Raw genomic sequence first — 57377 nt, forward strand, 5'->3', positions numbered from 1 at the left:
GTACCAGCGCAGCCGCTCGCCCGGACCGCGAGGAACCCGCCGGACGGCAGGCAGGATCAGGGAACCGCCCGGCTGTCGCCGTCGCCGCCATCAACGGAGACCACCCGCACGCGCCGCGCCCGACAGCGCTGCGCCGCGGGCCGCTGACCTTCGTCGTCGCCGCTCTCTGTCGGCTCGGCGCCGGTCAGCCCGCGTTGTGGTCGATCTCGTCGATCACCTTGCCGCCGAGTTCGGACTCGATGAGGGACAGGGCCGACGGTGGCGGGCCGCCGTCGTCGTCCAGGTCGTTCTCGGGGTCGGGCTCGTCCGGTTCCTGTGGCTCGGGGGCCGCGGGGGCACGGCTCGTGGCGCCCGCCATGTCCGGGGGCGGTGCCGCGGCCGCGTCCTCATAGGGGTCCGGCGGCGGCTCCTCCAAGCCGGTGGCGATCCTGCGGGCCTGTTGCGCCGCCGGACTCGGCCCCGGTGCCGCTCCCCCGCCGTGATCGTTGCCCGGGCCGGCGCCCTGGCCGTTCGCCTGCCCATTGGCCTGGCCGTTGGCCTGACTGTTGTTCGGGCCGTTTCCCGGACCCGGGTTCTGGCCCCCTGAGCCGCCCCAGTCTCCCCCTCCCCCGGGGCCTCCGGGCGCGCCGGACCCGTTGGGCCCGCCGACGGGGCTCTGGGGAGTGGGCCCCGGGGGCGCCGGCGCGGCCGCCCCTTGAGGGGCGTTGCCGGTCACCGCGACCACCCGCACCTCCGCGCCCAGCACCTGCTTGATCGCCTTGGACACGACGGCGTCGCTGCCGCTGTTGGAGAAGCCCTTGGCCTCGTTCGGCCGGGTGAACCCGAGCTGGACCATGTTCCCCTCGACGCCGACCGGGCGGACGTCGCTGCCGCTCAGCACCATCCAGGTGAAGCGGCGCAGCCCCTTGACGGCCTCCATGATCCGCCCCCAGGACGCCTGGAGCGTGCCCACGTCGACGGGGCCGCTCCCGCCCGGGGCCGCCTGCGCCGACGGTGCGGCGGCCGGGGCGGGCTGCGGGGCCGGGGCGGCGGGCGCCGCCTGCGTCGCGGGCTCCTCGCGGGCGCCCTCTCCCGGGCGGACGGCCTCGGGCCAGTCGTCGTCCGCAGCGGCCGCCCGCGGCGTCTGCGCCGGTGCCGACGAGGGCTCGGGGGACGAGGGCTCGGGGGGCGAGGGCTCGGGGGCGGGAGCCGGAGCGGGAGCCGGTTCGGGTGCGGGCGCCGCCGTCGGTGTCGGCGCCGCCGGGGGCACCGCGGGCGGAGCCTGTGGCGCCTGCGCCTGCGGCTGCGGCGCGGGCGCAGGGTTCACCGGCGTCGACGACACCCTGCGCTCCAGCTGCTCCAGCCGTGCCGCCAGGGCGCCCGCATCCCCCGGCGACGCCGCACCGGGCAGGAGCACGCGTGCGCACGTCAGCTCCAGCTGCAGCCGGGGCGAGGTCGCCCCGCGCATCTCGGTCAACCCCTGGTTCAGCACCTCGGCCGCGCGCGTCAGCTCGGCCGGCCCCAGCCGCGAGGCCTGCTCGCGCATCTTCTCCACCGCGTCCGGGGAGACGTTGATCAGCCCCTTGTCCAGGGCGTCGGGCACGGCCGCGAGCACCACCAGGTCCCGCACCCGCTCCAGCAGGTCGGCGGTGAACCGGCGGGGGTCGTGGCCGCCCTCGGCGACCCGGTCGATCAGGGAGAACGCCGCCGCGCCGTCCCGGTCGCCCAGCGCGTCGACCATCTCGGCCAGCAGCGAGGAGTCGGTGTAGCCGAGCAGCGCCACCGCCCCGTCGCGGGTGATGCCGTCCTCCCCGGACCCGGCGAGGAGCTGGTCGAGGATGGACAGCGAGTCGCGGGCCGACCCCGCTCCGGCGCGCACCACCAGCGGCAGCGCCGCCGGGTCGAAGGGCACCCCCTCCTCGGTCAGGATCTCCTCCATCAGCTCGCGCAGCGTGCTCGGCGGGATCAGCCGGAAGGGGTAGTGGTGGGTGCGCGAGCGGATGGTGCCGATGACCTTGTCCGGCTCGGTGGTCGCGAAGACGAACTTCAGGTGCGGCGGCGGCTCCTCGACGAGTTTGAGCAGCGCGTTGAACCCTTCACGGGTCACCATGTGCGCCTCGTCGATGATGTAGACCTTGTAGCGCGAGTTGACGGGCGCGAAGAACGCCCGCTCGCGCAGGTCGCGCGCGTCGTCCACGCCGCCGTGCGAGGCCGCGTCGATCTCGATGACGTCGATGCTTCCGGGCCCGTCGGGCGCCAGGGCGACGCAGGCCTCGCACTCCCCGCACGGATCGGGGGTGGGCCCCTGGTCGCAGTTGAGCGAGCGCGCCAGGATGCGCGCACTGGAGGTCTTGCCGCAGCCGCGGGGACCGCTGAACAGGTAGGCGTGATTGATCCGGCCGTTGCGCAGCGCTTGGCGCAGCGGGTCGGTCACGTGCTCCTGCCCGCGCACTTCCCCGAACGTCGCGGGCCGGTACTTGCGGTACAGCGCGATGCTCACGGCGTGTTCACGGCTCCCTCGGTCGCATCCACGCCCCCCATTCAACCGCCTCCCGCCGACGGGACGCGCCGCGTTCGCCGAACCGGGCCGGGGACGCCGGGGACGGCCGGCCGGTGAAGCGGGCCGGTGAGGGGGAGGGGAATACAAAGGACCCCTCGCGCACCCGCCAGAGCTTACTTATCCTTGCTGCCTTCCGGCCCTGGGGAGGTTCATAAGATGACGCCGCACGAGGGGTCTGCCCTCCACTGTATAGGACGCCGGGACCGGACCGCACGGGCACGCGGCGGCGGCCCCGTTCGCCCTCGGCGATGCCCACCCCTCCCCCGCCCGCAGGGAGACCGGTCGGCATGCCGATGAGCGGCTTGGACGCCTTGTCCCCGTGTCGTCCCGTCGACATGTCGCCGAACCGCCCCGGAGCGGCTCTCCGCCGCGCCTCAGGGGCACCGGAGCGCCACGGGAATGCGTTCGAAGCACTCCCCTACGGCATGTAGAGTTGTTCTCGGAGGATTCGCCTAGAGGCCTAGGGCGCACGCTTGGAAAGCGTGTTGGGGGCAACCCCTCACGAGTTCGAATCTCGTATCCTCCGCCAGCCTCTACGAGGCAGAACGAAGGCCCCGACCGGGTGCGCGGTCGGGGCCTTCGTCGTGTCCCGTCTCAGTTCCCGTCTCAGTTCTCGTCCCGGGTTTCGTCCCTGATCGCCTGTTCGGCGTCATCCCCGGGTTCCTTCGGACGACCGCGGCCCCGTCGGCGCGCCCAAAGGGCGCCGACGGGGCCGAGCGACCTCCTCAGGCGTCGAGGATCTGGCCCTGGCGGCGCACCACCGGGGGCTCGACCGACCACGGGAAGTTGATCCAGGCGTCCGTGCGCTTCCACACGTACTCGCACTTGACCAGCGACTGCGGCTTCTCGTAGATCACCGCGCTGCGCACCTCGGCCACGTGCTCGGCGCAGAAGTCGTGCACCAGCTTGAGCGTCTTGCCGGTGTCGGCGACGTCGTCGGCCACCAGCACCTTCTTGCGGCCCAGGTCGACGGCGTTGGGCACCGGCGGGAGCATGACCGGCATGTCCAGGGTCTCGCCCACCCCGGTGTAGAACTCCACGTTCATCACGTGCAGGTTCTTCACGTCCAGGGCGTAGCCGAGCCCTCCGGCCACGAACAGGCCTCCGCGGGCGATCGACAGGATGATGTCGGGCTCGAAGCCGTCGTCGGCGACGGTGCGGGCCAGTTCGCGCACGGCGGTGCCGAACAGCTCATAGGTCAGGTTCTCACGGGCGTCGCCGCTCACGGTGCCCCCTCGGCGTGGTGCAGGTCAGGACCACACCCCAGTATCGCGCGCCGCCGGGGCCGACCCGTACCGGGAGCCCGGCCGGGCCCGCCCGCGCTCCTCCTCCGGCAGCGCCAGCAGCAGGAGCGCGCTGAGCGCCAGGAACAGGCCGGGGCCCAGAATCATCGGGGTGAGGAAGTCCAGGGCGGACATCCCCTCGGGGACGTCCGACATGGAACCGGTCGCGCCCTCGACGCTGACCCCCATCATCCCGGTGTAGTGCATGGCCGCCACCGCCACCCCCATCACGAAGGCCGCCGCCACGATGGAGCCGCTGCTGGTCAGGTTCCGGGCGAACCACAAGGCGACCGTGGCGGCCACCACCGCGATGACGCACGCGGCGGCCACGAAGCCGGTGGAGTGGTGCATCTCGCCCTCCATCCGCATCGACGCCATGCCCATGTAGTGCATGGCCACGACGCCCGCACCGGCGGCCGCGCCGCCGGCGAGCAGGGCGGGGAGGCCGCGCCACAGCGTGACCACGGCCAGGGCCGCGGCCATGATGGCGATCGCGACGGCGGCGCTGACCACGGTCAGCCAGGGGTCGTAGCGGATGACCATCCCGTTGACGCGGAACCCCATCATCGCGATGAAGTGCATGGACCACACGGCGGCACCGCCGAGGGAGACGGCGCCCAGGACGAGCCAGCCCCATCGGGAGGCACCGTCGGCGGAGCGGGCCCGGGTGGCGAACATCAGCCCGATGAACGAGCCGAGGACGGAGACGCCGTAGGCCAGAGCGGGGGTCCACCAGCCGAGCGCTGCGTGTTCGATCATCTGATCGTCTTCTCTCTCAACGTCCCGTCGTTGCGGGGACGGGTGCGGGGCGTTGGTTCGGAAAGCGCGTCGGATCATGCCAAGGCCGCCGTTTCGTTACAACCGCAACCGGTGAGACGAACGTTCCGAAAAGCCGTCACCCAGAGGAGCGAAATCACGACCCCGCGCATGCGCGAACACCCGTCACACGTCCGGAATCCCCCGGCCACTCAGGGTCCACGGCCGTTCCCAGACTTCTCAGGAACGCATGACGCACCGTCACCCCCGCGCTGCGTCAGGCGAGAAGGGGGGCCGTAGAGTATGACCTACATCACTCGAATATCGGCGCCGTCGCGCCCCGCCCGGGCGAGCCTCGGGCACGCGCCGGCGACCGCCAGCACGGGCATGCACGGCGCCGTCACCCGCCCGGACACGAAAAGGCCCGGGCTCACCTGCGTGAACCCGGGCCGGTTGCGGTGGAGGTGGGATTTGAACCCACGGAAGGTTGCCCTTCACTCGCTTTCGAGGCGAGCGCCCTCGGCCACTAGGCGACTCCACCGAGGGTGACTCTACCTGAAACGTCGCCCCGAGAAGAAATCGGAAAGGAGGCGGGCACAGGCCTCGGCCGCCTCGGGGCCCACCAGGTCCGGCGGGACGACCTCCGGGCGGTGGTTGAGCCGCCGGTCGCGCAGGGCGTCCCACATCGAGCCGGCCGCCCCGGCCTTGGGATCGCGCGCACCGTAGACCACCCGGTCCACCCGGGACAGCACGGCCGCGCCCGCGCACATCGTGCACGGCTCCAGCGTCACCACCAGCGTGCAGCCGCTCAGCCGCCACTCGCCGCGCTCGCGCGCCGCCGCACGCAGCGCCACCACCTCGGCGTGCGCCGTGGGGTCCCCGACCGCCTCGCGCTCGTTGCGGCCCACCGACAGGACCCGGCCCCCCTCGTCCAGGACGACCGCGCCCACCGGCACGTCCCCCAGGCCGGCCGCGCGCCGCCCCTCGTCGAGCGCGCGCATCAGTGCCGCGTCCAGAACGGCGCGGTCCATGAGCGGGCCGACCCCGTACCCGGGCACGCCCGCGGCCCCGTCTCCGGTCACCGCCCCATCCCTCAGTGCGACCTCAATGCGTCCTCAGTGTCCCCAGCGTCCCAGTGCTTCGGCCCCGGTGCCTCCTCCGCGCAGCCCGTCCGCGTTCTCCCGGTGCCGCCGCGGCGCTCCCCCGGCAGGCCTCCCCAGGGGCGTCTCCTCAGGGCGTCCTCAGTGCGTCCAGCCGGTCGGCGAACCCGGCGCGCTCGGCGACCTCCGCCAGGACGTCCGCCGGGAGCGCCCCCTCGGCCAGGGCGAGCGCCGCCAGATCCCCGGCGGGTGTGCCCAGGTCGTCCAGCAGGGAGGCGTCGCCGCCCGGGTCCGGAAGCGGCTTCTGCCCGGTCCCCTCGACCTGCTCGGGCGCCTCGATCTGGCCGCTGTCCAGCAGCAGCGCCGCCGTCTCGTTCTCGTGCACGAAGCGCGCGTCCGACAGGAACACCCGCGGGTCCTCGCGGTCGTCCAGGCGCACGATTCCGAACCACTCGTCGTCGGCCTCCAGCAGCAGCACCATGGTCCCGTCCTCGGCGCCGGGCGCGTGCTCCGACGCCGCGTCCCGCATGGCGTCGGCGAGGTCGTCCACCCCTTCGGCGTCCGCGAGGCCGACCTCCGCCGCACCCCACTCCCCGGACGCGCGGAAAAAGACCGCTGAGAAGACCGACACCTGGTGCTCCCGGGCTGCTCGCTGTGGCCCCCGCCGGGCCCTCCCCGGCGGCCGTCGTGGGGCTCCTTACCCCATGGTGTCCAGGGCACGCTGGAACGCCTGCTGGAATCCGAGCCGCTCGGAGACGCTGGCCAGCACCTCGTCGGGGTACAGGTCCAGGTCGCCCGCCAGGGCGCCCAGCTCCATCTCCTCCAGCCCCAGGTCGGCCAGGATGGACAGGTCCCCCGCCGGCAGCACCTGGTCCAGGTCCTCGTCGTCGGGCACGTCGATGTCCAGGAAGTCCAGCACCTCGCGGGCGACGTCCCAGTCGACCGAGGCCGTCACGTCCGACAGGAACACGCTCACGTTGTCGTGGCCGTACACGCGCGCGATGATGAAGAAGTCGTCGCCGACCGACACCAGCCCGATCGCCCCGCTGATGCTGGGCTGCTGGCGCAGGGCGTGCAGCAGCCCCTTGAAGTCGCGGGTCAGGGCCTCGGGAAGAAGGTAGACATCCCAGAGGTCGTCTTCGCGGTAGGCGACTGCCGCGAAGTCGCCCTCCCCGGGAAGACCGTCGCTCTCGTCGAGTTCCGTCATCGCCACCCCATCAGGCCGGTCGTGATCGGGCCAGGATCGCAGAAGCCCCCCGGCCGCGCCATCGTAGCCCCGGACGCCGCCCCGGCGAGCGGCGGGGAGCGCCCGCATCCCCCATTAGATCGGACATCCGGCACCCGGAGGAACCGGATGTGAGAGATCGTGATCACCGGGAGGAAGCGGTGCCGTGCGCGGATAGACTCGTTCGCCGGATCACGCACGTTTCAGCAGCTCACCCGGAGTGTTCAATGGAGACCCTGGTCGTCGACCACCCCTTGGTCGCGCACAAGCTCACCACCCTGCGCGACGTGCGCACCGATTCGCCCACCTTCCGGCGCCTCACCGACGAGCTGGTCACCCTGCTCACCTACGAGGCCACCCGGGACGTGCGGGTCAGCCGGGTCACCGTGGACACCCCCCTGCGCCCGGCGGAGGGCGTGCAGCTCAGCCGCCCCACCCCGCTGGTGGTGCCGATCCTGCGGGCCGGGCTGGGCATGCTCGACGGCATGACCCGCCTGCTGCCCACCGCCGAGGTCGGCTTCCTGGGCATGGCCCGCGACGAGGAGACGCTGCAGCCGGCCACCTACGCCGACCGCCTGCCCCAGGACCTGTCCGGCCGCCAGTGCTACGTGCTGGACCCGATGCTGGCCACCGGCGGCACCCTGGCCGCGGCGCTCAAGCTGCTGGTCGACCGGGGCGCCGACCACGTCACCGCGATCTGCCTGCTGGCCGCACCCGAGGGGCTGTCGGCGGTGGAGGCCCGCCTCGGCGAGACGCTGGGCGAGGACCACGGCGCGGTGCTGCGTGTGGTCACCGCCGCGGTCGACGACCGCCTGGACGGGAACGGCTTCATCATCCCCGGCCTGGGCGACGCCGGGGACCGGCTGTACGGCTGCGTCTGATCCGTCCCGCTCCCTCCGGGGGAGCGGTCCCCGCCGAGCGTCCCGAGCGTCCGTTCCGACACGGAACGGACGCTTTTTTGTATATGTCGGTCCCGACCGGAATGAATGACCGAAAAGGGGGAAGAAGGGGTCAGTGCGACGAACCCCTCCGCCGCGCCGTGCCCCGCGCCGAACACGCGTGGACGACACGACTTTGACCAGTCGAATTGATTCCGAGATGGAGACGTGACCCCCTAGAGTGATCCTGATCGGTACCCGCACCCGACCACCGCCCCGACCCGACCGAAACCCCGGACCCACCCCGTCGCGCGCCGTACCACCGGGCCCCGCCTTACCCGGAGGCGCTCACCGACCGACACGACCCGAGCACGGAGCGCCGTAGCTCACCCTGCCCCTCGAGGAGTGAGATGCCCGAGCAGACCGACACCGCAGACCGCGAACTGGCCCCCGTCGCCGACCGTCTCGGCGCCGAATTCTCCGGCGTGCACGAGCGCTCCACGGTCGACAGATGCGTGGGCGCCGCACGCCAGGGCGCCCTCGACGTCACCGGCCGGGCCGCCCCCGACCTGGTCGAGCGCATCGCCCGCCAGCACCTCCAGGTGCTCGCCCTGGCCTTCGCGGAGCGCGCCTAGACCCCTTCCCCCGCGCCACCGCCCGCACGGAACGTGACCAGCACCACACGGATATCGCGCGTCACGCCACGCCGAAGACGGGCATCTGGCTTTACGGGGTCGATTGTCGGTGTAACAATCACCTTGGGTTGGTGGGTCAGCGTGCTTTGTTGGGGAGTCGGTCATGGCCAAGTTGAAAAAATGGCTGGGGTATGCCCTCATCGCCTTCGTCGCTTTCTACCTGCTCACTCAACCTGAAAGCGCGGCCGGAGTGATCCAGACGGGCCTGGGCGGGCTGATGTCCGCGGCCGAGTCGCTCTCGCGCTTCGTCAACGCGCTCAGCGCATGACCTGAGGGAACGTGCGGCAATGAAGCTCGTAGCCTCGACGAACCGGGCTCCCGCATCCGTCAACCGATACCTGCTGCCCCACGAACAGGACGTCGTCACCATCCGGCGGCACCCCGCCGTGCTGATGACGCCCGTGGCACTGGTCCTGGGCGCCCTCATCATGGCCGGCATCCTCAGCAACACGGCACTGGCCGCCACGCCGACCGCGCTGGCCGTCATCTGGTGGGTGTGGCTGCTGGTGCTGGTGTGGTTCGTCTGGAAGGTCGCGGAGTGGTCGGTGGACTACTTCGTGATCACCTCCGCGAGGCTGCTGCTCACCCAGGGTCTGATCACCCGCCAGGTGAACATGATGCCGCTCGGCAAGGTCACCGACATGCGCTTCGAGCGGTCCCTCGTGGGCCGCTTCCTGGGGTACGGCACGTTCGTGATGGAGTCGGCCGGTCAGGACCAGGCCCTCAGCCGGATCAACTTCGTTCCCTACCCGGAGCAGCTCTACCTTGAGGTGGTCGGCCTGATCTTCCCCGACAAGGGGTAGTCGCCGCCACGGGACCGGGGTACCCAGGGGCGTCCGCCGCATGGCGGGCGCCTTTTTCGTGCCTGCGGGTGCCGGTCCGGCGCCCCCGCGGGCGGCCGCTGTTCACCCGCGCTCCCCGTCGTCCCCCTTTTGTTCACCTTCTGTTCACCTTGACCCCACCACCCGGGCCGACCTGCGAATACGTCGCCCACACCCCCCGCGGGTCCCGGGTTTGGGGAACGTTGAGTTGACTCTTAGGTGAACGAGGGGTTAACGTAAGGCCTCTTGCGATAGACGAAGGGGGTGCCGCCATGGTTCGCAGGCAGGGCATGGCAGCTCAGTCCGGCCGCCCCGCTCCGACCCGGCGCCGTACGCGCCCCACCGTGGTGCGCCGCGCACCCGGTGCGCTGCGCCGCGCCGACCCCGCTCCTCCCGCGCCCCGCGCCTCGGAGGAGACCGACCGCCGCCCGGCGATGTCCTGGGTGCTGGTGGAAGACGCGAACGGCCGCATGCGGCCGGAGGCCCGCTGGATCTGACCGGGGCCGGACCACCGCGCGAAGAGCGCGCGGCGAAGACGATCGAGGGGGACGACGCACCGCGTCGTCCCCCTCGTCCGTGCGCGGAGCGCTCACTTCAGCAGCGGCAGCCGCTTGGTGAGCGCGTTCACCCGGGCCTTCGGGCCGAACAGCGCCAGCGCCCGGTACACCAGCTCCTCGGACCCGGTCCGCGCCAGGTCCTCCAGGTAGGAACCGTAGTCCCGGGCCCGGCGCGCCGTGTCGGTGAAGCCGACCGCGGTCACGCCGTCCCGCTCACGCCCCGCCTCGTACAGGGCGCGGATCCGCTCCGGGTCGGCCGCGAGCGTGGGGATCGGATGCGGGTCGATCCCCGCGTGCACCCCGCCCGAGGCGTCCTTCCCGTCGGCGCCCAGCGGACCGTCCAGCCGGCGCCCCAGCGCCAGCGCGGCCACGGCCGCCGCATTCGCCGCGCCGCCCCGGTCCATGTCGGCGTCCACCACCACGACGAGCTTGTTCCGCAGCGCCATCGCCATCCGGTCGCTCCTCCCGTCACCACTCCGGTCGAGAACTCCCCGCAGACACTAGACGCGTGTCCGCCATGAACCCCGGCCCATCGAACATTCGGCCGGATCCCGTGCCAGACTCCGGCACATGGACGAACTTGATTCGGAGATCACCGCCCTCCTCCAGGCGGACGCGCGGATCTCCAACCGGGAACTGGCCCGCCGCCTCGGCGTCGCACCGTCCACCTGCCTGGAACGGGTCCGCTCGCTCACCCGGCGCGGCGTGATCCGCGGCTACCACGCCGACATCGACCGCCAGGCGCTGAACCGCGGCGCCGAGGCACTGGTGTCGGTCCAGGTGCGCCCGCTCAGCCGGGCCGTCATCGTGCAGTTCAAGGAGACCGTGGCGGCCTTCCCCGAGGTGCTGTCGGTGTTCGTGCTCGCGGGCGGCGACGACTTCGTCCTGCACGTGGCCGTGCAGGACCTGGACGCCCTGCACGGCTTCCTGCTGGACAAGCTCAGCAAGCGCAAGGAGATCGCGGGGTTCCGGACCTCGGTCATCTTCCAGAGCCGGCACAGCACGGTGGTCACCCGGCTGCCCGACACATCGGAGTGACGCGCCGGCCCCCGCGCGCCGGTCAGGCGCTCCACCGCTTGCGCTCGACCGCGGCCGGACCGGTCACCACCGCGCCGGGCGGCACGTCCTTGGTGACGACGGTCCCGGCGCCGACCACGGCACCGCGTCCGATGGTGACACCGGGCAGGACCGTGACCGCCGCGCCCAGCCACGCCCTGGCCTCGATCGTGATGGGCGCCATCGTGAGGAACTCGCTCCGCTGAACGGGGTCCGACGGGTGGTCGGTGGCGATGAGGTTGGTCTTCGGCCCGATCATGACTCCGTCACCGAGGCGGATCGTGCCCGCGCCCGAGTAGTCCATGAACGTGCAGCCCTGGTTGACGAAGACGTTCTCACCGAAGTCGATGCCGAGCCCGTAGTGGCTGTAGAAGGGCGGGTAGACGGTGACCGACTCGGGCACGGCCCTGCCCGTGATCTCCTTCAGCAGAGCGGCGCGCGCGGCCTTGTCCTCGTAGGGCAGGGCGTTGAGCCGCGCGGTGAGCGTGTTCACGTGCTCGATCCGCTCGGCCACGCGTGCGAACTCGGGCGTGCGGATGTACAGGCGGTCGCGATCGGACATGAGGGTTCCCCAGGGACTCGGGCCGGACCCGTCGGGCGGTGCCCGGCGGGTGATCAACCGCGCGTTGATCGGAGCCATCAAAACGAGCGCCATGACCCGGGATCAAACAACGGGCACGACGGCCACGGGCAACCATTGGTTGTCCGCCTAGGATGACCGGCATGGACGTCGCCGCGGTACGCACCTTCGTCGCCGTCGTCGAGGCGGGACAGTTCCAAGAGGCCGCCGCCGACCTGTCGATCACCCCGCAGGCGGTCTCCAAACGCGTCGCGGCGCTGGAGTCGGAGCTCGGCGTCCGCCTCTTCACCCGGGACGCGCGCGGCGCGCGGACCACCATCGACGGGCAGGCGTTCCTGCCTCACGCCCGGGCGCTCCTCCAGGCCGCCGAGCGGGCCGTCGACTCGGTACGGCCGGGCGGCCGCGCCCTGCGCGTCGACGTCATCGGCCGACGGGCCTGCATGGCGGGACTACTGCGCGGCTTCAACGCGGCCCGTCCCGACATCGCGCTGGACGTCGTGACGCTGTTCGATTTCGACGCCGCCATCGCCGCCGTCGAGGCGGGCACGATCGACGCGACGTTCCGCGCCGTGACCATGCCGGGCAGCCGGCTGCCGCACGGCGTGGAGGCCGCCCCCGTCTTCGACGAGCCGCTCCACCTGTTCACCGGACCGGACCACGTGTTCGCGGACGCCGCCGCGATCACCCCGGCCCGACTCGCGGGGCAGCGGGTCTGGATGCCGGGCAACATGCCCGGCACCGAGTGGGCCGCCTACTACGACGCGTTCGCCGCGGACTTCGGGGCCGTCATCGATACGGGCGGCCCGAACTTCGGGATCGACCACCTGTTCGACACCATCGCCGAGTCCACGACGCTGGTCACCTTCATCGGCGAGCGGACCCCGCTGGTCTGGCCCGCGGGGCACAGCCTGCGCCGCATCCCCATCACGGACCCGGTGCCGGTCTATCCGCACTCACTGGTGTGGCGGAGCGACAACCCGCATCCCGCCCTGGCCGCCCTGCGCGACCACCTCGCGTCCGCCTACCCCGGACGCCCCGAGAGCGGCGTGTGGGTCCCCGAATGGACCCGGCCGGAGGCGGCGTGAGGACCGCCTATCCGGGCGCCATGTCGACGAAGCGGCTGTAGTGCCCCTGGAAGGCGACGGTGACCTCGGCGGTGGGCCCGTTGCGGTGCTTGGCCACGATGATGTCGGCCTCCCCCGCCCGAGGGGACTCTTTGTCGTGAACATCCTCCCGGTAGAGCAGGAGCACCATGTCGGCATCCTGCTCGATCGAGTTGTGCACGTTTATCCCATTTGCCACGAAATTGTGGGCGCCCAGCACCGTCGCATCGTAGACCTCTTGGGGCCCCAGCGGTTCGATCTCGGCGACCTCGTCCCAGAAGACGTCGTTGGTGGCGACAAGGTCCAGCTCCGCATCGTCGAGCACCTGGGCGACCTGCCCCATGCGCTCCCTGCTCGGCGCGTGCTTCCACATGGTGCTTCCGCAGTACTGCGTCCCCACGGCCGACGCGAACTCGCGCTGGGTCATCCCCTTCTCCTCGAGGGTGGTGCGCACCCGGTCCCAGACCTGGACCGGAATCGTGTCGAGGTTGGTATTGGGGGTGCGGTCCACGAGCTCCTCACGGCACACCTCGGCCATGAGGCCCCGCTCGCCGTAGACCCCGATCTTCTTCAGGAAGCGCACCTGGTTCTCGCCGCCGACGACGTGCAGCTGGTAGCCAGGGCGGTAGTCGCCCTTCTTCACCTTCTTCAACCGCGTCATGACGTTGAACCGGAGGAGCAGAGCCGCCACATCGTCGACGAGCCGCCGACTGGTCGAGGCGTAATAGATCCTCGCCTGGCCCGCCTTGGCGTCCCAGAAGACGCAGCCGTCGGTGGCCCAGAGGTGGTGCAGGAACAGCGCCGCCTGGTCATTGGCGAGGCCGAAGACGGGCCTCGGGACGAACTTCTCGTGGCTGCGCAGACCGAAGAGGCCGAGCCCGTCGAGCCACTCGGCGATCGGATTCCGCCTTCCGCGGCTGAGGCGATGGGGCGAACGCAGCCGGAGGCTGGTCGCTCCGGCCTCCTCGTGGTCGTCGCGAACGGGAGCGATCCCGAAGTGGTCCGCCGCCCGCTCCACGGCCTTGAGATTGGCCTCGTCGGCGCTCGCGTACCGGATGGGCTGACGCTTGACGAACGACCCGTCCCCGATCAGGTGGCCGAGCATGACCACTTCGGCCTCTGGCCAGCGCTCCGCGGACTCCGGGGCGGGCGTGTGCCGGGGAACGGCGATCCTGTCCCCGACGGTCAGGGTCGAGAGCTGCCGCCACCCCTCATAGGCGAGGAAAGGGTGGTTCGCCGAGGCCGTGACCTCGCGCCCCGACCGCAGGCGAAGACGGAAGGTCTCCTTGACCCCGCTGGAGAACACGTGCGTCATCGTCCGCGGAATCAGCCGGAGGCGCTCATCCAGCGCCCACACGGGTATGTCCCTCTCCCCCGACGCGTACAGCTCCCCCATGGTGGTCTCGGCCCCCGTGTCGGCCCGGAGGATGCGAGTATCCGCTGTCAGGCACCCGGACTCACGCAGGTCGCTGACCTGGGGCTTTTTGTCCGTTCTCTGTTCAGGACCCCGGTTGAGCTGGGAGAGTGCGATGACCGGGACCTCCAGCTCCTTGGCGAGGAGCTTCAGTGAACGGGAGAACTCCGAGACCTCCTGTTGACGGCTCTCGACGCGGCCCGAGGAGCTCATGAGCTGCAGGTAGTCGACGATGACGAGCTTGAGGTCGTGCTGCTGCTTCAGGCGGCGGCACTTGGCCCGGATCTCCATCATCGACATGTTCGGGGAGTCGTCGATGAAGAGCGGCGCCCCGGCGACCTCGCCCATTCTCCGTGCCAGGCGCTGCCAGTCGTCGTCGGTCATCAGCCCGGACCGCATGGTGTGCAGCGGCACCCGCGCCTCTGCGGAGAGCAGCCGCATGACGATCTCGTTGCGCCCCATCTCCAGACTGAAGAAGACCGAGGTCAACTGGTGCTTGATGGACGCCGCACGGGCGAAATCAAGGGCGAGCGTGGAATTGTGCGTGGGGACCATCGAGCGGGTCGCCAGGTACATGTGGTCGGGATGATCGACCTGCACGCACCTGACCGGGACGCTCTCGATCGGACGGACCTCGGTGATGAACCTGCGTCCGCAGCGCGCGTAGGCCCGTCCTGCGCCCCGCTCGGCGTGCGCCTGCTGCTTGCGGCTCAGGCGGAAGACCGGATCCGGGGTGCTGAAGGTGAGCGTGTAGCAGAGGGAGGTCTCCTCGGTCCGGCCCTCGACCCGCTTCACCGACATCCCGGTCCGGTACCCCAGGCTGTGGACGAGTTCCCGGACGTCTTCGGCCAGACGCCGGTCGACGACGGAGAACTGGACGCACCCGCTGTGCGCGACCGTCCCGTCCGTGTCCAGGAGACCCGCGAGCAGAGCACGGCGCTGCCCCTCGGACGCCCTCAGGTACTCGGAGGGGATGTGCTTGTTCCCGAGGACGCCGATGGTCCTCAGAAGCGCCTGGAGGCTTCCATGGTCGTCGATGCACTCGCGGCAGCGCGACTGGGCGAAGCACTTCTTCCCACAGTCGACGCAGGTGGTGTGCGGCACCGGATCGGAGATGAACCGGGCCTTGCCTCCGCACGACTGGCCGCACGTTCTCACGTGGGGAAGCTTCGGTACGAAGTCCGCACCGCACACGACGCATCGGCGCGGCTGGGCCGTGCCGTCCTCTCCGGGGAGGCGGACGGAGTAGGTGAGCGTCTGGTTGCCGACCGGCTTGACCACGAATCCATCGGCCTCGATCTCCATGAGGAGTTCGGCATCGACGGTCGAGACGCGCGCCGCCTTCGAGGCGCCGTCGCCGAGCCAGGCGCCCAACGTGTAGGGGGGAACCGGCAGGTCCCGTTCCTCCAGCGCCAACGGCTCCGTGTTGGCCACCGAATGGTTCAGCCTGGCGTCGGCGGTGGCACAGCGCAGCGTCTCCGCGATCTGCCGGGTCGTCCGGACCTCGGGAACGCCCCCCGGGGTCCGCCTCGATGCCCGTGTGTCCGTGCGCCACTGGTGCTCGGCGTCGGCGACGACCGTCGTGCCGTCGTCGAACACCACCTCATAGCAGGGGCGCCCCTCCATCACCTCGGTCGCCGCCACGACCCGGGTAGGGGTGCCGTCCGGCGCGACGAGCGCGTCGCCGACCCGCACCTCCCCCATGGTGGTCCACCCGTCCGGCGTGGGAAGCGGCGTGTCCAGGGCGAGGGCCTTGCCCACTGCCGGCCTTGCGGCGATGATCACCATTTGTCCGGCGTGCAGGCCGTTGGTGAGCTGGTCGAAGTCGGTGAAGCCGGTCGGGACTCCGGTCATGGAGCCGTCGTGGGCGGAGATCGCCTCGATCTCGTCCAGGGCGCCCGGCATGATGTCGCTCAGCGGGAGGTAGTCCTCCCCCGTGCGCTTCTCGGCGACGCGGAAGACCTCGGCCTGGGCCTGGTCCACGATGTCGTCGACCTCGCCGTCGCCGGTGTAGCCCATCTGGGCGATGTGCGTGCCCACCTCCACCAGGCGGCGCAGCACCGCCCGGTCGGCCACGATGCGGGCGTAGTACCCGGCGTTGGCCGCGGTGGGGATGGCCTCGGTCAGCGTGTGCAGGTACGGCGCCCCGCCGACGCGGGCGATCTCGCCGCGCTTGGTCAGCTCGGCGTTGACGCTGATCGCGTCCACCGGCTCGCCGCGCGAGAACAGGTCCACGACCGCGTCGTAGACCGTCTGGTGCGCGGGCCGGTAGAAGTCGCTGGAGCGCACGATCTCGACGACCTCGGTGATGGCGTCCTTGGACAGCAGCATGCCGCCCAGGACGCTCTGCTCCGCCAGGATGTCGTGCGGCGGGGTCCGGTCGAACCCGCTGTGCTCCGACGGCTGCTCGGCGACGCTCACGTACTCTCCCCCTGATGACGGCCGGTCCTGCCTGCACCGGCCCAAGCGATTGTCCCGACCGCGGACCCCGCAAGGCAAAGCGGCCTGTGGACGCCGCTGGGGAGATCCTGTGGACGAGTGCGGAGTTCCTGCGGATAGCTTGTGCACAACGCCTGTGGATAACTCCTGTGCACTCCCCGCACATACGGTATGAGCTGCGAAAACCTTATGCACCGCCTGTGCGTGAAAGAAACCGCACACATCTTCGTCCACAGGTTTTCCACAGGGCGTTCGACACACCGTGGACGCCGGTCCCCCACCTCGAACACGTGTCCGGTAGCGTGGCCGGGCCATGTCCGCACCACTGTCCGCGCCTCCCTTCCGCCACCCGCACGACCGCGAGATCCTCCGCCTCGCCGTCCCCACCTTCTTCGCGCTCATCGCCGAGCCGCTGCTGCTGCTCACCGACACCGCGATCGTCGGCACCCTGGGCACCCGCCCGCTCGGCGGCCTCGGGGTCGCCGGGCAGATCCTGATGACCCTGGCCAACCTGTGCATCTTCCTGGCCTACGGCACCACCGCGGCGGTCGCCCGACGGTTCGGCGCCGGGCAGGTGCGCGAAGGGCTGCGCAGCGGCGTCGACGGCCTGTGGCTGGCGCTGATCATCGGCGCCGCGGTGGCCGCGGCCGGGTACGCCGGCGGCCCCTGGCTGGTCGGGGCGCTCGGCGCCTCGGACGCCGTCGCCCCCTACGCGCTCACCTACCTGCGGATCAGCCTGCTCAGCGCCCCCGCGCTGCTGCTGGTCATGGCCGGGACGGGGGTGCTGCGCGGGCTGCAGGACGCCCGCACGCCGCTGCTGGTGTCGGTGGGCACCGCCGCGGTGAACGCCGGGCTGGCCGCGCTGCTGGTGCTCGTCCTGGACACGGGCATCGCCGGGTCGGCCTGGGCGACGGTCATGGCGCAGTGGGGCGGCGCCGCCGTCTACCTCGCGGTGGTGGTCCGGGCCGCCCGCCGCGAAGGGGTGTCCCTGGCGCCCGACCCCTCCGGGGTGAAGGCGTCCGCGGCCGCCGGGGCGGCGCTGTTCGTCCGGACGGTGTCGCTGCGGGTGGTGCTGGTGGTCACCACGGCGGTGGCCGCCCGCATGGGCGACCAGGAGATCGCGGCCCAGCAGGTCGCCTTCCAGCTCTGGTCGCTGCTTGTGTTCGCGATGGACGCGATCGCGGTGGCGGCGCAGGCGATCATCGGCCGCTACCTGGGCGCCTCGGACGCCAAGGGGGCGCGGGCCGCCACCCGCCGCATGGTGGAGTGGGGCGTCATGATCGGCGCCGTGTTCACGGTGCTGGTGCTGGCGGTGCGCCCGTGGGCACCGGTGCCGTTCACCTCCGACGCCCGGGTGGCGGCGCTGATCGTCTCCGCCCTGCTGGTGGTGGCGCTGCTGCAGCCGCTGAGCGGGGTGGTCATGGTGCTCGACGGCATCCTCATGGGCGCCGGGGACCAGCGCTACCTCGCCTGGGCCAGCTTCTGGACGATGCTGGCCTTCCTCCCGTGCGCCGCGGTGGTGCTGTGGACGACGCCCCCGGGCTCCCCCGACGCGCTGCTGCGGCTGTGGCTCGCGTTCGGGGTGTGGATGGCCGCACGCGGCATCACCCTGGGGCTGCGCGCCCGCGGCGGCGCGTGGGTGGTGCTGGGGTCGACGCGCGACTGACGCCGCCGGCCGGCCCGGGGGCGTGTGCCGGGCCGACCTGCCCGCCGGTCCCGTCAGGCGTCCTCCCCGGGTAGGCCCTCTCCGGTCCCGCCGTCTCCCCGGCCGTCGGCGTCGGTGTCGGCGTCGGCGTCCGCCGCCCGCACCGCGTCGCGCTCGCCGAGCGCCGGACCGTGGTAGTAGGGCGCCGCCCGCTCCCCCGTCGGCACCGCCGGGTAGGTCGGCAGGTGCTCCTCGGGCAGTTCGGCAAGACTGAGCAGCTCCAGCCGCTGCTGAGCGGTGCGCATCCGCGAGGCGACGTCCCTGCGCAGGTCGGGGAGCATCCCGTACAGCCGGTCGCCCGGACAGCTCGTGGCGTTGTAGTCGCGGTGTCCGACGATGCTCTTGGCCGGGTCCAGCCCGTACACCAGGCACAGCCACGCACAGGTGTCGGCGAGCGCCGCCATGAGCGCCCTGGTGGGCGTGGCCGAGGTGTACAGCCCCTCGTTCTCGATGCCCACGGTGTGCGAGTTGTGGTTCGCGGTGTGGGCGCCGACGGCGTGCCGCCCGTCGCGCACGGCCGCCAGGCTGCGGTTGCGGCCCTCCATGATGTGGCCGCCGCGCGAGATGGTGAACTGCTGCCCGGTGTCGTCCCAGCCGTTGGAGTCCATGTGGTGGCGCTGTATGGCCCGGGAGAGCGCCGCCGCGTGGCTCTTGGAGTAGTCGGTGCTGTTCGCCGTGGCGGTGTGGTGGACGACGATGTGGTCGGGCGCCCCGGTGACCGTCGCGGCGCGCCTCGCCTTCCGCGCTCCCCAGTCGGAGCGGGTGTAGACCTTGGGGGCGGCGACGGCCAGCGCGGGCGCCGGGGCCGCCAGGTCCGCCGCGCCGCCGAGCAGCACCGCTCCGGCGGCCAGCGCTCCGGCCCGGACCGCCCCGCGCCGGGTCAGGCCCATCGGGTGCGGGGACTCCTGCTCGTGACTGCCCATGTCGGCCTCATCCTTCCTGTGGGGCGACGTGCCCACAGGCCACGATAAGTTACAAATAGTGATCAAAGAATCACTATGGGCAATGCGGCGTGTCCGAACGAAGGCCCCGCGCCCGCGGTGCGGGGGCGGGGCCTCACGGGCGCGGCGGACTAGTCGCCGACGACCTCCAGCGCGATGGTGGCCGACACCTCGGGGTGCAGGCGGATACGCACCTTGTGCTCACCGACCGACTTGATCGGGTTGCGGATCTCGATACGGCGCTTGTCGACCTGCGGGCCGCCGGCGGCCGTGACCGCCTCGGCGACGTCCGCGGCGTTGACCGACCCGAACAGGCGGCCGCCGTCGCCGGCGCGCCGGCCCAGCTCCACACGGAGCGAGCGCAGCCGCTCGGCGATCTGCTCGGCCTCCTCCAGGGTGCGGATGTCGCGGGCCTGGCGGGCGCGGCGGATCGAGTCGATCTGCTTCTGGCCGCCGCGGGTCCACCGGATGGCGACCCCGCGCGGAAGCAGGTAGTTGCGGCCGTAGCCGTCCTTCACCTCGACGACGTCGCCGGGGGCACCGAGACCGTCGACCTCGTGGGTCAGAATCAGCTTCACGACTAAAACCTCCCTCGGAATTCCCCGTTTAGCGAGCGGTGCTGGTGTAGGGCAGCAGCGCCATCTCGCGGGCGTTCTTGATCGCCGTCGCGACGTCGCGCTGGTGCTGCGTGCAGTTGCCGGTGACGCGGCGGGCACGGATCTTGCCGCGGTCGGAGATGAACTTGCGCAGCAGAGTGGTGTCCTTGTAGTCGATGTAGGACGCCTTCTCCTGGCAGAAGAGGCAAACCTTCTTCTTGGGCTTGCGTGCTGCCGGCTTCGCCATCGTGGTGCTCCTTTGTCAAGAGCCCCGGATTCGTCCGGGGATGGTCTGTTCGGACTGGGGTGGCCGTCGCGGGGCCGGGCTAGAACGGGGGCTCGTCGGAGAACCCGCCGCCGCCGAAGCCGCCGCCACCGCCGTTGGTCGCCCAGGGGTCGTCGGCCGGAGGGCCGGAGCGGCCGCCCTGGGGGCCACCGAAGCCGCCCCCCTGGTTGCCGTATCCGCCGCCCTGCTGGCCGCCGAAGCCCCCGCCACCGCCGCCGCCGAAACCGCCGCCCTGGCCGCCGCCCTGGCGCTGCGCGCGGGCCACCTTGGCGGTGGCGTAGCGCAGCGTGGGCCCGACCTCCTCGACGTCGATCTCGAAGACGGTGCGCTTCTCGCCCTCCTTGGTCTCGTAGGAGCGCTGCTTCAAGCGCCCCTGGACGATGACGCGCATACCGCGCTGGAGGCTCTCGGCCACGTTCTCCGCGTACTGGCGCCACACCGCGCAGCTGAGGAACATGGCCTCGCCGTCCTTCCACTCGCCGCTCTGGCGGTCGAAGACGCGCGGTGTGGAGGCGACGCGGAAGTTCGCGACCGCGGCCCCGCTGGGGGTGAATCGCAGCTCAGGGTCGTCGACGAGGTTGCCGACGAGCGTGATCTGGGTCTCGCCTGCCATGGAAGGCTCCGGATTCCTATCGGTTCGGATCAGGCGTGCGGGGCGCCGACGCGGGCGCGCGGACCTAGTGGACCTCGGGGCGGAGGACCTTGGTGCGCAGGACGGACTCGGTCAGGTTGAGCTGGCGGTCCAGCTCCTTGACCGTGGCGGGCTCGGCCGACAGGTCGATCACCGCGTAGATGCCGTCGGTGTTCTTCTCGATGTCGTAGGAGAGGCGGCGCTTGCCCCAGACGTCGACCTTCTCCACGGAGCCGCCGTCGTTGCGGACCACCGCGAGGAACTTGTCGAGCGACGGGGCGACCGTGCGCTCATCGAGGTTCGGGTCGAGGATGACCATCACTTCGTAACGACGCATTGCCGTCGTACCTCCTCTGGACTGTCGCGGCCATGGTCTCTCCATGGCAGGAGGGCTGTTGAGCCAGACGAACGCCAAGATTACCAGCCGTCAAGGGGCCGATTCGCCGCCTTCGCCGGGTGCTGTCCAGGGCCCTCGCCCCGGACCGCCCCCGGATTCGGCACCGGTTCCGATACCGGGTCCGGCGGCGGCTCCGGAGGCGGGGTCCGCGGCCCGGCGCCCCGCCGCCGTGATGTCGGCCACGGTCACCCCGCACAGCACCGCCAGGGTGGTCAGGCGGCCCAGGGACAGCAGCGCGTACCCCCCGAAGGCCAGCCCGGCCTCGACGCCCTGGGCCGCGGCCGTCGTGTGCAGCAGGTGCTGCCAGATCCCGAAGAAGTAGCCGACCTCCGCCGCCTGCCACAGCGCGAACGCCGCGACCGGCGGCCAGGTGCCCAGGTTGCGCGGCCAGGCGAGCACCGCGAGCGGGATGAGCCAGAGGACGAACTGGGGCGACCACACCTTGTTGGTGATCAGGAAGGCGGCCACGGTCAGCAGCAGGAGCTGCTCCAGGCGGGGCGGGCGGCGGGCCGCGACGCCGAGGACGGCGATCAGTGCGCAGGCCGCGGCCAGGCCCACGGTGCCGAAGGTGTTCACCAGGTCGTGGTCGGCGCTGTCGACGAGGCCGTGGCCGCCCAGGACGTAGTAGACCGATCCCCAGTCGGTGCCGCGCTCCCGGCTGAAGGCGAAGAAGGTCGCCCACCCCTCGGGGGCGGCCAGGGCCACCGGGGCGTTGACGGCCGCCCACGCGGCGGCGGCCCCGCCCAGGGGGCGCAGGAGGTCCCCGGCGGCGAGCCCGCCGCGCCCGAGGAGGCGGCGCAGGACGAGGACGAGGATCGGCCCGAAGACCAGGAACGGGTAGAACTTGGCGGCCACCGCCAGCCCGATGAGGGCTCCCCCGCCCCACTGCCAGCGGCCCCCGCGCGCGTAGAGGGCCAGCCCGACCGTGAACAGGGCGACGGCCAGGTGGTCCCAGTTGATGTAGGCGGTGAGCACCCCCGCGGGGACGAGCGCGGTGGCGCCCCCGGCGAGCAGGGCCCGGCCCCGGTCGAAGGCGGCGCCTTCGGGCGGGTGCACGCCCCCGCGCCCTGCGAGCCACCCCGTCGCCAGGACGGTGGCGGTCAGGCACACCCCCATGACCAGGGCGGTCACGTCGAAGTAGGCCAGCGCGCGCGTGATGGTGTCGGGCAGCCCGGACACCGCGCGCGCGACGAGGTGCATCAGCCCGCCCGTGAGCACGGGGTACTCCACGGGCTTGTCGATGTAGGGCACGAGCCCCTGGTCGAGCCCGTCCCGGTAGTAGAGGGGGAAGACGTCGCTGTAGCAGGCGGCGGCGTACTGCCCCCCGTCCAGCCACGCGCCCCCGAACCTGCACGGGTACTTGGCGAGGTAGCCGAGGACCGCTCCGAGGGCACCGAGCCCCGCGAGCGCCGCCCACGGGACGGCGTCCCCGGTTGCGCCCCGCGCAGCCGTGCCGTCCGCCTGTTCTGCTTCTCCGGCCGGAATACGCCGAGTGCCGGCGGCGGTCGCCTGACCGCCGCCGGCACTCGGGTGTCCGGCGCCTCCGGACGTGGAGGTCACATCACTCCTGTCGGCTAGTCGTCTCTCCGGCCGAAGATCCCGCCGTCGTCGTTGCCGCCGCCGTTGTTCCCGTCGTCACCGCCGGGGTTGTCGGGGTCGGGCGTCTCGGTCGGTTCGTCGCCGCCCGGACCCCCGCCGTTGCAGTTGGGCCACCAGTCCGGGCACTCCCCGTCGCCCGGAGGCGTCGGCGGGCCCGACGGCTGACCCGTGGGCTGCTCGGTGGGCCGTCCCGTGGGCTGCTCGGTGGGCTGCTCGGTGGGCTGCTGGGTCGGCTGCTGGGTCGGCGTCGGGGTGGCCGGGAGGGAGTCCTGCTTGGTGCCGACGTGGGCGGGCTCGGGGAACTGCTTCACCGGCTTGCCCTCCATCGCCGTCTCCATGAACTCCTTCCAGACCTTGGCCGAGGTCGTACCACCGTATACGTCGGCCTCGCCCGGGATCTCGATCTGCTCGCCGCTGTCGCGGAAGAGTCCGACCGCCGTGGCCAGCTGCGGGGTGTACCCCGCGAACCAGGCCGACTTGGCCTGGTTGGAGGTACCGGTCTTGCCCGCCACGGGGCGGCCGTCGTCGAGCATGGCGTTCTTGCCGCCGCCGTCGGGCGAGACGACCTGCTGCATGGCGTAGGTGGCGTCGGCCGCCACGTCCGCGCTGAAGGCGCGCTCGCCCTTCTCCAGCTGGTCGGCGTCGTTGGGCTGGATCTCCTCGTACTCGCCCTCGGGGTTGGGCTTCTCCACCTTGGTGACCATGTGCGCCGGAATGTGCACGCCGCCGTTGGCGAAGGTGGCGTACCCGGTGGCCTGGTCCTTCGCGGTCACCTGGTAGGTGCCCAGCGCGATGTTCGGGCCCATGTCGGCGGTCTCGAACTGCTGCTCGGCGATGCCCGCCGCCTTGGCGGTCTCCACGACGGCCGGGGGCGTCACGTCGATGGCGAGCTGGACGAAGGAGGTGTTCACCGAGTGCTTGGTGGACTCCGTCAGGTCGACGACGCCCCAGTCCCGGTTGCTGTCGTTCTGGATCTCGCCTTCGATCCCCTCGAACTTCTGCGGGGAGGAGCCGTCGAACTCGCTCTCCAGGCTGATGCCCTGGGTGAGCCCGGTGGCCAGCACGTAGGGCTTGAACGCCGAACCCGCCTGGGCGCGTTCGCTCAGGGAGTTGTTGGCGTCCTGGGTGAAGTCCGTTCCGCCGCGGAAGGCCTTGATCTCGCCGGTGGCGGGGTCGATGGAGGTCAGGGCGTAGTTGGTGTCCTCCGGCATCCCCTCGGGAAGGACCTCGCCGAAGACCTTGTCGGCCTTGTTCATCATCTTGGCGTCGAGGGAGGTGGTGACCCGGAGCCCGCCGGTGGCGATCTGCTGGGCGTTCAGGTTGTAGCGGTCCTCGAGTTCCTTCATGACCGCGTCGCGGACGTAGCCCTTGTGCCCCTCGGTCAGGTCCTCGCCAGGCGAGTACGGGATCGTCTCGGGGAACTCCAGCTTGTCGGCCTCGGCCTGGGTGATGCCGTAGTCGGGGTAGTCCTGGTTCATCAGGACCATGCCGTGGACCGAGTCGTTCTCCCAGCGCTCCTTGAGGATCTCCTCGATCTTGGGGTCGGCCTCGAAGTTCTCGAAGTTGCCCGGCTGCTGGATGATCGCGCCGATGAAGGCGCCCTCGGCCTGGTCGAGGTCCTGAACGTCCTTGCCGAAGTAGGCCTGCGAGGCGGCCTGCACCCCGTAGGCCCCGCGGCCGAAGTAGATGGTGTTCAGGTACTGCTCGATGATCTGTTCCTTCTCGAGCTTCTGGCCCAGCTTGATGGAGATCAGGATCTCCTTGGCCTTGCGCGCGATGGTCTGGTCGCGCGTGAGGGTGTCGTAGTAGTTGCGGGCCATCTGCTGGGTGATGGTCGACCCGCCGCCGGCGCCGCCGCCGCTGAGCACGGCGCGCATGGTGCCGGTGATGGAGATGCCGCCGTCGCTGGGGAAGGTGCGCTGCTCGGTGCCGAGGACCCCGTTGATGACGGTGTCGGGGATCTCGTCGTAGGACACCGGCTGGCGGTTGATGTCGCCGGTGGTGACGATCTCGTCGCCGGCCTCGCCGTCCTTGCCCGCGTAGGAGATGACCGTGGCCTTCTGCGTGGCCTCGGCCTGGGCCTTCATCTCGCCCGGGTCGGGGGCGAGGGCGAGCGCGATGAAGAACGCGGCGACCCCGCCGATGAAGAGCACACCGGTGGTGATCAGCAGCGGCTTCCAGGCCTTGGACCAGAAGCGGCGGATGGGCCCGCGGTCGTCGTGCTCGTCGCGGGACGGCGGGCGGCGGCGTCCGCCTCCCCCGCCCCCGCCCGAGCGGCGGGCGCCCCCGGAGCGGGCCCCGTGGGAGCGTCCGCGGTCGTCCTGCTGCGGCCGGCGCCGGCCGCCGGAGCGCGGCCCCTCCGAGCGCGCGCCCTCGGAGCGGCGGCGCGGCCGCTCGTCGTCCCAGAAGCCGCTGTCGCCGCCGTCGTCCCGGCGGCGCCCGACGGCGCGTTCGTCCGCGGCCGGGCCGGCGGCCCGGCGCCTGCCGCCGCTTCCGCGCGGCGCGTCGCCCGACGGGCCCGAGGCCCGCCGGCGGCCGCCGCCGGCGTTACGTCGTCTTTCGGTACTCACGCGTCCTCGATTGCTGATCTACGGCCGTACGGCCTGACGACTCGGGTAGGAGCGGGGCTCGGCGGCCCCATGGGGGATACGGTTCCGGCCGGTCGCGCCCGAGGGGCTGCGCCCGTATAGGGGACGCGCCGCCCTGGGGCGGGGTTTTCCGGTCGACCGGAATACGTGGTCCTCGGCTTCCTCCTGTCGCTGGACCTCACTGGAGACGGTCTCGGGCCGCGGGCGCGCCCCGCGTTCGCGTGCGTCCGCGCCGCCCCCGGGTAAAGCAGGCGCCACGCTAAGGGCACGGCGCCATATAGCACAACCCGAGCCGCGAGGTTACCCTGCGACGCCCCGGAGCGGGTCACGGTACGGACAACTCGGGGGCTCGGCACGCAGCGTACTCGGTGGCCGCCCGCCGGGGGAGGGACCCGCACACGAAGAGCCCGACTCCTCCCGTCTGCGCAGGGTAATCGCGGTAAAGAAAAGGCAAAGCGCGGGCGGTGCCCGCGCTTTGCGAAAGTGATCCAGACAACAGGCGCGTCCGGCCGGGGCGTCACGCCCCCGAGTCGAGGAGCGAGGCGCCCCCTCCGCCGCCGCCCTCCGCGCCGCCGTCGGACCCGCCGTCACCGCCGGTACCGCCGTCGCCACCGCCGGTCCCCGAGTCGCCCCCGTCGCCGCCGGTGCCGCCGTCCGTCCCGCCGTCGCCGCCTCCGGTCCCCCCGTCGCCGCCGTCCCCGGTGTCGGGCGACTCCGTGCCGCCGCCGTCGTCCCCGTCGCCGCCACCGCCGTCGGAGGTCGGCTCGTCGGTCGGCGTGTCCTGCGGGGTGTCCTGCGGCTCGCGGGTCGGCGTGTCCTGCTGGGTCCGCTGGGGCTCCTGCGGCTGGACGGGGGTGTCCTGGCCGCCCCCGCCGCCCCACACCGGCTCGGGGAACTCCCGTACCGGCTGCCCCTGCATCGCCGTCTCCATGAAGTCCTTCCAGACCAGCGCGGAGGTGGTGCCGCCGTAGACCGCGCCGACGCCGGGCAGCTGCAACGGCTGCCCGTCGGCCCTGCTGAGCCCGACCGCCACCGAGAGCTGCGGCGTGTAGCCCACGAACCAGGTCGCCTTGGCGCTGTCGGTGGTGCCGGTCTTGCCCGCCGCCGGGCGGCCGTCGGACAGCGCCGCCGACGATCCGGTCCCGCCGTCCACGACCTGCTCCATGGCGTAGGTGGCGTCGGCGGCGACGCCCTCGCCGAAGGCGCGCGTCCCGGTCTCCAACTGCGCGGCGTCCGTGGGGGTGAGCTCGCCGTCACCGCCCTTCACCCCGGTGACCATGTGGCGGGGCATGTGCACGCCTTCGTTGGCGAAGGTCGCGAACCCGGACGCCTGGTCGAGCGCGGTCACCTGGTAGGTGCCCAGCGCGATGTTCGGGCCGAGGCCGGCGGTCTCGAACTGCTGCTCGGGGATCCCCGCCGCCTTGGCGGCGTCCTGCACCTTCTGCGCGCCGATGTCGACCGTCAGCCCCACGTAGGCGGTGTTGACCGAGTTCTCCGTCGCCTCCAGCAGGCTGACGGGGCCGTAGCTCCTGCCGGAGTCGTTGCGCACCGGTGCCGTCAGCCCGGGGAAGGACTGGGGCGAGCTGCCGTCGTAGACGCTGTTGAGGCTCTTGCCGTCCTCCAGCCCGGCCGCCAGCGCGTAGGGCTTGAACGCCGATCCGGCCTGCGCGCGCTGCACGAGCGAGTTGTCGGTTTCGTTGACCGGGTCGCTTCCGCCGTGGAAGGCCTTGATCTCGCCGGTCTCCGGCTCCACCGCGGCGAGCCCTTCGACGGTCCCCTCGGGCACCTCGCCCAGGGTCTCGGTGAAGGCGTCCCCCGCGGCCTTCATGAGGTCCTTGTCCAGGGAGGTCTGGACCTCGTAGCCGCCGGTGGCGATCTGCTGGTCGGTCAGGTCGTACCGGTCTTGGAGCTCCTTCACCACGGCGTCGCGGATGTACCCCTCGGAGGGGTCGGAGGACGAGGCGCCCGGTTCCCAGGGGATCGTCTCGGGGAACTCCAGGGAGTCGGCCTCCTCCTGGGTGATGCCGTGCTCGGGATCGACCTGGTGCGCCTTCACGGCGCCGTCGACCGCGTACTGCCAGCGCTCGTGGAGGTCCTTCTCGGCCTGCGACCCGGGCTCGGGGTCGGTGAAGTCGCTGGGGCGCTGGATGAGCGCACCGATGAAGGCGCCCTCGGCCTGGTCGAGGTCCTGAACGTCCTTGCCGAAGTAGGCCTGCGCGGCGGCCTCGACGCCGTAGGCGTTGCGGCCGAAGTACACGGTGTTCAGGTACTGGGTGATGATCTCGTCCGGGCTCATGCGCCGGGCGACCTTCAAGGAGATGAAGATCTCCTTGATCTTGCGCGTGTAGGTGCGCTCCTGGGAGAGGCCGTCGTAGTAGTTGCGGGCCATCTGCTGGGTGATGGTCGACCCGCCGCCCGACTCGCCGCCGCTGAGGACGGCGCGTGTGGTCCCGGAGATGGAGACGCCCGGCGTCTTGTAGAAGTTGCGCTGTTCGGCGCCCAGGACGCCGTTGATGACGGTGTCGGGGATCTGGTCCCTGGTCACCTTGGTGCGGTTGACGGCGCCGGTGCTCGTCGCCTTGGACCCGTCGGCGTAGTGGATCTCTGAGGCGGAGACGGCGGCGTCGCCCTGGGGCTGCAGCTTCGACGGTTCGGGCGTGAGCGCGTAGGCGACCGTGAAGGCCGCGGCCCCCGCGACGACGAGGGCGGAGAGCGTCATCAGCACCCAGTGCAGGACACGGCGCCACGTGGGGATCCGGTGCCCCCGGGCCGCGCCCCGCGCCTCCTGGCGTCCCTTGTTCACAAGCATCCTCACTCGCCCGCGGGAGCCAGGAGGAGGGGGCCTGTCTCCGCCGCGCGGCGCTCACTGTCGGCGGGGGACGCCTCACATGGGGCCGACATCTCGTTCAGGTTGAGAAACGGTCGCGGAAATACTACGTCACCTCGGCGGGTAGACCCCGTATCGCCCACCGAGCACCGAGGGACCTATATCGACTGGATATAGTCATACGCGCATAAAGCACGTGTATGTTCACGTTCCACACCCGGCGGGGGGCGCCGGGAACAGAACGGCCGCCGCCGAAGCTGTCGTCAATGCGCGGCGGAGCGGCCGCGCGGGAGACGGCGCCGGGAACCGGTCGAAGGAGGTGCGGCGGTGAGCACGCGCAGGGCGCGGGTCCTCGACCTCGCCGTCCTCGGCCACCTGTCCGAGGCCCCCATGCACGGCTACGAGCTGCGCAAGCGTCTCAACCGGGACCTGGGCGCCTTCCGGGCGTTCTCCTACGGGTCGCTCTACCCCTGCCTGAAGGAGCTGCTGGAGCACGGCCTCGTGGCCGCCGCCGAGCCGCAGCAGGCCGCGCGGGGCAAGCGGTCGCGCATCGTCTACCGCCTCACCGACCAGGGCCGGGCCGCCCTGGACGGCCTGCTCTCCGCGAGCGCCCCGGCGGAGAACGACGACGACTGCTTCGGCGTGCGCTTCACCCTCTTCGGCCGCCTCGGCTCCGACGTCCGCCTGCGCATCCTCGGCGGGCGCCGGGACCGGATGCTGCAGCGGCTGCAGGGGCTGCACGACCGGATGGCGGGCCTGTCCGAGGGGGGCGACCCCTACACCTACGAACTGCACCGGCACCGCGCCGAGACCGTCCAGCGCGAGGTGGACTGGCTCGACGGCCTGATCGAACGGGAGCGGTGGTGCGCCGGGCGGGACGGGGGCGCCGGTGGCGGCACCGGTGCCCCCGCCCCGCCCCGGGGCACCGCGCCCCCGGGCGGGCGCCGGCGGTGAGGCGGCCCAGGGCCGCACCGCGGGGCGTCCTGAGGGCGCCGCGCATTCCACGTCAACGGATCAGAAGGAGCAAGGACCAATGGGTTCGGTACGCGTAGCCGTCGTGGGCGTCGGCAACTGTGCGGCGTCGCTCGTCCAAGGCGTCCACTACTACCGGGACGCCGACCCGCAGACCCGGGTCCCCGGCCTCATGCACGTCGAGTTCGGGCCGTACCACGTGCGGGACGTGGAGTTCGTCGCGGCCTTCGACGTGGACGCCAAGAAGGTGGGCCACGACCTGTCGGACGCCATCTCGGCCAGCGAGAACAACACCATCAAGATCTGCGACGTGCCGCCGACCGGTGTGACCGTGCAGCGCGGGCCGACGTTCGACGGCCTGGGCCGCTACTACCGGGAGACCATCGAGGAGTCCACCGACGACGCCGTCGACGTGGTCGCCGCGCTCAAGGCCGCCAAGGCCGACGTGCTGGTGAGCTACCTGCCGGTGGGCTCGGAGGAGGCCGACCGGTTCTACGCCCAGTGCGCGCTGGACGCGGGGGTCGCGTTCGTCAACGCGCTGCCGGTGTTCATCGCCTCCGACCCGGAGTGGGCGGCCAGGTTCGAGGCCGCGGGCGTGCCGATCGTCGGCGACGACATCAAGTCCCAGGTGGGCGCCACCATCACGCACCGCGTGATGTCCAAGCTGTTCGAGGACCGCGGCGTCGTCGTCGACCGGACATACCAGCTCAACTTCGGCGGCAACATGGACTTCAAGAACATGCTCGAGCGCGAGCGCCTGGAGTCCAAGAAGACCTCCAAGACCCAGTCGGTCACCTCGCAGATCCCGCACGAGCTGAACGCGGGCGCGGTGCACATCGGCCCGTCGGACCACGTGCCGTGGCTGGACGACCGCAAGATGGCCTACATCCGGCTGGAGGGGCGCGCGTTCGGCGACGTGCCGCTGAACCTGGAGTACAAGCTGGAGGTGTGGGACTCCCCCAACTCCGCCGGGATCATCATCGACGCGATCCGCGCCGCCAAGATCGCCAAGGACCGGGGCATCGGCGGGCCGATCCTGTCGGCCTCCTCCTACTTCATGAAGTCCCCGCCGGAGCAGTACTCCGACAGCGAGGCGCACGACCGCGTCGAGCGCTTCATCGCGGGCGAGGTGGAGCGCTAGCACCTTCCCGTTGATCTCGGGAGAAACGACGCTACCGGCGCGGTTTTAGGGGCGCTTTCCCCGAGATCATCGAGTGCGCGGCCGGGCCATGCGTCGATACGGCGTCCCGTCGCCATGGCGCCGAGTCCCCTGATCGCCTCGCCGATGTGGCGCCGTATCGACATGCCGACGCGTCGATACGGCGCCATCGCACAGACCAAGGGGCCGCCCTGCCGGGCGGCCCCTTCGCCGTTCCACCGCCCCCGCGCGCCGTACTCTTGGCGGATGTCCTTCTTCGGTGATCTGCGGACCGTGCTGCGCGGGGACCGCTTCCGCCGCCTCTTCGCGACCCGCGTCGTCTCGCAGTTCGCCGACGGGATGTACCAGGCCGGGCTGGCCGGGTACGTGTTCTTCAACCCCGAGCAGCACACCACCGCCGCCGAGGTCGCGGCGGCGTTCGCCGTGCTGCTCCTGCCGTTCTCGGTGGTCGGGCCGTTCGCCGGGGTGTTCATCGACCGCTGGTCGCGCCGCCAGGTGCTGCTGGTGTCGGCCCTGGCCAAGGCGGCGCTCGGGGGTGGGACGGCGGCGCTGGTGGCGGTCGGCGCCGACGGGGCGCCGTTCCTGCTCGCGGCGCTGGTCCTGCTCAGCGTGAACCGGTTCTTCCTGGCGGGGCTGTCGGCGGCGCTGCCGCACGTGGTGGCCCGGGACCGGCTGATGATGGCCAACGCGGTGACGCCGACCTGCGGGACGGCGGCGAGCTTCCTGGGCGCGGCGGCCGGGGCGGGGCTGCGCATCCCCGCCGGGGACGGCCCCGGAGGGACGGCGGCGGTGCTGGCGGCGGCCGGGGTGATGTTCGCGGCGGCCGGGGCGGTCTCCCTCACGCTGGGCCGCCGCGAGCTGGGGCCGGACCTGGAGGAGGAGCCGACGCGCGTGCGGGCGGCGCTGCGCGGCACGGTCTCCGGACTGGTCGACGGCGCCCGGCACATCTGGGGGCGCCCTCCCGCCAGGGACGGGCTGGCGACCATCGCCGGGCACCGGTTCGTGTTCGGCATCTCCACGCTGATGACGCTGCTGCTGTACAACAACACGTTCACGGCCGGGGGCGTGGCGGGGCTGGCGGGGTTCAGCGTCGCGCTGTCGGCGTCGGCGGTCGGGTTCCTGCTCGGGGCGGTGGCCACACCGTGGGCGACGGCGCGGATGGCGCCGTCGACGTGGATCGCGGGGTTGTTGGTCTTCGGGGCTGTGGTGCTACTGGTGTTCGGCCTGCCCCTGTCGCCGGCGCTGTTCCCGGTGGCCGCCTTCGGGTTGGGGGTGGTGTCCCAGGGGGTGAAGGTCACGGTCGACACGCTGGTTCAGCGACATGTCGACGATGCCTACCGGGGGCGCGTGTTCTCGGTCTACGACATGCTGTTCAACGCCGCCTTCGTCGCAGCCGCGGGGTTCGCGGCCGTGGCGGTTCCGCCGTCCGGGGAGAGCGTGCCGGTGATCCTGGTGATGGCCGCCGCATACGTGACGATGGCCGGAGCCTGGACTCTGCGTTCGTCCAGGTCATCGACAGAGACGGACAAGGCCCACGAGGTCGCCTGACCGTCCTTGGACCTCAGAAGCGATCGCTCTTGAGGTCAAGGAGGAAGGCACGCCACTCACCCGGAGAGAACGAGAGGTGCCCGGCGGCCCTGTGTCTCGTATCCCGGACGTCCGCGCCCTGCGCATGCTCCCGGACTTCCACGCAATTGGCGCCGTTGGCGCTGTAGCTGCTCTTGTGCCACTCACTCACCACTGAACTCCCTAGAAGCGGTTGCGCTTGATGTCATGAAGGAAGGCGCGCCACTCATCCGGGGAGAACGAGAGGTGCCCGGCGGCTCTATGCCTGGTGTCCCGGACGTCCGCGCCCTGCGCATGCTCCCTGACCTCGACACACTGTCCTCCGTTCTGGGAGTAGCTGGACGTGTGCCACTCATTCATCGCTGATCTCCTTCAATCTCCGAAGGGTGTCGTCCGCTGGGAGAGCGCTGCCGAGGGCTGTCCGTGCGAGGTCCTGCAACCGCTGCACACCAGGGGCTTCGTTCACGAGGATAGTCCCGTTCGTGTGCTCTGACGTGGCCACCTGCGACCCGTCGCGCAGCCGATAGATCTGGAAGGGAGAGGTGACGCCCGTGAGGATGCTGCCAGCAGGGACCATCGCTTCCGCGCCAAGATGCGCCGACCGCTCCTGCGCCACCGGATCGCCGATGCCGTCAAGGACTGGGCGCGTGCCGTCCGCAGGGTCGTCGGCGCCGCCGCCCTCATCGGCGCTTCTGCGGCCCTTCTCCTCCTGACGGCAGGTGTTCTGACGCCATAGTGTCGCGAAATCGACGCTTCTAGGCAGATCAGGTGTCGGTTTCACCACCCAATCCGCCCCCGCGCCACCAGCACCGCGAGAACGCGGAACTCGAACGGACCACCATGACCCCGCCTTTCCCGAGATACAGAGAAGTCGGGAAGACCGGAAGACGACAAAGCCCCATGGGGACGAATCCCCACGGGGCTTCATGCACTCGGCGATTCAGGGAGTAGGGCTCAGAACTCCTCGCCTATGCCGTCAAGGACAGGGCGCGTGTCGTCCGCAGGGTCGTCGGCGCCGCCGCCCTCATCGGCGCTTCTGTGGCCCTTCCACTCCTTGCAGCAGGTGTTCTGACGCCATAGCCGACCTACGCGGCGCTCAGGTGGACTTCCGGCCCCGTGAACGCCGCGCGCAGGCGGCGGTCGTGGGTGGTGACCACCACGGTCCCCTCGTACTCGGCCAGTGCGTTCTGCATCTCCTCCACCAGAAGCGGCGACAGGTGGTTCGTGGGCTCGTCCAACAGGAGCAGGTCGCTCGCCCTGGTCACCAGTCGTGCCAGTTCCAGGCGCCGACGCTGGCCCACCGACAGCACCCCCACCGGGCGGCGCAGGTCCTCCTTCCGGAACAGGCCCAGGGCCAGCAGCTCCGACGCGTGGTCGTCGGGGTGACCCGGCAGCCCGTCGGCGAAGGCGCGCAACAGGGACACGGAGGCACCGCCCTCGCCGACCTGCTGGCGCAGGTGGCCGACCCGCCCATGGACGCGCACCCGCCCCTCGTCAGGTGCCAGCTCCCCGGCGAGGACCCGCAGCAGCGTCGTCTTCCCTGCCCCGTTCGGCCCCGTGACCAGCAGGCGGCCCCCCTTGGACAGGCGCAGCCCGTCCAGCCGCAGGCGGCCGTGGACCGTGAGGTCGGCCGCCTCCACCGCAAGAGGGACGGCCGGATCGCTGTCCACAGGCTGTGGACGCAGCGTCGGCACCGCGAAATGCAGCGGCTCAGGCGGCGGTGGCACCGGATCGGCCGTCAGCCGCTCCAAGCGCCCCTGCGCCATCTTGATGCGGCTCGCCGCACCGTGGTCGCGCGAGCGGAGCTTGAACGCCCCGTGCCCGAAGGCCGCCTTGACCTGCTTCCGGGGAATCGCGTCCATCCGGAAGGCGTTCGACGCCACCAGTGACCGCTGGCGCGCCACCTCCTGTTTCCACTCCTCGTACTCGCGCGCCCACCGCTCCCTTTCGACCGCCTTGGCCCGCAGGTAGCCGGTGTACCCGTCGCCGTACCGCCGAACCCGGCGCAGATCGGGGTCGACCTCCAGAATCGCCGTGGTGACGCGGTCCAGGAACTCCCGGTCATGGGTCACCGCGACGACGGTGCCCCTGTGCCTCCGCAGCCGCTCCTCCAGCCACGCCACCGCGCCGTCATCGAGGTCGTTGGTGGGCTCGTCCAGCAGCAGCACCTCCGGGTCGGCGGCGAGCACCCCGGCCAGGGCCAGGCGCGAGCGCTGCCCGCCCGAGAGCGTGCCGAGCGCCCGCCCCCGGTCGAGGCCGGGAAGCCCCAGCGCGGCGAGAGCGGTGTCGACGCGCGCGTCGGCGCCGTACCCGTCCCGCGCCTCGAACTCCTCGACGAGCCGACCGTACTCCTGCATGGCGTCCGCATCGTCCGTGAGCGCATGCTCGGCGGAACGGATACGCCGCTCCAGCGCGCGGATGTCGGCGAGGGCGTGGTCGATCGCCTGGGCGACCGTCGCCTGCGGCGGCAGGTCCAGGAGTTGGGGCAGGTAACCGACTCCGCCTCGGGCGCGGACCTCCACGGCTCCGGCGTCGGCCTCCTCACGGCCGGACAGCAGCCGCAGCAGTGTGGACTTGCCCGAGCCGTTCTCCCCGATGACGCCGACGCGCTCGCCCGGACGGACCGTGAAGGACACGCGGTCCAGGACGATCCGGTCGACATAGCGCTTTACGGCTTCGGTGACGACGATGCCGGAGTCGGCGCTCCGGCTCTTCCCGCGGGTCCCCCGGGTACGCGGACATACATGGGTCATGGTGCGTGCTCCCCTCTCGAAGGCGTACTCGACACAGAGCCGCCCGAGCAGGGGCGGCGCATCAGCGCCCGCGAATCAGCACGCACTCTCCTTCCGTCGGCCGTACGGGGACCTCCCGAAGCGGAACGCGGCGCGTCCCACCCGGCCGCGACAACGATCGGGGACGCGGTGCCACCGCGTCAACGGGTTTTCACCGCTCCCCCGCGCGCTGAGGCCGCGCGCCGGGGCGGAATGGAGACATGGAGAGAAGTCGGGAAGACCGGAAGACGACAAAGCCCCATGGGGACGGATCCCCATGGGGCTTCATGCACTCGGCGATTCAGGGGGCGGGGCTCAGGACTCCTCGCCGATGCCCTGTTCGCGCGCCCAATCCCGGAGGGCGGCCTCGGCGGCCTCCTTCTCCATGGGGCCGTTCTCCAGGCGCAGCTCCAGCATGTACCGGTAGGCCTTGCCCACCAGCGGCCCCGGCTTGATGCCCAGGATCCGCTGGATCTCGTTGCCGTCGAGGTCGGGGCGGATGCTGTTCAGCTCCTCCTCTTCGGCGAGCCGGCCGATCCTCCGCTCGATGTCGTCGTAGGCCCGCGCCAGCGCCGCCGCCTTGCGGCGGTTGCGGGTGGTGCAGTCGGCGCGCGTCAGCACGTGCAGCCGCTCCAGCAGGTGCCCGGCGTCGCGGGCGTAGCGCCGCACCGCCGAGTCGGTCCACTCCCCCTTGCCGTAGCCGTGGAACCTCAGGTGCAGCGCCACCAGCGTGCTGACATCGTTCACCACGTCCTTGGGGAAGCGCAGCGCGCTCAGGCGGCTCTTGCTCATCGACGCCCCGACCACCTCGTGGTGGTGGAAGGTCACCCGGCCGCCGGACTCGAACGCGCGGGTCTTGGGCTTGCCGACGTCGTGCATCAGCGCCGCGAGCCGCAGCACCAGGTCCGGCTCCATCCCCCGGCTCCGCTCCAGGTCGATCGCCTGGTCCAGGACGGTCAGCGAGTGCTCGTAGACGTCCTTGTGCCGGTGGTGCTCGTCGATCTCCAGGCGCATCTTGGGGACCTCCGGCAGCACGTAGGGGGCGATCCCCAGGTCCACCATGAGCTCCACGCCCAGCCGCGGCGCCGGGCTGACCATCAGCTTGGTCAGCTCGTCGCGGATCCGCTCGGCCGAGACGATCTTGAGCCGGTCGGCCATGGCCGACGCCGCCTCGCGCACCTCGGGCGCCAGTTCGAAGCCGAGCTGGGCCGCGAACCGCACCCCCCGCATGATGCGCAGCGGGTCGTCGCTGAAGGAGTCCTCCGGCAGGCCGGGCGTGCGCAGGCGGCCGGCCCGCAGGTCGTCCAGGCCGCCGAACGGGTCGGCGAACTCGCGGGAGGGCAGGCGCACCGCCATCGCGTTGACCGTGAAGTCGCGCCGCACCAGGTCCTCGTCGAGCGAGGTGCCGTAGTCCACCTCGGGCTTGCGCGACTTGGGCGAGTAGGACTCGCTGCGGTAGGTGGTGACCTCCAGCTGCACGCCCTTCCTGCGCAGCCCCACCGTGCCGAAGTCGATGCCCACGGTCCACACCGCGTCGGCCCACCCGTCGACCAGCTCAAGGATGCGCTGGGGCACCGCGTCGGTGGTCAGGTCCAGGTCGTGCACCTCGCGGCCGAGCAGCGCGTCCCGGACCGGGCCGCCGACCAGGGCCAGTTCGTACCCGGCCGCGGCGAACCGCTCGCCGAGCTCTGCCACGGACTCGTCGACCGTGGAGAACAGGCGGGCGACGGCCTCCCGCCGGTCGGCGGTCGGCTCGGCGGGCGGGGTCTGACCTGTCCGGCCAGGGAGCGCAGTGTTCGACACATCAACAGAGGGTAGGTCGCCCGCCCGGGTGGTGCGAATCGGAGGATCCCGCGCGCACGCGCCCGGGCGTTACTTCGGGACGGCCCCCCTGAGGGGGTATCGTCTGGACCGATAGCGCGACCGCTCTGCTTCCCCCGACGCGGTGGCGCATGCTTACGGGCCACGGCGTCCACCAAGCGCGGCATCCCCGCTGGCCACCGTCAATCCCGACTGGAAACTTCTGGCGTGCGTCGATTTGCTCATCTGGGCGCGGTCGTGGCCACGACCGCGGTCCTTTTCCCGTCACTGGCCGCGTTCAACCCTGCGCAGGCCCCCTCGGCCCCCTCCGAGCGGGACGGGCGGGACCCGCTCGTCGTCGAGGAGATCGGCCCCGAGGCGGTCGGGCCCGACAGCACCGTGCGGATCGAAGGCGAGGTCACCAACACCACCGGTGCCGCGCTGGGCGACGTCTCGGTGCGCATGCGCTACTCCGGCTACCCCTTCCAGGAGCGCTCGAGCCTCGGCGACTTCGCCGCCACCGAGGGGCCGGCCGACCAGCGCACCCCCGCCTACGGACCCGACGCCGCGGTGGACGGCCCCCTGGAACCGGGCCAGACGGCCGCGTTCACCATCGAGGCCGACGCCGCCGACCTGGACCTGGACGGGTACGGGGTGTACCCCGTGGCCGTGGAGGCGGTCGACGGCGGCGAGGGCGCCCTGGCCACGGTGCGCACCTTCATCGCCTACGAGGGCTCCGACGACGCCCCCTCCCCCGTCGACATCGCGTGGGTGTGGCCGCTCATGGACTACCCCCGCCGCACCGACGACGACACCTTCCTCAGCACCGACCTGGCGGCCAGCGTCGGCCCGGAAGGACGGCTCGGCCGCCTGCTCACGGCGGGGGCGCAGGACCCCGGCCTGAGCCTGGACCCGGAGTCCGCGGAGGAGGAGACCGCCTCCCCGGAGCCCTCCTCGCCGGACGCCTCCCCCTCGGCCTCGGCCGGCGCCGACGACGAGGACGGGAACGGTGGCGGCGGCAGTGGCGGTGACGGCGGAGACGACGCCGACGAGGCCGACCGCACGCCCGTGACCTGGGCCGTCGACCCCGGCCTGCTGGCCGACATCGAGCGGCTGGCCGCCGGGTCCTACAACGTCCTGGAGGACACCGACGTGCCCGGCGAGGGCGAGACCCTGCCCGTGCGCACCGTCGAGGCCGACCCCGGCGCCCGCGTCTGGCTCGACCGGACCGCCGCCGCGCTCCAGGACGCCCCCCTGATCGCCACCCCGTACGCGAACCCCGACGTCTCCTCCCTCCTGGAGGCGGGGCTGGAGGACGACCTCGACGCCGCCGTGCGGCTGGGCGGCGACACGGTGCAGCGGACCCTCGGCCGCGAGGCCGACCCGTCGTACGCCCTGCCCCCCGGCGGCCTGATCGACACGGCCACTCTCGACTACTACGCGGACCAGGGGGCCGAGACCTTCCTGCTGTCCGAAACCGCGCTGCCCCCCCAGCCGTGGGTCGAGCACACCGCCACGGCCGCCGCCCCGATGGAGGCGGGCGGCGGCGACGCCACCGGCATCGTCATCGACCCCGGGCTGACCGAGGCGCTGGGCCAGCCCAGCCGGGCCCCCGGGGAGGCCGCCCTGGCGCAGCAGCGCTTCATCGCCGAGACCGCGATGATCGGCGGCGAGCACACCGGCGACGACCGCACCGTGGTCGCGATGCCGCCCACCACCTGGAACCCGGGCGAGGAGTTCGCCTCGGGGGTGCTGGAGGCCTCCGAGGACCTGCCGTGGCTGAGCACGGTCGACCTGTCCGACGTCGAGCCGCCCAAGGGCGAGAGCGAGCGGCGCGGCCCCGCCGGGGGCGACACCACCGCCGAGTCCCGCCTCGGCCAGGAGCACCTGGAGCGGGTCGACGACATCCGCGGCACCGTGCGCCTGTTCAACAGCATCCTGGTGGAGGACGTCGACCCGTACCGCCCCGCGGTGCTGCGCGCCGAGTCGGCCGCCTGGCGCGAGGAGGAGTCGCGCGCCGCCCGCTCGCTCGGGCTGATCGGCGCGTCGGTGCGCAACGGCCTGGCGAGCGTGCGCATCGTGCCGACCGAGCCGGTGACGCTGGCGAGCAAGACCGGCACCATCGGCGTCATCATCGCCAACGACCTGCAGGGCGATCAGGAGGCGGTCCGGATCAAGCTGTCGATGTTCTCCGAGAACCCCGAGCGGATGAAGATCGACGACTACCAGGACGAGATGGAGATCGGCCCCGGTCAGAAGACCACGGTCTACGTGCCGCTGGAGGCGCGCATCAACGGCCGGACGATGCTGTACCTGAGCCTGCAGAACACCCAGGGCGAGCCGATCGCCTCCGAGGAGACCATCACCCCGGTCAACGCCTCGGGGCTGGGCTACCAGGCGATGATCATCAGCGGGCTCGGCGCGCTGGTGCTGGTCGTCGCGCTCACCCCGCGGGCGCTGCGCAAGTGGGCGCGCAAGCGCGCCGCGGCCCTCGGGGACGACCCGTCGGCCGTCGGCGGGGACGGCGGTGACGGCGAGGTGTCCGAGGGCTCCGAGACCGGCCCCGGGGCGGTCGGCGCCGCGGACGCCGACGGCGGGGCCGACACGGGCGCCGAGACCGTGGAGAAGGCCGACGACACCGCCGGTGACGCCGCCGACGACGACACCACCGGTGACGAGGCCGCCGACACCGGGGCCGCCCGGGACGAGCGGGTGTCCGAGAAGGACTCCGCCGACGCGGACGGTGCGGACGACGGCCACGGCGAGCGCCGGGACGGGCCGGCCGAAGGGAACGAGCAGGACGACGGCGAGGACGCCCGGACCACCACCGGAACCTCGGACGACGCCCCCGCCGACGGCGGGCCGGAGCGCAAGGGCGACCAGTGAAGGGAACCGATCCGGTGGCAACGGACACCGCCGAGGGACGCGACGACGCCGGACGCCCTCCTGTGGGGGCCGGGGGCCCCGACGGCACCGGGTCCGGCGACGGCTCCGGGAGCGGCTCGAACGGCGCCGGCGGCTCCTCCCCCTCCGACTCCTCGGGCTCCTCCGGCCCCTCCGGCGGGGGCCTACGCTCCAGCGCCGTCATGGCGGTCGGCACCATGGCCTCCCGCATCACCGGGTTCGGCCGCACCATCGTGCTGGCCGCGGCGCTGGGCACCCAGCTCCTCGGCGACGCCTACAACACCGCCAACACGATCCCGTTCATCATCAACGACCTGCTCATCCAGGGCCTGATGGCGAGCGTGATCATCCCCTTCCTGGTCAAGCGCCGCAAAAGCGACGCCGACGGCGGCAAGGCCACCGAGGACCGGCTGTTCACCGCCGCCGTCGTGCTGCTGCTGGTGGTCACCGCCGCGGCCATCGCCTCCGCGCGCTGGATCCTGGAGCTGTACGCCGGCGGGTTCGACGGGGCGCAGATGGACGTCGCCGTCTACCTGGCGCGCTTCCTGCTCGCGCAGATCTTCTTCGTCGGCCTGAGCGGCCTGATCAGCGCCATGCTCAACACCCGCGACCGGTTCGGCGCGCCGGTGTGGGCGCCGGTCCTGAACAACCTGGTGATCATCGCCGTCGGGATCGCCTTCATCTGGGTGGCGCTGCCCGGCCGCACCCCGGAGAACGTCACCTCGGGCGAGCTCACCCTGCTGGGCCTGGGCACCGCCTGCGGGATGGCGGCGCAGACCGTCGCGCTGGTCGTCTCGCTGTGGCGGGCCGGGTTCCGCTGGCGGCCGCGGCTGGACCTGCGCGGGTCGGGCCTGGGCGAGGCGCTGCGCACCGCCGGGTGGATGTTCCTGTACACCATCACCACCCAGGCCGGCTTCCTGATCACCACCAACATCGCCAACCGGGCGGGCAGCCAGAGCGTGCAGGAGGGGTACGGCGTCGGCGCCGGCCTCACCGCCTACAACTACGCCTACCAGCTCTTCCAGCTGCCCTACGCGATCATCGCGGTCTCGCTGATCACCGTGCTGCTGCCGCGGATGAGCGCCCAGGCCCACGACGGCCTGTGGAGCGAGGTCCGCGAGGGCTTCTCGCGCACCCTGCGGGTGTCGGCGCTGGTGCTGGTGCCGCTGTCGCTGGCGATGGCGGTGTACTCGGTGCAGCTGTCGGTGCTGGTGTTCGCCCGCGGCTCCACCTCGGCGGCCGACGCGCACAACATCGGCGTGGTGCTGGCGGTCATGTCGCTGGGACTGGTGCCGTTCACCGTCTTCCAGCTCATGCTGCGGGTGTTCTACGCGATGAGCGACACCCGCACCCCGGCGATGATCAGCATCGCCAACGTGGCGGTGCACGGGACCCTGGCCGTGTGCGCGTACCTGCTGCTGCCGCCGAACCTGGTGGTGGTCGGCGTCGCCGCCGGGTTCATGCTCTCCTTCCTGTCCGGCCTGACCATCGCCGGTGCCGTGCTCAGCGCCCGCCTGGGCGGGCTCGACGGCCGCCGCATCCTGGGCACGCTGGTGCGGCTGTTCCTGGCCGCGGTCCCGGCGGTCGCGGCCGCCCTGGGCGTGCTGTGGCTGTCCACCCGGCAGTTCGGCGACGGCCTGGCGACCAACCTGGGCGCCCCCCTGGTCGGCACGCTGCTGGGCATGGGCCTGTTCTTCGCGGCGGCGCGGCTGCTGCGGATCGAGGAGCTCCGGTCCGTGGTCGGCCTGGTGCGCTCCAAGCTGGGCCGCTAGTGTCCTGAGACGTCCCCGGACATCCCGGACACCCTGACCACGGCGAAGACGGCGAAGCCCACGAGGGCCGTGAGGGCCGGACCCGCGGATGACCGGGTCCGGCCGGGGGCGCCCCCGGCGGCGCGGCGCCCCATGGCGGCCCCGTATCCTCGGGTCCTCCCCTCCATCGGGCCGAAGGGCCTCCCCGTGCCCCTCCGGGCGCGGCCGGACAACGTACTCCCCTCCCCCGACCAGATTGCAGCCCCGTGGCCAACCACCAGTCCAACCGCGAGGACCCCGACCACCGCCGGCTCCTCATGCCCGAAGAGGTGCTCGACACCCTCGAACGGGAGGAGCCCGAAGGCGCCCCCGAGCCCGGCCTGACGACCGACCGCGACCCCTCGTCCATCGGCGACCTGGGCACCGCGGACCGCGCCGGCGAGGAGGGCGACGAGATCGGCGGTGCGGCGCACGCCGCCCCGGGCGACCTGATGCGCTCCAGCGCGATCATGGCGGTCGGCACCGTGGTGTCCCGCCTCACCGGGTTCGGGCGCACCGTGGTGCTCGCCTCGGCCCTGGGCACCCAGCTGCTCGGAGACGCCTACCAGACGGCCAACGCGGTCCCCTTCGCCGTCTACGACCTGCTCATCGGCGGGCTGCTCGCCAGCGTCTTCGTGCCGTTCCTGGTCAAGCGGCGCAAGACCGACGCCGACGGCGGCCAGGCCACCGAGCAGCGGCTGTTCACCGCCATGCTGCTGGCGCTGTTCATCATCTCGCTGGTGGCCATCCTCGCCGCCGAGTGGCTGATCCGGCTGTACGCGGGCGACTTCAACGGCGCCCAGCACGATGTGGCCGTCTACCTCTCGCGCTTCCTGCTCGCGCAGATCTTCTTCATCGGCGCCAGCGGCATCGCCAGCTCGATGCTGAACGCGCGCAACCACTTCGCCGCCCCGATGTGGGCGCCGATCCTGCACAACCTGGTGGTCATCGCGGCCGGGCTGATGTTCCTGTGGGTGGCCGGGCCGAACAACAGCCCCGAGACCATCTCCCAGTCCGACCTGACCATCCTGGGCGCCGGCACCGCCGCCGCGCAGATCGTGCAGATGGCGGTGCTGGTGTGGACGCTGTGGCGGGCCGGGTTCCGCTGGCGGCCCCGGCTGGACCTGCGCGGGTCGGGCCTGGGCGAGGCGGTGCGCACCGCCGGGTGGATGCTGCTCTACATCGGCGTGGTCCAGGCCGGGATGCTCGTCACCGTCAACGTGGCCACCCGGGCCGGGGTGCGGGCGGCCGAGGCCGGGGAGTCCGCGGCCGGCGCGGGGTACGCCGCCTACCAGTACGCCTCGCTCATCTACCAGCTGCCCTACGCGATCATCGCCGTCTCGGTGATCACCGCGCTGCTGCCGCGGATGAGCGGGCACGTCGCCGACGGCCGCAAGGACCTGGTGCGGCGCGACTTCTCCCTGGGCTTCCGGCTGTCCTCGGTGCTGATCGTGCCGATCTCGGTGGCCATGATGGTCTTCGCCGTCCCCTTCTGCGTGCTGCTGTACGCGCGCGGCAGCATGTCCGTGGACGACGCCCGCAGCGTCGGCATGATCCTCACCGCGTTCGCCGCGATGCTGGTGCCGTTCACCCTGTTCCAGCTCCAGCAGCGGGTGTTCTACGCGCTGGGCGACACCCGCACCCCGTCGCTGATCGCGATCCCCGCGGAACTGGCCCATGCGACCCTGGCGATCCTCCTGCTGTTCACCGCCCCGCCGCATCTCATTGTCGTTCTGCTTCCCCTGGCCTACGGGTCGTACTACATCGTTGGTTCGGTGCTGGCGTGGCGGATGCTGGCGCGCAGGCTGAACGGCCTGGACGGGCGGCGCACCATGGGAACACTGGTGCGGCTGTACGCCGCTTCGGTGCCCAGCGCCGTCTTCGGGATCGCGATGGTCCTCTCCTTCGGGCTGCTTCCCGGCATCTACCTGCCCGCCGTGCTGGCCGTCCTGGCCGGCGGCCTCGTCGGCATCCTGCTCTTCATCCTGGTCGCCCCTCGATTGGGGGTGACGGAAGTCACAACTTTCTTCGGTATGGTACGAACCCGCCTACTCCGTCGCTGATCACCCGGACCGGATGACGGTGCGTAGTCGCAGGAAGGAGGACCGAGTGTCGCAGGTGCGATGTACTTGTCCTCCGAGGACACCGCCCAGGCGTCCTAGCATGGAACAGCAGTTCTCCTCCGCCCCACCCGTGAATCTCCGAGCTGCCCGAAGGGAGGTCAGGGACCGCCGACATGGCCGGCCCCAGCGCTGACGGCATCCCGGCGCCCCCTCGCGCCCGCCCCGCTGGCCCCCCGGTCGTCGTGTCCGTCACTCCCGGCATGAGCACTTCCATGATCGAGCCGGGCGCGCGGCTCGCAGGCCGCTACCGCCTTGACGAACTGGTGAGCCAGACCGAAGGCGCCTCCTTCTGGAAGGCCACCGACGAGACGCTCGCCCGCCTCGTCGCCGTGTGGACCTTCACGGAGGGCTTCCCGCGAACCGGGGACGCCGTCCGCGCCGCCCGCGCCACCAGCCGCATCGCCGACTCCCGTGTCACCCAGGTCTTCGACGCCGACGACACGGGGACCACCCCCTACGTGGTCGAGGAGTGGGTCGTCGGCCAGTCCCTCACCGACCTGCTCAAGCAGGGGCCGCTGCAGCCCGAGCGGGCCGCCGGCCTGGTCGCCGAGGCCGCCGAGACCCTGGCCACGGCCAACGCCACCGGCCTGTTCCACCTCAACCTCACCCCCGACAAGCTCATCTGGAGCGTCGGCGGCGCGGTCAAGCTCACCGGCATCGGGGTGGACGCCGCACTGCGCGGCATCGCCGCCGAGCACCCGGCCCGCGAGGACGCCCAGGGCCTGGGCCGCCTGCTGTACGCGGCCCTCACCGGGCACTGGCCCGGCCCCGGCCGGGTGGAGCTGCCCCCGGCGCCGCTGGTCGACGGGGTGCCGCGGCGCCCCGCCCTGGTCGCCGACGGCGTCCCGCCGCGCTTCGACGAGCTGGTGGGGCGCTCGGCGTTCCAGGCCCCGGTCGGGCCGGGGCCGGTGGGCAGCGCCCGGGAGCTGGCCGAGGCGCTGGCCGACGTGCCGCGCCTGGTGCCCATCCCCGTCTCCCCCGCCGCCGCCCCGGCGGCGCCCCCGCCCGAGCGCGGCACCTCCCGCAACACCGGGCAGATGCCCTCCACCGACCACCGCTCCGGCGGCGGCCGCGGACGGGACCGCGGGGGCCGCTCCCGCGAGTACGGCGACGACCGCCCGCCCGGCGGCGGCAACCGCACCCTGGTCCGGGTGCTGATGGGCGCCGCCGCGCTGATCGTGTTCGTCGGCGTCGTCGTCGGCGCCTGGCACTTCGGCTCCGCCATGAACACCGGGGACACCCCGGAGGGCACCGAGACCGGCAGCAGCTCCGACGACGGCGGCTCCGACCAGGAGGCGCAGATCACGGCCCTGAAGCCGGAGGGCGCCGAGATCATCACCGACACCGGCGACGCCGACCACGCCGACAAGGCCGGGTTCACCATCGACGGCGACCCGTCCACCTCGTGGAACACCTCCACCTACAAGGGCGAGGACTTCGGCCGGCTCAAGTCCGGCATCGGCGTGCTCGTCGACATGGGCGGGCCGGTCGAACTGCACAGCGCCGACATCGACGTCGGCCCGGGCGGCAGCGGGCTGGAGCTGCGCGTCGGCGACGAGAAGTCGCTCGACGCCCTGCAGCCCGTGGGCGAGGCCTCCGGCGCCTCCGGCCCCACCACCATCGAGCCCGACGACCCTGCCAAGGGTCGCTACGTGCTCGTATGGTTCACTGATATCCCCCAGGTCGACGGTGGATGGCGGGGGAGCATCAACGAGATAGAACTGCACGGGAAATCGTGACGAGGGTGATGGACGCAGTCCAAGAGCTCCCCGACAAGGAGCTGTTGTCCAGACACGCTCGCGGTGACGAGAAGGCGTTCGACGAACTGGTCCGCCGCCACCGCGAGCGCATGTGGGCTGTCGCGATCCGCGTGCTGGGCGACCCCGAAGAGGCCGCCGACGCGCTGCAGGACGCCTTCCTGTCCGCCTTCCGCGCCGCCGGCCGGTTCCGCGGCGAGGCGCAGGTGAGCACCTGGCTGCACCGGATCGTGGTGAACGCCTGCCACGACCGGATGCGCCGCCGCATGGTGCGCCCCGCGGTGCCCACCGACGATGCCACGCTCGACGTGCTCTCCAACGAGCGCGCCAAGGCGACCGCCTCCGTGCCCGACCCGGCCGGGCGCAGCGACTCCCGGATGGACGTCCACGCCGCCCTGGAGCAGATCCCGCCCGAGCAGCGGCTGGCGCTGGTGCTCGTGGACATGATGGGCTACCGCGTCGACGAGGCCGCCGGGATCCTCGAGGTGGCCCCCGGCACGGTCAAGAGCCGCTGCGCCCGGGGCCGCGCGAGACTTCTTCCCTATCTGGCGCACCTGCGGAACCCTGAACGCCCCCGAGACGTCACATCCCCGAGAGGAGGTGACGGGAGACCGTGACGTCTCATGTGGACGCGGAGACTCTCGCGTTGTCGCTCGAAGGGCTACTCGACGACGAGGAAGAGCACTCCGTCCGGACTCACGTGGCCGGATGCTCCCAGTGCGCCGAGATCCGGGAGGCACTGGGCGAGGTCTCCGGCCTATTGGCGGAGGAACCGGTCCCGCCACTTCCCGATACGGTTTCGGCCCGCCTGGACGAGGCGATACGCGCGGAGCGGCAGGCCCAGGCCTCCGGCGGCGGCACCCCATCAGCCGCCGAGGGGGACGGGGACGACCGCGACGAGCGGGAGGACCGGCAGGAAGTGGGCCCGGACGGGCCGGGCGGTGCCGTCGACGGCGAGGCCGCCGAGGAACTGCGCTCGCGCGCGGCCGAGGTGGTCCCGATGCGCCGGCGCGGAGCCGCCCGTTGGATGCCCTACATCGCCGCGGCCGCGGCCGCCGTCTTCGTGATCGGCGGAGGCGCGGCGCTGCTGCGCGGGATGGACGGGGGTGCGGACGGCTCGGGCGGCGTCCAGGCGCAGAACGACCAGCCGCACGCCGTCAAGGAGCCCGCCCCGGTGCTCGTGGAGAGCGGGACCGCCTACACGCCGGAGGGCCTGGAGGGCCAGGCGGGCGACGTGCTGTCGCTGGCCGCTCCGGAGCTGCCGCCGCAAGGCGCTGAGAGCGACGAGGAGGCGCCGGAGATCTCGGCCCTGCCCAGCCCCTCGGAGAACCCCTCCGGGGTCTCCACGTGCGTCGAGGGGCTCACCGGGGACGGTGAGCGCACGCCGCTCGTGGACGTGGCCACCTACACGGCCGACGGCGGCGCCGCCGTGCCGGCGTGGGTGCTGTACACCGAGGACGCCTCCGGCTCCTACACGGTGTCCGTGGTCTCGCCGGAATGCGCCGGCGGCGCCCCGGAGGACGCGGTGCTGGACTCGGCCTCCGTTCCGGCCCCCTGACGACCGGACGACGACCGGACCCGGTGGCGGCGGTGCGCCGCCACCGGGTCCCACGAACGGGCCGCTGCACGTTCCCGCGGCCTTCCCCGGAGCACCCCGAACCGGCCCTTTCCCCTGCTCAGTGTCAGGTCACAGACGGGTCCGGCCCCTCCGGGAATGGGGGGCGCCTACCCTGTGTTGAGAGGAACGATCTACCCGCAGGGTCACGGGCGGCAGTGACCTCCCCTGAGCGAACGAAGGGCCGACGAGCGTGAGCGACGTCCGCAACGTAATCATCATCGGGACCGGGCCTGCCGGATACACCGCGGCCATCTACGCCGCGCGCGCCTCGCTCGACCCCCTGGTCTTCGAGGGCTCCATCACCGCCGGCGGCGCGCTGATGAACACCACCGAGGTCGACAACTTCCCCGGATTCCCCGACGGCATCATGGGGCCCGACCTCATGGACAACATGCGCAAGCAGGCCGAGCGCTTCGGGGCCGAACTCGTCGCCGACGACGTGACCGAGGTCGACCTGGCCGCCGACCCCAAGGTGGTCAAGGTGGGCGATGAGACCCACCTGGCCAAGAGCGTCATCATCGCCACCGGGTCCGGCTACCGGGAGCTGGGCGTCCCCGGGGAGAAGGAGTTCTCCGGGCGCGGCACCTCCTGGTGCGCCACCTGCGACGGGTTCTTCTTCCGCGACAAGGACATCGTCGTGGTCGGCGGCGGCGACACCGCCATGGAGGAGGCCACCTTCCTCACCCGCTTCGCCAAGTCGGTGACGATCGTGCACCGCCGCGACGAGCTGCGCGCCAGCAAGATCATGCAGCAGCGCGCCTTCGACAACGAGAAGATCCGCTTCATCTGGAACAGCGAGATCACCGAGGTCCTGGGCGAGGACAAGGTGAACGGCGTGCGCCTGCGCGACCGCGTCACCGGCCACGAGAGCACCCTGGACGTGGAGGGCGTCTTCGTCGCCATCGGCCACGACCCGCGGGTGGAGCTCTTCAAGGGCCAGCTCGACCTCGACTCCGAGGGCTACCTGGCGGTGGAGGCCCCCACCACCCGGACCCGTCTGCCGGGCGTGTTCGCCTGCGGCGACGTGGTCGACCACACCTACCGGCAGGCGATCACCGCGGCCGGCACCGGGTGCTCGGCCGCCATGGACACCGAGAAGTACCTGGAGAGCCTCAACGACTGACCGGAGCGCTCCGGCGCCCTCCGGCCGAACGACGTCCCCAGCCGATCTGTGAGGAGTGAACGACGTGGCGGACCTGAAGCACGTCACCGACGCGACCTTCGAGGAGGAGGTCCTCAAGAGCGACAAGCCGGTGCTGGTCGACTTCTGGGCCGAATGGTGCGGCCCCTGCCGCCAGGTCGCCCCGATCCTTGAGGAGCTCGCCAAGGAGTACGGCGACAAGCTGAGCATCGTCAAGCTCAACATCGACGAGCAGCCGAACACCACGCGTGAGTACGGGATCATGCAGATCCCCACGATGAACGTGTACAAGGACGGCGAGGTCGTCAAGCAGATCATGGGCGCCAAGCCCAAGCGCGCTCTGCTGAAGGACCTCGAAGGCATCATCTGACGATCGAGGCGCGCCGGGCGGTGCCCGGCACTCTGCGGAAGGTGCGGAGGGCCCACGGGGATGTCCCCGTGGGCCCTCCGCCGTTCTCACGCCGTCACGCGGTGCGGAGGCGCCCCGAGCGGTCGCGGGGTCGGCGCCCCGTGCGCGTGGAGGAAGCGCGTCAGCGACGGGGCGCTCAGGGCTGCACGTGACCGCACTTGACCGCGCTGGGCGGCACCGGGCGGCGCCGGGCATTGCGGGGGGCGCCGTTTCACGTGAAACACGGCCCCGCGCCCCTCCCGGGGGAAGGGAGGGCTCCGGCGGTTCCGGCGCCTGCTCCGCGCGCCTGCCGCCCGCCGTCGCCGCTCTCCGGCCTCTGCGCGGACGGGGGCGCGTCCCGGCGAGCGCGTCCTGGCGGGCGCCCTGTCGCCTGACCGCTCTCCTGCCATGGCGCCGTACCGCTCTGGCGCCGTACCGCTCTGGCGCTCTACCGCTGTGACGCCCTGTCGACTTCTCGCTCAACCGACCGGTGCGGACAGGCGGTCGCGCACCTCCCAGAACCGCGCGGCGAAGGCGTCTCCCGGACAAGCGGTCCCGCCCCAGTCGCGGTGCATCGCCACCGCGTGGACCTCCCGGGAGGCGCCGCTGACCGGATTGGCGTAACGGACGCGGGAGGACGGGTCCACCCCGCTGAGGGCGCACAGGGTGCGCACCGTCCGCACCAGCGCGTCCCGCGCCGCGCGGCTCGGCATGGCCGAGGTGTAGTCGCCCAGCAGGCAGATTCCGATGTTCCCCGCGTTGTGGCCGACGGCGTGGGCACCGGTGACGCACCGGGCCGATCCCGGTACGGGGACATCGGAGAACACCGGCAGCGGGCCGCCGGTCGCCCTCCCCTCGTACACCGTGCCCTCGGGGTCGATCAGCAGGTGGTATCCGATGTCGGCCCACCCGTTCTCCACGGTGTGCAGCCAGTAGATCGCCCGCATCGTCTCGCGCGGGTCCGCCGCCACCGGCATCGCCGCGTGGTGCACCGTCACCACCTGGACAGGATGGGAGCCGCCGTCCACGTCGCCGCGCAACCCCTCGTCGGCGCCCCATCCGGCCCGGGTGACGTAGGGAAGCGGGAGCGCCCCGGAGACGCCGCCGGTCTCCAGCAGCCCGTGTCCGGCTCCGCTCATCCGTCGCCTCCTGCCGCTGCGCGTGTCGATGGCCGCCGTCTCCACGGCGTCCTGCCCCTCCATCTCCACCTCGTACCCGGTGGCGCCGGGCGGCGCCTGCAGCAGTGCACCGCCCTCCTGCCCACCGTCGGTCCCGTGGCCGCCCACCCGCACCGGCCTCCAGGGGCCTGGGCCGTCCGGTCCGGTGAACCGCACCCGCCCCTCCCCCGTGCCCCCTGCGGGCAGCACGGCGACGTGGTCGAAGGCGCCGTGGGGTGTGACCGGTGCGCCGGCCGCCGCCAGGCGCTCCACACCCGTCCGGGGGAAGTCGCTCTCGCCCGCGAGCACCCTCGCCGCCGCGGCGGTTCCCCGACCGCCGCCCAGCAGCCGGTCCCCCAGTACCAGCGCCGCCGCCCCGGCACCGGCCGCCACCAACCTCCGCCTGCGCACCATGGCCCCGTCCATCCCCGCCACTCGAACGTCGAGGCCCGGACCTCCGTCGTGCGGAGGGCCGGGCCTCGGCCGGGGTGGACACCCCGGCGGTCAGGAGTCTAGGGAGCGGGTGGGCCGCATCGCAGGGAATCGGCCGCATTCGCGCCCGGTGTTTCACGGGAAACATCGGACACGGGGCCCTGGAAGGCGACATGTCGACCTGCGGCCCAATCGATAGGCGGCCCAGTCGATGGACGGTCCTGTCGGCGGAGCGACAGGACCACCCGGCGACGCGGGCCGCATGCCCGCGGACGTCCCGTCCGTACCGCTAGCCGTCCTCGGGCGCCATCGCGGCGATGATCCGCTCCAGGTCCTCCTTGGTGGCGAATTCGACCACGATCTTGCCCTTGTTCTTGCCCATGTCGACCTTCACCCGGGTGTCGAAGCGGTCGGAGAGCAGCCCCGCCAGCTCGTCCATCTCCGGGTCGGCCGCGCGGGCGGCCGCACGCCGCTTCTTCGGCTTCTCCTCCTCGGTCTCACCGAGGGCGATCAGCTCCTCCAGCGCGCGGACCGACAACCCCTCCTCGACGATGCGGCGGGCGAGGTGGTCCTGGGCCGCCGAGTCCTCCACGGAGAGCAGCGCCCGAGCGTGCCCGGCGCTGATCACCGATGCGGCCACCCGCCGCTGAACCGCCGGGGAGAGGTTGAGCAGGCGCAGGGTGTTGGTGATGTGCGGGCGGGAGCGCCCGATGCGCCGCGCCAGCTCCTCGTGCGTGGTGCCGAAGTCGTCGAGGAGCTGCTGGTAGGCGGCGGCCTCCTCCAGGGGGTTGAGCTGCTGCCGGTGCAGGTTCTCCAGAAGCGCGTCCCGCAGCAGTTCATCGTCGCCGGTCTCCCGGACGATTGCGGGGATGCGGTCGAGCCCGACCTCCTTGCTGGCGCGCCACCGCCGCTCCCCCATGATCAGCTCGTAGTCGTCCGGCCCGACGCGCCGCACCACGATCGGCTGGAGCAGCCCCACCTCGGCGATGGAGGCGCGGAGCTCGTCCAGCGCCTCCTCGTCGAAGTGCTGCCGCGGCTGGCGCGGGTTGGGGGTCACCGCGGAGAGGGGGATCTCCTCCAGGTACGCGCCGTCGACGACGGCCCCGCGGTCGGCACCGCGGTCCGCCGCGCCGTCTCCACCGCCCTCCGAGGACTCCCCCGGGGCCGCAACCGGCCCTTGCGGGATGAGCGCCCCCAGCCCCTTGCCAAGACCCCGCCGCTGCTGGCTCACCGACGTCTCCCTTCCTCAAGCCTCACTGGACTGCGGCGCCCGCCTCGGCCCGGTAGGCGATCTCCCGGGCGGCCTCCATATAGGCGACCGCGCCGGTGGATCCCGGATCGTAGGTCATCACGGACTGCCCGTAGCTGGGCGCTTCGGAGACGCGGACACTGCGGGGCACCAATGTCTTGAGTACCAGATCCCCGAAGTGCTGGCGGACCTCGTCGGCGACCTGTGAAGCCAGCCGGGTGCGGCCGTCGTACATCGTCAGCACGATGGTGGAGATCTCCAGCGAGGGGTTCAGGTGCGACTTGACCAGGTCGACGTTGCGCAGCAGCTGCCCCAGCCCCTCCAGCGCGTAGTACTCGCACTGGATCGGGATGAGCACCTCCTCGGCGGCCACCATGGCGTTCACGGTGAGCAGCCCCAGCGACGGCGGGCAGTCGATGAGGATGTAGTCGAGCTCACTGCTGTCGTAGGCGGCGAAGGCGCGCTTGAGCCGCGCCTCCCGGGCCACCAGCGAGACCAGTTCGATCTCGGCGCCGGCCAGGTCGATGGTGGCGGGGACGCACCACAGGTTGGGGATGTCCGGAACCGGGCGGGCCAGGTCGCGCAGGCCGGCGTCCTCCACCAGGCAGTGGTAGATGGACCGGGAGTCCTGTTCCCGTTCCATGCCCAGCGCGGTGGAGGCGTTCCCCTGGGGGTCGAGGTCGACCACCATCACCCGCTGGCCGTGCATGGCCAGCGAGGCGGCGAGGTTGACCGTGGTGGTCGTCTTGCCGACGCCGCCCTTCTGGTTGGCGACGCCGATGACGCGGCAGGAGCGGGGGCGGGGCCAGGTGTCCTCCCCATACCCCCGCACGCTCATCGCGGCCTGGGCGGCGCGGGCGATCGGCGTATCGAAGACATCGTCGGCCGTGCCGATCTCGGTTTCACGTGAAACAGGGCCGTCGGGGTGCAGGTCTCGGGGCGACCAGCTCGGCGTTTCACGGGAAACATCGACGTCGCCATGGTTCTCGGGCACGAATGAGTTCACCTCTTCCGTCCGCGCTTCTTCCTTCCGGCCGCGGCGCGTCGCGACGGGTGCGGGCGCTCGGTCTCGGAGGTCACCGTGACGCGAACGACCGTGGTAGCGGGGTCGACTTTACCGCTCCCCACCCGGATCACATCGGCGGCGCAGGGGCGCAGCGCGGACAATTCCTTACGCGCCGACTCCAGTTCACTCTCCGCCTGCTCCCCCTTCAGGGCGAGCAGGCTGCCATCCTTGCGCAGCAGCGGCAGCGCCCACCCGGCGAGCCGGGTCAGCGGTGCCACCGCACGGGCGGTGACGATGTCCGCGGCCAGGCCCTTCTGCTCCTCGGCCCGGCCGCGCTCCACCCGTACGTTCTCCAGCTCCAGCTCCGCGACCACCTCGCGCAGGAAGACCGTGCGCCTCAGCAGCGGCTCCAGCAGGACCACCGAGACGTCCGGGCGCAGGATGCCCAGCACCACCCCGGGCAGCCCGGCGCCCGAGCCCACGTCCACGAGGTCGGCGCCGTGCGGGACCAGCTCCTCCACCACGGCGCAGTTGAGGATGTGCCGCTCCCACAGCCGCGGCACCTCCCGCGGCCCGATGAGTCCCCGCTCCACCCCGGCCCCGGCGAGCAGCTCCGCATACCGTCCGGCCGTCTCGATGCGGTCTCCGAACAGCGCGACCGCCGTCTCGGGCATGCGATGGTCAGCGCCGGAGGTCATCTGTCACCACCTTGGTCTCTCCCATGGTCTCTCCGCCGCCCCGCCGTCCCGGCGCTCCGCTCGCCGCTCGGCGTGTCCATCTGTCCGCCTGTCGATCGGCGGACATGTCGGCCGGTCTCCCTGTCGACTTCTCTCCCCGCGGTGGCCGCTCCATCGAGGCGCCGCGGTCATGGCCGCGGGGCGCGGGCGGGGCGATCGCCGGGCCGCAAGGGCCCAGACAGTGGAAGGCGCCCCCCACGATCCTATGCGTGAGGGGCGCCAGTGTTTCACGTGAAACGTCGCGCGATCGCTCAGTCGGCGGGGAGCACCACCACGTAGCGGTAGGGCTCCTCCCCCTCCGACTCGCTGGTGAGCCCGGCGTCGGCCACCGCGTCGTGCACCACCTTGCGCTCGAACGGGGTCATCGGCTCCAGCGCCTTGGCCTCCCCGCTCTTCTTGACCTCGGCGGCCGCCTCGGAACCGACCTTGCGCAGCTCGGCGCGGCGGCCCTCGCGCCAGCCGCCGATGTCCAGCATGAGGCGGCTGCGGTTGCCGGTGCTGCGGTGCACCGCCAGGCGGGTGAGCTCCTGGAGGGCCTCCAGCACCTCGCCCTCACCGCCGATCAACTCGTCCAGCGTGGCCCCGACCACCGAGACCACCGCACGGTCGCCTTCGACGTCCATGTCGATGTCGCCGTCGAAGTCGGCGATGTCCAGCAGCCCCTCGATGTAGTCGGCGGCCACGTCACCCTCGTGCTCCAGGGCCTCGATGTCGATGGTCTCCTCGGGAGCGTCCGCTACCGCGACGCTGCCGCCGCTCTCCTCGGGGGCGTCGGTGTTGCCGTTGCTCACAGCGTCCTGTCTCCTCACGTTCGCGATCCCGCCGCCCGCGCGCTTCTGGGGCCCATCGCCTGCGCCCGGGCGGCCTGTCCGGCCCGAGAGGGCCGGGACTGCCCTACTGCTTCGGGCGACCGCCGCCGCGCTTCGCCCGGGACTGCTTCTTCGGCTGCTTACGCTCGATCTTAGGCTCTTCCACCGGCTCCGGGGCGCTCTCCTTGCGTTTGCCGAGTAGGCCCTTGGCCGACCCGTTCGCGGCGCCCGAGGCACCCGACGCACCCGCCTTGGCCTCCTCGCTGCCCGGCGCGGGGAACTTGCGGTACATCAGGTGCTGCTGCCCCATGGTCCACAGGTTGGAGGTGACCCAGTAGATCAACACACCGATCGGCATACCCAGACCGAACAGACCGAAGGCCGGCGCCAGATACATCATGATCTTCTGGGACTGGGCCATCGGGTTGTCGGCCATCTGGACCGTGGTGCGCTTCATGCTCTGGCGCATGGTCAGGAAGGTCGTCGTCCCCATGATCACACAGGCGATGACGATGACGGTCTTCGCGATGATCGGGTCGGAGCCGTAGCTCTCCAGCTCTGCCGAGGAGCTGGTGAACTGGGCGGCGATCGGGACGTGGAAGATGAGGGCGCCGCGGGCGCTCTCCACCAGCTCCTGGGTGAAGCCGTACTGCGCCTGGCCCTGGGCGACCGAGCGCAGCACGCTGAAGAGGGAGAAGAACACCGGCATCTGCAGCAGCAGGGGCAGGCAACCCATGACCGGGTTGGTCCCGCTCTCCTGGTAGAGCTTCATCATCTCTTGCTGCTGGCGCTGCTTGTCGTTCTTGTAGCGCTCGCGGACCTTCTGCAGCTGCGGCTGCATGTCCTGCATCTTCCGCTGCGTGTGCATCTGCTTCACGAACAGCGGGACCATGATCAGTCGCATCAGGACCGTCAGCAGGACGATGGACAGGCCCCACGCCCATCCGCCGTCGGGGTCGAACCCGATGAAGGTCAGGGCCGAGTGGATCTGGATCAGCACCCACCCGACGATGTTGTACAGCCAGTCCAGCACCGGCCAACTCCCTCTTCTGTCAGTTCGGCGACGGGTTCGCGGGGTCGGTCCCGGTCATGTCTGGGCCCTCTCCCGTGTCGCTCGGTTGGTGGTCGCGTGCCCCCGCGCGCGGGGGAACCGGGTCGAGACCGCCCGGATGGAAGGGATGGCAGCGCGCGATCCTGCGCACCGCCAACCACAGCCCCCGCAGCGCTCCGTGCTCCTGGAGCGCCTGCACCGCGTACGCGCTGCACGAGGGGTAGAAGCGACAGACCGGAGGGAACAGCGGCGAGATGAACCGCTGATACCCCCTGATGGGCACGATGAGGACCCGCGCGAGGGGCCTGGGTCTGTCGTCGGTCATGAACCCGCCCGCTGTTCTCCGTCGGCGCGAGCGGCGTTCCCGTCGCCCGCGCCCCGCCCCTTGCGGCGGCGTGTCGCGCCGCTCCGGGGGCGCCGAACCGCGGCGAGGGCGGCATCGAGCTGCTCGGCCAGAGTGTCGTATCCAACGTGGGCGGCCAAGGGTTTGGCCCGCACTACCAGCAGGCTACCCGCAGGCAGGTCCCCGATCCGGTCGCGCATCAGGTGCCGCAGCCGCCGCTGCACCCGCTTGCGCACCACCGCCGTGCCCACCGCCTTGCTCACGGTGAAGCCGACCCGGGGCGCCTCCCCGGCGCCCGGGTCGTCGGGGCGTGCGGTCAGCAGGACGACGCCGAGGGCGTCACGGCCGGAGCGCCGTCCCCGGCGCATCGTGCGGCCGAACTCGGCGCTGCGCCGCATCCGGTTGCCAGGCGACAGCATGGGATCGGTCCTCGAACACAAGAAGGGGACCGGCCTGCTGGCAGACCGGTCCCGAAGTCATCGGCTGAGCCGTGGGTCAGTGGCTCACGGTCAGGCGGGCGCGCCCCTTCTTGCGGCGGGCCGTGATGATGGCACGGCCGGCGCGGGTCCGCATGCGCAGCCGGAAACCGTGGACCTTCGCACGGCGCCGGTTGTTCGGCTGGTACGTACGCTTGCTCACTGCTGGGCTCCAGGGGCGTCTAGAGAAGTTCGTGCGCGCGGTTCCGCGAGACGGGCCGCGCATGTTCCTGCTCAACAACGTCGCGGGGACGTCCGAGGCTGAGGAACATCGCCCGCTCGCGCCGCCGACCGGCCACCCCGTGCCGAGCGGGGCGCATTCCGGTAGCGACTTAAGCATAAAGAAGATACGGCCGTGCCCGTCACCGGTCAAATCGGCCGCCCGCGCCACCAGGAACGACACCGGCCCAGACGGGGGACGCGGCCCGCCGCCCGGCGCGCCGTCCCCAGTATCCCCCCGCTGTGGACGACGCGCTGTCCACAGCGGGGGAAGATCCCCCACAGCCCCCTAAGCTGTGGATAACGTGGAGGCGGGGAGAACGGCCCTCCGGGGCGCCGACCCGCACGGCGCCCGCCCGTCCTCCCCCAGGTCGCTACCCAGGGTGATCAGGGAATTGTGGACAACCCTCGGCTCCCGCCCGCTTCCACACGGCCTGTGAACGAACCGGTGCACAACTTGTGGACACCGCCCTCACGCTGTGGATACCGGGCGGCCGGTGCGCGGATGGGCCGGGGGTGCGCTCCGGCGGCACCGTACACAGGCCGTCCACAGTGATCCCCCTCTCCATCCACAGGGAGGGGGCGACGGTCCCCGGTCCCGAAGGGCCGACGGGACCGGGACAATGGGGCGTCCGGCCCCGTACGCGGGACGCCGGGCACCGCCGAGACGCCGACCGCCGAGAAGGGGACGAACCATGGCAGGGCACCGTGTCTGAGGCGCAGGTCAACCTCGCGGTGGTGTGGTCCAGCGTGCTGGACGGGCTGGACAGCAACGCGCTGCCCCCGCACCAGCGGGCGTGGTTCCTGCAGACCCGGCCGCTGGGTCTGATCGAGGACACCGCCCTGCTCGCCGCGCCCAACGACTTCGCCAAGGAGATCCTGGAGACCCGGCTGCGGGAGAGCATCAGCCGCGCCCTGTCCGCCGAGCTCGGCCGGGAGATCCGGGTGGCGGTCACCGTGGACCCCACGGCGGTGCAGCCCGCCCCCTCCCCCGCCCCGCAGCCCCCCGCCGCCCAGGGGCCCACCCCCGGCGCCGCGCCGCAGGGGCCGTCTCCGCAGGACACCGCGCCGCCGGCCGCCGGACCGGGACACCCGCCCGCGCCCGTGGGCCCCTTCTCCGGGGAGGGCGCGCGCCCGGGCGCCGAGGGCGGCCCCGCCCCGGCCGACCTGCCCGCCCCGCCCCCGTCGGAGGCCCTGCCCGACGGGCAGTTCGGCCGCCCCGACCCCGCACAGGGTTTTCCACAGCCCTATGGACGGAGCGAACCCGTCCCCCGCGAGCAGGCGCCGTCTCCTTCTCCCCAGGGTGAGGACCTGCTGGCCGGACCTCCCGCCCAGTGGGAGCAGCGTCCCCAGCAGTGGGACTCCGCCCCGCGCGACCACCGCCCCTGGGACCACGGCGCCCCCGCCCAGTGGGAGCACCCCCCGTCCGAGCCGCCCGGCCGCGCCTCGCAGGGCGGTTGGGAGCGCCCCCGCCAGGACCAGGCCCCGCACGACCAGGCGCAGTGGGAGCAGGGCGGGCCGGAGCGCGCCCGCCGCGACCGGCCGAACTGGGAGCAGCCCCAGTGGGAGGCGTCGGGCCCCTCCTGGGAACAGGGCCGGTGGGACGCGCCCGCGCCGGGCGCCTCCGGTGAGCACGGCCCCGGCGGCCCGTCCGCGCCCCCGTCCACAGGCGCCTTCGCCGACGGGCCGGAGGGCACCGAGGCCCCGGACGGCTCCGTCCCGCCGCCCCCGGCGCCCAGCCCGCCCGACACCGAGGGCGGCAACCAGCCGCACACCTCGGCCGAGCCGGCGCGGCTGAACCCCAAGTACACCTTCGACACCTTCGTCATCGGCGCCAGCAACCGCTTCGCGCACGCGGCGGCGGTCGCCGTCGCCGAGGCGCCGGCCAAGGCC

At 72.0% G+C, this 57377-nt stretch carries 51 protein-coding genes, 2 tRNA genes and 1 other RNA gene (1 of these 54 running past the window's edge); 21 read left to right on the forward strand and 33 right to left on the reverse strand.

What is annotated here, in order from left to right; genetic code table 11:
• Nucleotides 1–184 precede the first annotated feature (184 nt).
• Nucleotides 185–2479, reverse strand: coding sequence for a DNA polymerase III subunit gamma and tau (locus O4J56_RS10970; RefSeq protein WP_270685623.1), 2295 nt, complete (start codon nucleotides 2477–2479; stop codon nucleotides 185–187).
• Between the two features lie 143 nt (nucleotides 2480–2622).
• Nucleotides 2623–2718, reverse strand: an RNA gene (ffs, locus tag O4J56_RS10975) — signal recognition particle sRNA small type.
• A gap of 262 nt (nucleotides 2719–2980) precedes the next feature.
• On the opposite strand from ffs, the gene O4J56_RS10980 reads away from it, so the two are divergent.
• Nucleotides 2981–3068: transfer RNA gene (locus tag O4J56_RS10980), tRNA-Ser, on the forward strand.
• Between the two features lie 196 nt (nucleotides 3069–3264).
• On the opposite strand, the gene O4J56_RS10985 is transcribed toward O4J56_RS10980, so the two are convergent.
• From O4J56_RS10985 to O4J56_RS11010, 6 genes are all read right to left on the reverse strand, one after another.
• Nucleotides 3265–3765 carry a phosphoribosyltransferase gene (locus tag O4J56_RS10985; protein WP_270685624.1) on the reverse strand — a complete coding sequence of 167 codons (501 nt, stop codon included), beginning with the start codon at nucleotides 3763–3765 and terminating at the stop codon, nucleotides 3265–3267.
• A 24-nt stretch (nucleotides 3766–3789) separates the two neighbouring features.
• Nucleotides 3790–4581: an MHYT domain-containing protein gene (locus tag O4J56_RS10990; RefSeq protein WP_270685625.1), complete on the reverse strand. Its 792-nt coding sequence runs from the start codon at nucleotides 4579–4581 to the stop codon at nucleotides 3790–3792.
• Between the two features lie 453 nt (nucleotides 4582–5034).
• Nucleotides 5035–5119 (reverse strand) — tRNA-Ser (locus tag O4J56_RS10995).
• A 10-nt stretch (nucleotides 5120–5129) separates the two neighbouring features.
• Nucleotides 5130–5609, reverse strand: coding sequence for a nucleoside deaminase (locus O4J56_RS11000; protein ID WP_270685676.1), 480 nt, complete (start codon nucleotides 5607–5609; stop codon nucleotides 5130–5132).
• A 199-nt stretch (nucleotides 5610–5808) separates the two neighbouring features.
• Entirely contained in the window at nucleotides 5809–6309 is a 501-nt protein-coding gene (locus tag O4J56_RS11005) for a tRNA adenosine deaminase-associated protein (protein ID WP_270685626.1), read from the reverse strand.
• Nucleotides 6310–6375: 66 nt separating this feature from the next.
• The gene (locus O4J56_RS11010) at nucleotides 6376–6885 is read right to left on the reverse strand and encodes a tRNA adenosine deaminase-associated protein (protein WP_270685627.1); all 510 of its coding nucleotides are present in this window, start codon (nucleotides 6883–6885) and stop codon (nucleotides 6376–6378) included.
• Nucleotides 6886–7130: 245 nt separating this feature from the next.
• On the opposite strand from O4J56_RS11010, the gene upp reads away from it, so the two are divergent.
• From upp to O4J56_RS11035, 5 genes are all read left to right on the forward strand, one after another.
• The gene (upp, locus tag O4J56_RS11015) at nucleotides 7131–7784 is read left to right on the forward strand and encodes a uracil phosphoribosyltransferase (RefSeq protein ID WP_270685628.1); all 654 of its coding nucleotides are present in this window, start codon (nucleotides 7131–7133) and stop codon (nucleotides 7782–7784) included.
• A 407-nt stretch (nucleotides 7785–8191) separates the two neighbouring features.
• Entirely contained in the window at nucleotides 8192–8416 is a 225-nt protein-coding gene (locus O4J56_RS11020) for a three-helix bundle dimerization domain-containing protein (protein WP_270685629.1), read from the forward strand.
• A gap of 163 nt (nucleotides 8417–8579) precedes the next feature.
• Nucleotides 8580–8744: a hypothetical protein gene (locus tag O4J56_RS11025; RefSeq protein ID WP_017539576.1), complete on the forward strand. Its 165-nt coding sequence runs from the start codon at nucleotides 8580–8582 to the stop codon at nucleotides 8742–8744.
• 19 nt (nucleotides 8745–8763) lie between these two features.
• Nucleotides 8764–9279, forward strand: a complete 516-nt coding sequence (locus tag O4J56_RS11030; protein ID WP_270678792.1) for a PH domain-containing protein — start codon at nucleotides 8764–8766, stop codon at nucleotides 9277–9279.
• A gap of 308 nt (nucleotides 9280–9587) precedes the next feature.
• A complete protein-coding gene (locus O4J56_RS11035; protein ID WP_270685630.1) occupies nucleotides 9588–9794 on the forward strand; it encodes a hypothetical protein in 207 nt (68 codons plus the stop codon).
• Between the two features lie 92 nt (nucleotides 9795–9886).
• Here O4J56_RS11035 and O4J56_RS11040 read toward each other — a convergent pair whose 3' ends face one another.
• Entirely contained in the window at nucleotides 9887–10306 is a 420-nt protein-coding gene (locus tag O4J56_RS11040; RefSeq protein WP_270685631.1) for a DUF2000 domain-containing protein, read from the reverse strand.
• 118 nt (nucleotides 10307–10424) lie between these two features.
• Between O4J56_RS11040 and O4J56_RS11045 the strand changes: the two genes are divergently transcribed.
• A complete protein-coding gene (locus tag O4J56_RS11045) occupies nucleotides 10425–10892 on the forward strand; it encodes an Lrp/AsnC family transcriptional regulator (protein WP_270685632.1) in 468 nt (155 codons plus the stop codon).
• A 22-nt stretch (nucleotides 10893–10914) separates the two neighbouring features.
• Here the strand turns inward: O4J56_RS11045 and O4J56_RS11050 are convergent, their stop codons facing one another.
• Entirely contained in the window at nucleotides 10915–11472 is a 558-nt protein-coding gene (locus O4J56_RS11050; RefSeq protein ID WP_270685633.1) for a sugar O-acetyltransferase, read from the reverse strand.
• A 161-nt stretch (nucleotides 11473–11633) separates the two neighbouring features.
• Between O4J56_RS11050 and O4J56_RS11055 the strand changes: the two genes are divergently transcribed.
• Complete coding sequence (locus O4J56_RS11055; protein ID WP_333563795.1) at nucleotides 11634–12575, forward strand: LysR family transcriptional regulator; 942 nt, start codon at nucleotides 11634–11636, stop codon at nucleotides 12573–12575.
• A gap of 7 nt (nucleotides 12576–12582) precedes the next feature.
• On the opposite strand, the gene O4J56_RS11060 is transcribed toward O4J56_RS11055, so the two are convergent.
• Nucleotides 12583–16428: a replicative DNA helicase gene (locus O4J56_RS11060; RefSeq protein WP_270685635.1), complete on the reverse strand. Its 3846-nt coding sequence runs from the start codon at nucleotides 16426–16428 to the stop codon at nucleotides 12583–12585.
• Between the two features lie 331 nt (nucleotides 16429–16759).
• Here O4J56_RS11060 and O4J56_RS11065 point away from each other — a divergent pair, with 331 nt between their 5' ends.
• The gene (locus O4J56_RS11065) at nucleotides 16760–18112 is read left to right on the forward strand and encodes an MATE family efflux transporter (protein WP_270685636.1); all 1353 of its coding nucleotides are present in this window, start codon (nucleotides 16760–16762) and stop codon (nucleotides 18110–18112) included.
• 53 nt (nucleotides 18113–18165) lie between these two features.
• On the opposite strand, the gene O4J56_RS11070 is transcribed toward O4J56_RS11065, so the two are convergent.
• The 8 genes from O4J56_RS11070 to O4J56_RS11105 form a co-directional block, all read right to left on the reverse strand.
• On the reverse strand, nucleotides 18166–19074 hold the full coding sequence (locus O4J56_RS11070) for a peptidoglycan recognition protein family protein (protein WP_270685637.1): 909 nt from the start codon (nucleotides 19072–19074) through the stop codon (nucleotides 18166–18168).
• Between the two features lie 149 nt (nucleotides 19075–19223).
• On the reverse strand, nucleotides 19224–19670 hold the full coding sequence (gene rplI / locus O4J56_RS11075; RefSeq protein WP_270685638.1) for a 50S ribosomal protein L9: 447 nt from the start codon (nucleotides 19668–19670) through the stop codon (nucleotides 19224–19226).
• Between the two features lie 28 nt (nucleotides 19671–19698).
• Complete coding sequence (gene rpsR / locus O4J56_RS11080; RefSeq protein WP_017539584.1) at nucleotides 19699–19935, reverse strand: 30S ribosomal protein S18; 237 nt, start codon at nucleotides 19933–19935, stop codon at nucleotides 19699–19701.
• Nucleotides 19936–20014: 79 nt separating this feature from the next.
• Nucleotides 20015–20587: a single-stranded DNA-binding protein gene (locus O4J56_RS11085; RefSeq protein ID WP_270685639.1), complete on the reverse strand. Its 573-nt coding sequence runs from the start codon at nucleotides 20585–20587 to the stop codon at nucleotides 20015–20017.
• Between the two features lie 64 nt (nucleotides 20588–20651).
• Nucleotides 20652–20942 (reverse strand): 30S ribosomal protein S6, encoded by a 291-nt coding sequence (gene rpsF, locus O4J56_RS11090; protein WP_026123554.1) that lies wholly within the window; start codon nucleotides 20940–20942, stop codon nucleotides 20652–20654.
• 90 nt (nucleotides 20943–21032) lie between these two features.
• On the reverse strand, nucleotides 21033–22562 hold the full coding sequence (locus tag O4J56_RS11095; protein WP_270685640.1) for a glycosyltransferase family 87 protein: 1530 nt from the start codon (nucleotides 22560–22562) through the stop codon (nucleotides 21033–21035).
• A gap of 14 nt (nucleotides 22563–22576) precedes the next feature.
• Nucleotides 22577–25171 (reverse strand): transglycosylase domain-containing protein, encoded by a 2595-nt coding sequence (locus O4J56_RS11100; protein ID WP_270685641.1) that lies wholly within the window; start codon nucleotides 25169–25171, stop codon nucleotides 22577–22579.
• A gap of 535 nt (nucleotides 25172–25706) precedes the next feature.
• A complete protein-coding gene (locus O4J56_RS11105; RefSeq protein ID WP_270685642.1) occupies nucleotides 25707–27992 on the reverse strand; it encodes a transglycosylase domain-containing protein in 2286 nt (761 codons plus the stop codon).
• A 351-nt stretch (nucleotides 27993–28343) separates the two neighbouring features.
• Here O4J56_RS11105 and O4J56_RS11110 point away from each other — a divergent pair, with 351 nt between their 5' ends.
• From O4J56_RS11110 to O4J56_RS11120, 3 genes are all read left to right on the forward strand, one after another.
• Nucleotides 28344–28970 (forward strand): PadR family transcriptional regulator, encoded by a 627-nt coding sequence (locus tag O4J56_RS11110; RefSeq protein WP_270685643.1) that lies wholly within the window; start codon nucleotides 28344–28346, stop codon nucleotides 28968–28970.
• 79 nt (nucleotides 28971–29049) lie between these two features.
• Nucleotides 29050–30129, forward strand: coding sequence for an inositol-3-phosphate synthase (locus O4J56_RS11115; protein WP_270685644.1), 1080 nt, complete (start codon nucleotides 29050–29052; stop codon nucleotides 30127–30129).
• Nucleotides 30130–30393: 264 nt separating this feature from the next.
• Nucleotides 30394–31695 (forward strand): MFS transporter, encoded by a 1302-nt coding sequence (locus O4J56_RS11120; RefSeq protein ID WP_270685645.1) that lies wholly within the window; start codon nucleotides 30394–30396, stop codon nucleotides 31693–31695.
• 13 nt (nucleotides 31696–31708) lie between these two features.
• On the opposite strand, the gene O4J56_RS11125 is transcribed toward O4J56_RS11120, so the two are convergent.
• From O4J56_RS11125 to O4J56_RS11145, 5 genes are all read right to left on the reverse strand, one after another.
• Complete coding sequence (locus O4J56_RS11125) at nucleotides 31709–31885, reverse strand: DUF397 domain-containing protein (protein ID WP_270685646.1); 177 nt, start codon at nucleotides 31883–31885, stop codon at nucleotides 31709–31711.
• An 11-nt stretch (nucleotides 31886–31896) separates the two neighbouring features.
• The gene (locus O4J56_RS11130) at nucleotides 31897–32073 is read right to left on the reverse strand and encodes a DUF397 domain-containing protein (protein ID WP_270685647.1); all 177 of its coding nucleotides are present in this window, start codon (nucleotides 32071–32073) and stop codon (nucleotides 31897–31899) included.
• On the reverse strand, nucleotides 32066–32494 hold the full coding sequence (locus O4J56_RS11135; RefSeq protein ID WP_270685648.1) for a Scr1 family TA system antitoxin-like transcriptional regulator: 429 nt from the start codon (nucleotides 32492–32494) through the stop codon (nucleotides 32066–32068). Before O4J56_RS11135 ends, O4J56_RS11130 begins: the two co-directional genes overlap by 8 nt.
• Before the next feature lie 304 nt (nucleotides 32495–32798).
• Complete coding sequence (abc-f, locus tag O4J56_RS11140) at nucleotides 32799–34466, reverse strand: ribosomal protection-like ABC-F family protein (protein WP_270685649.1); 1668 nt, start codon at nucleotides 34464–34466, stop codon at nucleotides 32799–32801.
• A 333-nt stretch (nucleotides 34467–34799) separates the two neighbouring features.
• Nucleotides 34800–36287: a CCA tRNA nucleotidyltransferase gene (locus O4J56_RS11145; RefSeq protein ID WP_270685650.1), complete on the reverse strand. Its 1488-nt coding sequence runs from the start codon at nucleotides 36285–36287 to the stop codon at nucleotides 34800–34802.
• Nucleotides 36288–36512: 225 nt separating this feature from the next.
• Here O4J56_RS11145 and O4J56_RS11150 point away from each other — a divergent pair, with 225 nt between their 5' ends.
• From O4J56_RS11150 to trxA, 8 genes are all read left to right on the forward strand, one after another.
• A complete protein-coding gene (locus O4J56_RS11150) occupies nucleotides 36513–39170 on the forward strand; it encodes a DUF6049 family protein (protein ID WP_270685651.1) in 2658 nt (885 codons plus the stop codon).
• Entirely contained in the window at nucleotides 39167–40960 is a 1794-nt protein-coding gene (gene murJ, locus O4J56_RS11155) for a murein biosynthesis integral membrane protein MurJ (protein WP_270685652.1), read from the forward strand. Before O4J56_RS11150 ends, murJ (O4J56_RS11155) begins: the two co-directional genes overlap by 4 nt.
• Nucleotides 40961–41256: 296 nt before the next feature.
• Nucleotides 41257–43041: a murein biosynthesis integral membrane protein MurJ gene (murJ, locus tag O4J56_RS11160; RefSeq protein WP_270685677.1), complete on the forward strand. Its 1785-nt coding sequence runs from the start codon at nucleotides 41257–41259 to the stop codon at nucleotides 43039–43041.
• 260 nt (nucleotides 43042–43301) lie between these two features.
• Nucleotides 43302–44840 (forward strand): protein kinase family protein, encoded by a 1539-nt coding sequence (locus O4J56_RS11165; protein WP_270685653.1) that lies wholly within the window; start codon nucleotides 43302–43304, stop codon nucleotides 44838–44840.
• Between the two features lie 8 nt (nucleotides 44841–44848).
• Nucleotides 44849–45475 (forward strand): RNA polymerase sigma factor SigM, encoded by a 627-nt coding sequence (gene sigM, locus O4J56_RS11170; protein ID WP_270680651.1) that lies wholly within the window; start codon nucleotides 44849–44851, stop codon nucleotides 45473–45475.
• A complete protein-coding gene (locus O4J56_RS11175; protein WP_270685654.1) occupies nucleotides 45472–46416 on the forward strand; it encodes an anti-sigma factor family protein in 945 nt (314 codons plus the stop codon). Before sigM ends, O4J56_RS11175 begins: the two co-directional genes overlap by 4 nt.
• A gap of 250 nt (nucleotides 46417–46666) precedes the next feature.
• Nucleotides 46667–47599: a thioredoxin-disulfide reductase gene (trxB, locus tag O4J56_RS11180; protein WP_270685655.1), complete on the forward strand. Its 933-nt coding sequence runs from the start codon at nucleotides 46667–46669 to the stop codon at nucleotides 47597–47599.
• A 64-nt stretch (nucleotides 47600–47663) separates the two neighbouring features.
• Nucleotides 47664–47987, forward strand: a complete 324-nt coding sequence (gene trxA / locus O4J56_RS11185) for a thioredoxin (protein WP_270685656.1) — start codon at nucleotides 47664–47666, stop codon at nucleotides 47985–47987.
• 497 nt (nucleotides 47988–48484) lie between these two features.
• Here the strand turns inward: trxA and O4J56_RS11190 are convergent, their stop codons facing one another.
• From O4J56_RS11190 to rpmH, 9 genes are all read right to left on the reverse strand, one after another.
• Nucleotides 48485–49588, reverse strand: a complete 1104-nt coding sequence (locus O4J56_RS11190; RefSeq protein WP_270685657.1) for a peptidoglycan recognition protein family protein — start codon at nucleotides 49586–49588, stop codon at nucleotides 48485–48487.
• Nucleotides 49589–49883: 295 nt separating this feature from the next.
• Entirely contained in the window at nucleotides 49884–50825 is a 942-nt protein-coding gene (locus O4J56_RS11195) for a ParB/RepB/Spo0J family partition protein (RefSeq protein WP_270685658.1), read from the reverse strand.
• A 22-nt stretch (nucleotides 50826–50847) separates the two neighbouring features.
• A complete protein-coding gene (locus tag O4J56_RS11200; RefSeq protein WP_270685678.1) occupies nucleotides 50848–51681 on the reverse strand; it encodes a ParA family protein in 834 nt (277 codons plus the stop codon).
• 164 nt (nucleotides 51682–51845) lie between these two features.
• Nucleotides 51846–52547, reverse strand: coding sequence for a 16S rRNA (guanine(527)-N(7))-methyltransferase RsmG (gene rsmG / locus O4J56_RS11205; RefSeq protein ID WP_270685659.1), 702 nt, complete (start codon nucleotides 52545–52547; stop codon nucleotides 51846–51848).
• 290 nt (nucleotides 52548–52837) lie between these two features.
• Nucleotides 52838–53377 carry a Jag family protein gene (locus tag O4J56_RS11210; RefSeq protein ID WP_270685660.1) on the reverse strand — a complete coding sequence of 180 codons (540 nt, stop codon included), beginning with the start codon at nucleotides 53375–53377 and terminating at the stop codon, nucleotides 52838–52840.
• A gap of 103 nt (nucleotides 53378–53480) precedes the next feature.
• Entirely contained in the window at nucleotides 53481–54428 is a 948-nt protein-coding gene (gene yidC / locus O4J56_RS11215; RefSeq protein ID WP_270685661.1) for a membrane protein insertase YidC, read from the reverse strand.
• A 19-nt stretch (nucleotides 54429–54447) separates the two neighbouring features.
• On the reverse strand, nucleotides 54448–54771 hold the full coding sequence (yidD, locus tag O4J56_RS11220) for a membrane protein insertion efficiency factor YidD (RefSeq protein ID WP_270685662.1): 324 nt from the start codon (nucleotides 54769–54771) through the stop codon (nucleotides 54448–54450).
• Nucleotides 54768–55208, reverse strand: a complete 441-nt coding sequence (gene rnpA / locus O4J56_RS11225; RefSeq protein ID WP_270685663.1) for a ribonuclease P protein component — start codon at nucleotides 55206–55208, stop codon at nucleotides 54768–54770. Before rnpA ends, yidD begins: the two co-directional genes overlap by 4 nt.
• Before the next feature lie 76 nt (nucleotides 55209–55284).
• The gene (gene rpmH, locus O4J56_RS11230) at nucleotides 55285–55428 is read right to left on the reverse strand and encodes a 50S ribosomal protein L34 (protein ID WP_270685664.1); all 144 of its coding nucleotides are present in this window, start codon (nucleotides 55426–55428) and stop codon (nucleotides 55285–55287) included.
• A 764-nt stretch (nucleotides 55429–56192) separates the two neighbouring features.
• Between rpmH and dnaA the strand changes: the two genes are divergently transcribed.
• Nucleotides 56193–57377, forward strand: partial view of a chromosomal replication initiator protein DnaA gene (gene dnaA, locus O4J56_RS11235; RefSeq protein ID WP_270685665.1) — the 5' portion only. 930 nt of this gene lie beyond the right edge of the window; the window shows 1185 of its 2115 coding nt (coding positions 1–1185); the start codon lies at nucleotides 56193–56195; its stop codon lies off the right edge, out of view.

This window comes from Nocardiopsis endophytica, from assembly GCF_027706725.1.
In the GTDB taxonomy this organism is placed as follows: domain Bacteria; phylum Actinomycetota; class Actinomycetes; order Streptosporangiales; family Streptosporangiaceae; genus Nocardiopsis_A; species Nocardiopsis_A endophytica.

What these genes read in the sequence shown, in the direction of transcription:
- O4J56_RS10990 (WP_270685625.1), bottom strand. Translation starts at nt 4,581, where the DNA reads ATGATCGAACACGCAGCGCTCGGCTGGTGGACCCCCGCTCTGGCCTAC.
- O4J56_RS11000 (WP_270685676.1), bottom strand. Translation starts at nt 5,609, where the DNA reads ATGGACCGCGCCGTTCTGGACGCGGCACTGATGCGCGCGCTCGACGAG.
- O4J56_RS11010 (WP_270685627.1), bottom strand. Translation starts at nt 6,885, where the DNA reads ATGACGGAACTCGACGAGAGCGACGGTCTTCCCGGGGAGGGCGACTTC.
- upp (WP_270685628.1), top strand. Translation starts at nt 7,131, where the DNA reads ATGGAGACCCTGGTCGTCGACCACCCCTTGGTCGCGCACAAGCTCACC.
- O4J56_RS11020 (WP_270685629.1), top strand. Translation starts at nt 8,192, where the DNA reads ATGCCCGAGCAGACCGACACCGCAGACCGCGAACTGGCCCCCGTCGCC.
- O4J56_RS11025 (WP_017539576.1), top strand. Translation starts at nt 8,580, where the DNA reads ATGGCCAAGTTGAAAAAATGGCTGGGGTATGCCCTCATCGCCTTCGTC.
- O4J56_RS11030 (WP_270678792.1), top strand. Translation starts at nt 8,764, where the DNA reads ATGAAGCTCGTAGCCTCGACGAACCGGGCTCCCGCATCCGTCAACCGA.
- O4J56_RS11035 (WP_270685630.1), top strand. Translation starts at nt 9,588, where the DNA reads ATGGCAGCTCAGTCCGGCCGCCCCGCTCCGACCCGGCGCCGTACGCGC.
- O4J56_RS11040 (WP_270685631.1), bottom strand. Translation starts at nt 10,306, where the DNA reads ATGGCGATGGCGCTGCGGAACAAGCTCGTCGTGGTGGTGGACGCCGAC.
- O4J56_RS11045 (WP_270685632.1), top strand. Translation starts at nt 10,425, where the DNA reads ATGGACGAACTTGATTCGGAGATCACCGCCCTCCTCCAGGCGGACGCG.
- O4J56_RS11050 (WP_270685633.1), bottom strand. Translation starts at nt 11,472, where the DNA reads ATGTCCGATCGCGACCGCCTGTACATCCGCACGCCCGAGTTCGCACGC.
- O4J56_RS11055 (WP_333563795.1), top strand. Translation starts at nt 11,634, where the DNA reads ATGGACGTCGCCGCGGTACGCACCTTCGTCGCCGTCGTCGAGGCGGGA.
- O4J56_RS11065 (WP_270685636.1), top strand. Translation starts at nt 16,760, where the DNA reads ATGTCCGCACCACTGTCCGCGCCTCCCTTCCGCCACCCGCACGACCGC.
- O4J56_RS11070 (WP_270685637.1), bottom strand. Translation starts at nt 19,074, where the DNA reads ATGGGCAGTCACGAGCAGGAGTCCCCGCACCCGATGGGCCTGACCCGG.
- rpsR (WP_017539584.1), bottom strand. Translation starts at nt 19,935, where the DNA reads ATGGCGAAGCCGGCAGCACGCAAGCCCAAGAAGAAGGTTTGCCTCTTC.
- O4J56_RS11085 (WP_270685639.1), bottom strand. Translation starts at nt 20,587, where the DNA reads ATGGCAGGCGAGACCCAGATCACGCTCGTCGGCAACCTCGTCGACGAC.
- rpsF (WP_026123554.1), bottom strand. Translation starts at nt 20,942, where the DNA reads ATGCGTCGTTACGAAGTGATGGTCATCCTCGACCCGAACCTCGATGAG.
- O4J56_RS11115 (WP_270685644.1), top strand. Translation starts at nt 29,050, where the DNA reads ATGGGTTCGGTACGCGTAGCCGTCGTGGGCGTCGGCAACTGTGCGGCG.
- O4J56_RS11120 (WP_270685645.1), top strand. Translation starts at nt 30,394, where the DNA reads ATGTCCTTCTTCGGTGATCTGCGGACCGTGCTGCGCGGGGACCGCTTC.
- O4J56_RS11130 (WP_270685647.1), bottom strand. Translation starts at nt 32,073, where the DNA reads ATGAATGAGTGGCACACGTCCAGCTACTCCCAGAACGGAGGACAGTGT.
- abc-f (WP_270685649.1), bottom strand. Translation starts at nt 34,466, where the DNA reads ATGACCCATGTATGTCCGCGTACCCGGGGGACCCGCGGGAAGAGCCGG.
- murJ (WP_270685677.1), top strand. Translation starts at nt 41,257, where the DNA reads ATGCCCGAAGAGGTGCTCGACACCCTCGAACGGGAGGAGCCCGAAGGC.
- O4J56_RS11165 (WP_270685653.1), top strand. Translation starts at nt 43,302, where the DNA reads ATGAGCACTTCCATGATCGAGCCGGGCGCGCGGCTCGCAGGCCGCTAC.
- sigM (WP_270680651.1), top strand. Translation starts at nt 44,849, where the DNA reads ATGGACGCAGTCCAAGAGCTCCCCGACAAGGAGCTGTTGTCCAGACAC.
- O4J56_RS11190 (WP_270685657.1), bottom strand. Translation starts at nt 49,588, where the DNA reads ATGGACGGGGCCATGGTGCGCAGGCGGAGGTTGGTGGCGGCCGGTGCC.
- O4J56_RS11200 (WP_270685678.1), bottom strand. Translation starts at nt 51,681, where the DNA reads ATGAGCGTGCGGGGGTATGGGGAGGACACCTGGCCCCGCCCCCGCTCC.
- rsmG (WP_270685659.1), bottom strand. Translation starts at nt 52,547, where the DNA reads ATGACCTCCGGCGCTGACCATCGCATGCCCGAGACGGCGGTCGCGCTG.
- yidD (WP_270685662.1), bottom strand. Translation starts at nt 54,771, where the DNA reads ATGACCGACGACAGACCCAGGCCCCTCGCGCGGGTCCTCATCGTGCCC.
- rnpA (WP_270685663.1), bottom strand. Translation starts at nt 55,208, where the DNA reads ATGCTGTCGCCTGGCAACCGGATGCGGCGCAGCGCCGAGTTCGGCCGC.